Genomic DNA, 56243 nt, shown 5'->3' with positions numbered 1-56243 from the left:
TTGGTCAGCATCTGGTCGCGGTCGACCGCGTCCTCGGGAACCTTCGCCGAGTCGGTCCACTCGCGGAACTTCTCGACGATCCAGGCCAGCTGGCCGACCGGGGAGTCGGTCAGTCCGTAGGACAGCGTCTGCGGCCGGGTGGACTGGATCTTCATGTACCCGGACAGCTCAGCGGCGAACCGGCCGAGCAGCCCGAGCCGCGCCAGGTCGGACTCCGCGAGCCCGGCCATGGCCGCGGGGTCGTCGGGCGGCGGCGTGATCAGGAAGTTGACGTGTGCGCCGAGCACCTTCTCCGGTGCCATGCCGGCCAGCGTCAGGCTGATCCAGGCGCCGAGGTCGCCGCCCTGCACGACGAACCGCTCGTAGCCGAGCCGGCCCATCAGCTCGGTCCACGCGCCGGCGACCCGGGGCAGGTTCCAGCCGTTGGCCGGGGTGGGGCCGGAGAAGCCGAAACCGGGAATCGAGGGGATGACGAGGTGGAACGCGTCGGCCGGGTCGCCCCCGTGGGCACGCGGATCGGTGAGCGGGCCGATGATGTCGAGGAACTCGGCGAACGATCCGGGCCAGCCGTGGGTGATGACCATCGGCGTGGCATCGGCCTCGGGTGAGCGCACGTGCAGGTAGTGCACGTTGGTTCCGTCGATCTCGGTGGTGTACTGGGGAAAGCTGTTGAGCCGCTGCTCGGCGGCCCGCCAGTCGTACTCGGTCCGCCAGTACTCGGCCAGCTCCTTCAGGTAACCGGCGGGCACACCGCGGTCCCAGCCGGAGTCGGGCGTCTCGCCCGGCCAGCGGGTGGCCGCGAGCCTGCGGTCGAGGTCGTCGAGATCCGCCTGCGGGATCTCGATGCGGAAGGGTTCCATTCACTGCTCCTTCGCTCGCGCGCGAACTCTGGTGAAGGCATTTCGGTGTTTTCGCAGGTTAGCCGCGAACCGGCGCCCGGGAGTCTTCCGTATTGCGCCATTTCAGGAGAAGAGGAATACGGCGCCGTCTCTATTCTGGAATGTGCCAGAAAACCGCATCGAATGCGAAGGGGCGTACCAGTGGGCAATAACGTCGGCGACCACGCGGTGGTGCTCGGCGGGAGCATCGCGGGGTTGCTCGCGGCCCGGATGCTCTCGCCGTCCTACGCGCGGGTCACGGTGGTGGACCGGGACGATGTCACGGCGACCGGAGGTCCCCGCCGGGCCGTTCCGCAGGGTCACCACATCCACGCGCTACTGGCCAGGGGCAAGCAGATCCTTGACGAGCTGTTCGACGGTTTCACCGAGGAGCTGGTGTCCCTCGGCGTCCCGGTCGGCGACTTCGGGACGAGCCTGAGCTGGTACTTCGACGGCGAGATGATCCGCAAGACCGAGACCGGCCTGGTCTGCGTGGCCGCCGGGCGGCCGTTGCTGGAGGAGCGGATCCGGCGGCGGGTGAGTGGGCTGGACAACGTGGTGATCCGGGACCGGACCGACATTCTCGGTCTGGTCGCCGGCCCCGGGAACCGGCGCGTCACCGGTGTCCGGGTACAGGGCAGGCAGGGCGACTCCCCCGAGATCCTGACCGCGGACCTGGTCGTCGACACCACCGGCAGGGGCACACGTACTCCCCGCTGGCTCGAGGAACTGGGCTATCCCCGGGTACCGGAAGAGCAGGTCAAGATGGACCTGACCTACACCACCTGCGACTTCCACGGACCGCTGTCCTACGACCCGATCGGTGACGACATCGCGCTCATCCCGGTCGCCACGCCCGCCATCCCGCGCGGAGCGATCTTCGCCCGGCTGCCCGACCGCTACGCCGTGTCGCTCACCGGCATCGCCGGCGACCGCCCGCCGGCCGACCACGAGGGGTTCCTCGCCTACGTCAAGACGTTGCCCGTGCCGGAGATCTTCAAGGCGGTGCGGGACGCCGAGCCGATGGCCGAGGCCAGGTCGTTCCGGTTCCCGGCGAGTATCCGGCGCCGTTACGAGCGGATGAGCCGCCTGCCCGACGGCCTGCTGATCATGGGGGACGCGGCGTGCGTGTTCAACCCGGTCTACGGGCAGGGCATGACCGTGGCCGCGCTGGAGGCTCTCGTCCTCGGCAGGCACGTCGCTGCGGGTGATCCCCGGCCCAAGGCCTACTTCCGGGACCTGGCCAAGGTGATCAACGCGCCGTGGGACATGGCGGCGGGAGCCGACCTCGGCTTCCCGGCCGTGGAGGGGCGCCGGACCCTGAAGACCAAGATGGGCAACGCCTACATCCCACGGTTGCAGGCGGCCGCGGCCGGCGATCCGGTGCTGTCCAACGCCTTCCTGCGTGCCGCCGGGCTGGTCGACCCGCCGCAGGCGCTCATGCGCCCGGGCATCGTGTCCCGCGTGCTGCGCCGCCCCGGTCGCTGAGGCGGGCGCCGCCACCAGGAAAGAGTCCCCCCGATGTGGCATTGGGAACTTCAAGTATCCCAATGCCACATCGGGGAGGGCCGTCCCGGCGGGGTGCGGCGGGTCAGCCGCTCTTCGTCTTGTGCGCCAGGGTGACCAGTTTCTTCAGCGTGGGTGCCTTGACGCTGGACAGGTCGACCCACACGCCCTCCCACTTGTCACGTCTGATGGACTCGCTCACCGCTTGCGGATCCTTCGCGATGGCGCTTCGCCCGTCGGACTCGGCGAGGTAGAGCAGGACGCGGTTCTTCCCCTTCTGGACGACGGCGAAGTGCTTGCCACCGACCTCGAACGAGGGCATCCGGAAGTGCGTTCCCTCGGTCGTGTCCGGCAACGCGAGTGAGAGGTCCCGTACGTCGTCGATGGTGGGCATTGGCAACTCCTCGATCGTGCTTTCGTTCGGACCTGCCCAGAATATTGCCGCGACGGCTCCTGGTCACCACCCGACACAGGGATTTCCGGGGTCCAGCACAACGGAAGTAAGAATTGCCCGATCGCGTGGCTATGGTAAATCCGCCGCCGTCGTCACGCGGATTTCGTCACCGGCCGGCCGGCAGCCTTTCTCCCCGACATCGGAGGTAACCCATGAGCAGCCGCTGTCCCATCGTCATGGGCAGCACCGTCGGAGGCGTTCACGCGGAAAGCGCCCGCATTCGTGCGGAGGGCCCGGTGGCGCAGGTCGAACTTCCCGGTGGTGTGCCCGCCTGGTCGGTGACCGGCTACGAGCTGGTCAAGCAGGTGCTGACCGACCCTCGGTTCGCGAAGGACCCCACGCGGCACTGGCCCGCGTTCACCGACGGTGAGATCCCGCCGGACTGGCCGATGATCACCTGGGTGGTCATGGACAACATGGCCACCCACGACGGGGCCGACCACGAACGGCTGCGCAAGCTGATCTCCAAGGGCTTCACCGCGCGCCGGGTCGAGGCTACCCGGCCGCTGATCGAGAAGATCACCGGCGAGCTGCTCGACGATCTCGCGGCGGTGCCGCCGGGAGAGGTCGTCGATCTCAAGGCGCGGTTCGCCTATCCCTTGCCAGCCAGGGTCATCTGTGACCTGTTCGGTGTTCCCGACGAGGCGCGTGCCGACGCGCTGAAGGGCGGCGAGGTGAACATCAACACCTCGCTCACCCCGGAAGAGGCCGCGGCGAACGTCGAGCAGTGGCACCGGGCGCTGCTCGAACTGGTGGCGAACAAGAAGAAAGATCCGGCCGACGACCTGACCAGCGGCCTGATCGCCGCGCAGGACGAGGGATCCACGCTCAACGACGAGGAACTGGTCGGCACCCTGCATCTGATGTTCGGTGCGGGCTCGGAGACCGTCATGAACGCCATGAGCAAGGCGGTACTGGCCCTGCTCACCCATCCCGGGCAACGGCGGATGGTCACCGACGGCGAGGTCGGCTGGGACGAGGTGGTGGAGGAGACGCTGCGTCTGGAGTCGCCCATCGCGCAGTTCCCGTTCCGCTACACCACCGAGGACGTCGACATCGCGGGCGTCACGATCCCCGCGGGCTCGGCGGTCCTGCTCGGGTATGCCTCGGCGGGCAGGGACCCCGACGTGCACGGCGCGACGGCAGACGAGTTCGACGTCACCAGGGCCGACAAGTCGCACCTGTCGTTCGGGCACGGCGTGCACTACTGCCTCGGCGCGCCGCTGGCGAGGCTCGAGGCCTCGATCGCGCTGCCCGCGTTGTTCGAGCGCTTCCCCGACCTCGAGCTCGCCGTCGAGCCCGGGGACCTTCAGCCGCAGGAGACGTTCGTGATGAACGGGTACCAGACCCTGCCGGTGCGGCTGACCCGGCCGGCCGCCGGCTGACGAGAGGACCTCCCATGGACACCACGCAGCTCGCGGTCCGCGCGGGCACGCCGGTCGCGGCCGATCCGCGCCGCTGGAAGGCGCTGGTGCTGCTGTGCACCGCCAACTTCATGGTCATCCTCGACTCGCAGATCGTCATCCTGGGACTGCCGTCGATCGCACGTGATCTCGGTATGACGCCGGCGGGCGCGCAGTGGGTGATCGGCGCGAACCTGGTCACCTTCGGTGGCCTGCTGTTGCTCGGCGGACGTGCCTCCGACCTGCTCGGCAGGCGCCGCATGTTCATCGCCGGCACCGCGCTGTTCGTCGTGGTGTCCCTGCTGTCGGGTCTGGCGTGGAGCGCCGAGGTGATGGTGGTTGCCCGGGCCCTGCACGGGGTGTCCGCCGCGCTGATGGCGCCCACCGCGCTGTCCATCCTGACCACCACGTTCCCCGAGGGGGCCGAGCGCAACAAGGCACTCGCCGGGTGGTCGGGTGTGGGCGGGATCGGCGCCACGGCCGGTCTGCTGGTCGGTGGTGGCCTGACCAGCGGCCTGGGCTGGGAGTGGATCTTCTACGTCAACGTGCCGGTGGCGCTGGTGATGCTCGCCCTGGCCCCGGTGCTGCTGAACGAGAGCCACGACCGCGAGCGGCGGCGCGGCTACGACGTCGCCGGCGCGGTGACGAGCACGGCGGCACTCGTGCTGATCGTCTACGCGGTCGTCGAGGCACCCAAGGCAGGCTGGCTGAGCGGGCAGACCATCGGTCTCGCCGCGGCCGCGGTCGCCCTGCTGGTGGTCTTCGTCGCCGTCGAGCGGCGTTCGGCCGCACCGCTGGTCCCGCTGCGGATCCTGCGTTCGCCCGCGCTCGTCGGCGGCAACCTGGTGACCGTGCTGCTCGGCATGCTGGCCGTCGGGCTGTCGGTCACCATCTCGCAGTACGCGCAGCAGCTACTGGGCTACACACCGCTGGAGTTCGGTGTCAAGCAGGCCGTCATGCCGGTGATGGCGTTCGTCGGCGCCTATGCCGGGCAGGCGGCGGTCACCCGGTGGGGCTACCGCCCGGTGGCCGCGATCAGTGTCGTGCTGATGGGCGTGGGTGCTCTGCTGCTCACCGGCGTCTCGCCCGGCGGCGGTTACGTCCAGGACATCCTGCCCGGCCTGCTGGTGTTCGGGCCCGGACTCGGTGCCGGCACGGTCGCCGCCTCGGCGGCCGCGCTCGCCGGAGTGGCCGAGCGGGAGTCCGGGCTCGCGTCCGGCTTCAACACCGCGGCCTTCCAGATCGGTGGTGCGCTCGGGGTCGCGGTCGTGTCGACCGTGATGGTGGCGCAGGCCGCGGGCCCCGACCCGGCGGCGGCCTTCCCGGCCGCGTTCACCGCCTGCGTGGTCTTCGCCGCCGCCGGCCTGGCGCTGGCGCTGCTTCTGCTGCGGCGCTCCGCTCGCCGTTAGCCGCTGGTGGCCCTCACGGCGTCTCATGCCGTGAGGGCCACGTTCACGGCACTCAGGCCTTCGCCTTGTGGGCCAGCGTGAGCAGGCTCTTCAGGTCCGGGGTGGCGACGGTGCCCAGGTCGACCCAGACGCCCTCGTAGCGGTCGCGCCTGCGGGACTCGCTGACCGAGGCCGGGTTCTCGGCGATGGCGGTGCGGGCGTCGGCCTCGGACAGGTAGAGCAGCGCACGGTTCTTCCCCTTCTGGACGACGGCGAAGTGCTTGCCGCCGACCTCGAAGGACGGCATCCGGAAGTGCGTGCCCTCGGTGGTGCGGGGCAGGCCCATGGCGAGTTCGCGCACGTCGTCGAGGGTGTGGTTCGGGGTGGCCATGGCGGTGTCCTCTCCGCTCGGTGCGCCCGGGCGGGCGCTCTCACCAGGGAGTCGGAACCGCGATGCCGGCTTCGACATCCACGATCGGGTGAATCCGGTAGGCCGTGCCCGTACCGGCTACCGTTGCCGGGTGCGGTGGTGTCGAAAACGGCTGCGGGGCTCCGACTCAGTCATGAACACCGTGAAGCACGGCCGAGTCGAAGGGTGACGCCATGAAGTACATGATCCTGATCTACAGCAACCCGGTCAGCTGGGAGCACCCGATGTTCCTCAACCACGTGGACTCCAGGGCCGAGGAGCGCGACGCCCGGATGAGCGAGTTCAACGCCCTGCTGACCGAGATCGCCGAGTCGGGCGAACTGGTCGACAGCGCCCCGCTGGCCGATCCGCTGAACACGAAGACCGTCCGGGTCCGGGACGACGTGCCGGCCACCACCGACGGGCCGTTCCTGGACTCCAAGGAGCACCTGGCCGGGTTCTTCATCGTCGACTGCGACAGCACCGAGCGGGCCACCGAGATCGCCGCGCGGTTCCCGGACGCCCGGTACAGCGCGGTGGAGGTCCGCCCGATCATGGACCTGTCCGGCCTGGAGATGTGAGCGTGCCCGAGCAGGTCGAGGATCTGCTGCGCCGGCTGGCGCCGCGGGTCCTCGGCCTGCTCGTGCGCCGGCACGGGCAGTTCGACGCCTGCGAGGACGCGGTGCAGGAGGCGTTGCTGGCCGCCGCGCTGCAGTGGCCGGAGCAGGGGATCCCGGACAACCCCGCCAGCTGGCTGATCACCGTCGCGGGCCGCAGGCTCACCGACGCCTGGCGCGGGGAGTCGGCCCGGCAGCGCCGGGAGGTCACCGCCGCCGTCAGGGAAGCCGCCGACAGCCTCACCACACCGGGCCCGGGCGAGGACGACGGGACCGCGGACACCGACGACTCGCTGACCCTGCTGCTGCTCTGCTGCCATCCCGCGTTGTCGCCGTCGGCCCAGATGGCGCTGACCCTGCGTGCCGTCGGCGGGCTGACCACGGCTCAGATCGCCAACGCCTTCCTGGTACCCGAGCCGACCATGGGACAGCGCATCAGCAGGGCCAAGCAGAAGATCAAGGCCAGCGGGACCGGGTTCGCGCCACTGTCCGAAGAGGACCGTGCCGCCAGGCTTCCGGTGGTGCTGCAGGTGTTGTACCTGATCTTCAACGAGGGGTACACGGCGTCGTCGGGCCCCCGGCTGCACCGGGCCGATCTGACGGCGGAGGCCATCCGGCTGACCAGGGACCTGCGTGGCCGGCTGCCGGGCGACGGCGAGGTCGCGGGCCTGCTGGCGCTCATGCTGCTCACCGAGGCCCGCAGGACGGCTCGCACCGGCCCCGACGGCGCCCTCGTGCCCCTCGCCGAGCAGGACCGGTCCCGGTGGGATCGCGCGCTGCTGAGTGAGGGAACCGAGCTGATCAGCGACACGCTGACCTGGGCACCCATCGGCCCGTACCAGCTGCAGGCCGCGATCGCGGCGGTGCACAGCGAGTCCGGCAAGGCCGAGGACACCGACTGGCCGCAGATCCTCATGCTGTACCGGCTGCTGGAGCAGGTGTGGCCGAACAACCCGGTGGTGCGGCTCAACCACGCCATCGCGGTGGCGATGGTGCGGGGGCCTGCCGCCGGTCTGGAGATGCTGGCGGAGCTCGAGGACGACGCCCGGATGAGCGAGCATCACCGCCTGCCCGCCGTCCGTGCCCACCTGTGGGAGATGGCCGGGGAGTTCGCCCGGGCGCGGGAGGAGTACGAGCTGGCCGCCCGGCGTGCGACGAGCCTGCCCGAACGCCGCTACCTGGAGTCACGAGCCGCCCGGCTGGGCTGACCCGGCGACGTGGCGACCTCCGCACTATCGGAGATGAATCGCCGTGGTTACTCGATAACGTGGAAGTCGCGGAATGCGTCGGCGGTATGACTCGATGTGACCGCCGTTTCCGGACACGGGTCTGGGGGGAACGATTCGATGGTCGCCATTGTCAGCACTACACCCCGGGTCGCGACCGTGCTCGGCGCGTTCGCCATCTACGGGGCGCTGTGGGGTCCGTACATGGCGATGCTGCCGGAGGTACGCCGCGCGACCGGCGCCACCGAGGCCGAGCTGGGGGCGGCATTGCTCGTCGGCGCGCTGGCCGCGATGCCGGCCATGGTGGTCGTTGGCAGGCTGCTCGACCGGTTCGGCCGCCCGGTCGCGGTGGCCACGGTGAGCCTGTTCGCGCCGTTCGCCGCGCTTCCGTCGCTGGCGGTGTCGGTACCGCAGCTGGTGTTCGCGGTTGCCGCGTTCGGCTTCGGTTCCGGCGCCTGCAATGTCGTCGTGGTGGCTCTGGCGTCCACAGTGGAGGTCGAGACCGGCAAGCGGGTGATGAACCGGGCCCACGCGGTCTTCAGCGTCGCCGTGCTGGTCTGCAGTCTGGCCACCGGGGCGGCCCGGGGCTACGGCGTGCCGGGACAGCTGATCGCCGTGGTGCTGGCGGTCGTGCTGGGTACGGCGGCCTTCGCCGCGCGGCGGGGGATTCCGCGGACGCTCGTCCGGCAGCGGGCCCAGCGCGGCGGCCGGATCCGGCTCGCCCGCCGGGCGCTCATGCTCTGCCTGCTCGCCACGCTGGCGATGGTGCTGGCCAACGGCGTACAGCAGTGGAGCGCGATTCTGCTTTCCGACGTCGTCGGCGCGCCGATCGCCTGGGCGGCGATCGCCCCCGGGGTCTTCGCCGTCGGGATGATCCTCGGGCGCACCAGTGGTCACTGGCTTTCCCTGCACGCACCGGACCGGCTGGTACTGCTGGGATCCGGAGTGCTCTCGGGTACCGGCGTGCTGGTGCTGTCGGTCGCGGACTCGGCGCTGCAGGGCCTGATCGGGACGGCCATCGTGGGAGCGGCGATCTCGGTGGCCACCCCCACGGCGTACGGACTGATCGGCAGGGACGCGCCGGCGCGCGACCGCGGAGCCGTGATCGGTTCGGCGGCCTCCATGGCCAACGCGGGTGAACTGCTCGGCCCGGCCATGGTGGGTCAGCTGGCCGGCCTGCTCGATCTGCGGACCGCGATGACGAGCCTGATCGTGGTGTCGGTGGTGATCGCCCTGCTGGCGTTCGCCGTTCCGCGCGGCGGCCTGCCGGTCCGGCTTCGGCCGACGCTGTGAGACGGCCGCACTCCATTACCCGCCAACGCCCGATGACAACCGCCGGTGTCCGTGTTTACATCGGGAACGGCTACTCAGGAGGCGATATGGCAACCGATGCCGAGACAATTGCGGACTGGGCGGTGGACGCGGCTCACCGGGTCACCGAACTGGTCGAGGACCTGACCGACGACCAGCTGATGGGGCCGTTGCTGCCGACCGTGAACCCGCTGCTGTGGGAACTCGGGCACATCGCCTGGTTCCAGGAGATCTTCGTGCTGCGCCGGGCCTGCGGCCAGGAACCGATCCTGCCGTTCGCCGACTCGATCTACGACTCCGGGGCGATCCCGCACGACACCCGGTGGCGGTTGCGGCTGCCGTCGCGCCAGGAGACGCTGTCCTACCTGACCACCGTGGCCGAACGGGTCGCCCAGGCGGTCACCGCTCCCGGCGCGACGGCGGCCGCCCGGCACTTCGCCCGGTACACGGTGCACCACCACGACACGCACAGCGAGGCGCTGACCTACACCCGCCAGACCCTCGGTCTGCCGCTGCCGAAACTGGACGGGCTGTCCGATCAGGGAACGGCGTTCGACCCGGCCGGGGACTGGGAGGGCGACGTGCGGTTCGGCGGCGGCCGGTTCGTGCTGGGAGCGGACCTGACCGACCCGTTCGTCTACGACAACGAGAAGTGGGCACATCCGGTCGAGGTCGAGCCGTTCGCCATGGCCAGGGCGGCCGTCACCCAGGCGCAGTTCGCCGAGTTCGTCGACGACGGCGGCTACACCACGCCGGGCCTGTGGTCGGACGGGGGCGCGTGGCTGCGGGCCACCGGGGCCACGCACCCGGTCTACTGGCGGCGCGCCGGCGACGGCTGGCAGCGGCGGCATTTCGACACCTGGGCGGACCTGGAACCGCACCACCCGGTCATCAACGTCAGCTGGTGGGAGGCTGACGCCTTCGCCCGGTGGGCGGGCCGCAGGCTGCCCACCGAGGCCGAGTGGGAGTACGCGGCCACCGGGGGCCGGTGGCCCAAGCCGACCTATCCGTGGGGCGATGAGCCACCCACCGCGCAGCAGGCGGCCACCGACTGGCGTGCTGGCGGCACCGTGCACGTCGGCGCCTGTGCGGCCGGGGACACGGCCGACGGCTGCCGCCAGCTCATCGGCAACACCTGGGAGTGGACGGCCAGTGACTTCACCGGCTACCCCAACTTCGAACGTGATGCCTACTTCGAGAACTCGGAGCAGTTCTTCGGCAGCCGCAAGGTCCTGCGTGGCGGGGCCTGGGCGACCAGGGGCAGGTACGTGCGCTCGCAGATGCGCAACTACTTCACCCCCGATCGCAGGGATGTTCTCGCCGGCCTGCGCACGTGCGCGGTGACATGACGTGATCCTGCTGGTCAGCCCGGCTCCGCACACGGACTCCGTGCTCGGCAACGGGGTCACCGCACGCCGCTGGGCCGCGCTGCTCGGCTCGCTCGGCCACCGGGTGCGGATCGCACGGCAGTACGAGCCGGGCGACCACACGGCGCTGGTGGCACTGCACGCGGGCAAGAGTGCCGGCGCGGTGCGGGCGTTCGCGTCCGCTCATCCCGCGGCGCCGATCGTGCTGGCACTGACCGGGACCGACCTGTACCCGGACCTGGCGGCCACCGGTGTCGACCCGGCCGTGCTCCGGCTGGCCACCAGGCTGGTGGTGCTGCAGCGGCACGGAACGCGGCAGGTGGCCGCCGTCGACGGCGAGCTCGCGTCGCGGGTCCGGGTGATCGTGCAGTCGGTGGAGCCACCGGCGCCGGCACCGCGTCGCCAGGACGTCTTCGAGGTGGTCGTGCTGGCACACCTGCGTCCGGTCAAGGATCCGCTGCTGGCCGCGGCCGCGGCCGGGCTGCTGCCGGAGTCCTCCCGGCTGGTGGTCAGCCATGCCGGTGCCGGGCTCGACCCCGCGCTGGCGGCGCGGGCGCAGCGGGAGAGCGCGGTCAGTCCGCGCTACGACTGGCTCGGTGAGCTGGCGCGGCCGGACGCGCTGGCCTTGCTGGCCCGCTCCCGCGCGCTGGTGCTGACCTCCCGGCACGAGGGCGGCGCGAACGTCGTGTCCGAAGCGCTGGCGACCGGGGTTCCCGTGCTGGCCACCGCGATCCCGGGGTCCACCGGCCTGCTCGGTGACGGCTATCCGGGCTGCTTCCCGGTCGGCGATCCCGCCGCGCTGGCGAAGCTGCTGCTGGCTTTCGAACGCGACGAGAACGGGCTGCGCACCCGGCTGGGCGAGTGGTGCGCCGCGCTGCGGCCGATGGTGGACCCGCAAGCCGAGCGGCGGGCCTGGGCCGCGCTGCTGGCCGAGCTGGGGCTCAGCCAGCCAGGACGGTGAGCCTGCCCGGCGCTCCTTCGACGACGCGCCCGACCGCGGCGGCGGGCAGGTCCTGCGACCGCAGCTCACCCACGAGGGCCTCGGCGTCGCCGCCACCGGGGACCGCGAGCAGCAGCCCGCCGGAGGTCTGCGCGTCGTGCAGGAGCACGGCCAGCTCCGGCGCGACACCGTCGGCCACCGTCACGAACTCGCTCAGGTGGGCGGTGTTGGCCCGGGTCCCGCCGGGGACGAACCCCGCGCGCACGGCGTCGAGCGCGCCCGGCAGCGCCGGTACCGCCGCCGCGTCGATCTCGGCGGCCACCCCGCTCGCCCGCGCCATCCGGTGCAGGTGCCCCAGCAGGCCGAATCCGGTGACGTCGGTCGCGGCGACGACGCCGTGGGCACGAGCCACCCGGCAGGCGCCGGCGTTCAGGGTCGTCATCGAGGCGACCGCCGCGCCGGCCCAGCCTGCGCCCGCGCCGTCGTTCTTGATGGCCGTGGAGATCACCCCGGTCCCGATCGCCTTGGACAGCACCAGGGTGTCGCCTGCCGCGAGCCGGTCGATCCGGAACAGCTCGTCCGGCCGGGCGAGGCCCACGACGGCCATGCCGTACTTGGGAACCGGGTCGTCGATGGTGTGCCCGCCTGCCACCAGGCAGCCGGCTTCCCCGGCGATGTCGGCGCCACCTCGCAGAACGTCGGCGAGCAGATCCATCGGCAGGTCGCTGCCCGGCCATGCGGTCAGGTTGACGGCCAGGACCGGCCGGCCGCCCATCGCGTAGACGTCGGACAGGGCGTTGGTGGCGGCGATCCTGCCCCAGGTACGTGGGTCGTCCACGATCGGGGTGAAGAAGTCCGTGGTGAGGATCAGGGCCTGCTCGTCGCCGAGCCGGTACACCGCGGCGTCGTCGCCCTCCACCGCGCCGATCAGCAGATCACCGTCGGCGGGCTGGAGGTCGGCGCCCAGCGAGGCGAACATGGTCTCCAGCTTCGCGAGCGGAAGCTTGCAGGCGCAGCCGGCGCCGGGGGAGAGTGAGGTCAGCTTGACCGGAGTTCCGGTTGGTGCGTTCACGCGTCGACTCCGCGGGGTGAGTAGGGCTACATGAAGTTCTTCGTGTGCAGTGCCGAGAGGTCGGCTGCTTCGTCCGGCGGGAAGCCGAGGTGCACCAGCCTTCGTTGTCTTCCGTCGTCCATTTCGGACTGAAGTTTCATGACCGCGTCGTAGCCCCTGGCGATCGCCGAGGGCGACCATTCGCCCGCGGCGAGGATCACCAGCGAGTCGAAGACGTCCTGGTTCAGTCCCGCGGTGTCCACGAGGGACTCGTAACGACGCTCCACCGCGGCCCGCATCCGGTGGCGGACCTCGGGATCGAGCTGTGCCTGATGGTGAAGGTGCGCGACCCCGAACGCCACGTGCCTCGCCTCGTCCCTGCGGGCCAGCCGGGTCACCTGCCGGGTCACCGGATCCGGTGCGTTGCGGTCCAGGAACTCCAGCAGATTAAGGAAGCTGCCCTCACCGAGCACGGACAGCAGGAACGACGCCATCGAGAACTCCGCCTCGGTGAGCAGCGTCGCCAGCGACTCCCTGCCGCTCACCGACGAGGTTCCCATCTCGCCACCCCGCAGCAGTGCCCGCCGGGTGAACACCTCCATGTGCCGGGCCTCGTCGGCGGCCTGCACCGCCAGCAGCTGCAGGACCTCTCGGAAGTGGGGATGCACGCGGGCCAGCAGCTTGGCCGGGATCACCAGCGCCGCCTGTTCGTTCTCGATCAGGTAGGTCATCACCTGCACGACGGCCCGCTCGACTTCGGGAGCCAGCGTGAAGTCGGCCTTCCAGTCCACCATGGTGTCCGGATTCCATTGCGCCGAGGCGGCATTGGCGTAGAGGGCGGGTGCGATCTCGGCCCACACCAGGTCCCGGTGGGTGATGTCGAACGGCGTCTCGGGCCCGCCGGTCTCGATCAGCGCGCCCCTCGCCGCGAGGCCCCAGTCCGACGGTGGCGACGCGACGATGCCCTGCGGTGCCGGGCCTCCGGCGCGCTGCGCGCCCGCCCACCGGTCCAGGTCCGCGCTGCCGCGGACCACCCACGCCTTCACCCCGAAGTCGGTGTCCAGCGCCCGCCGTACCCGGTGCCCGTGGTGACGGCACCAGGCGTCCAGATGGACGGTCAGCGCGGGATCGGCGCCGGTGACGCCGAGTTCGTCACCGGGCCGCAGATCCCGCAGTGCCTGCTGGACCAGCAGATGGGCGCCCTGCTCGAACCCGAGGTTCTCCAGGTCGAGTACACCCGCCGCGGTCGTCATGGGACGTACTCCTTCGCGGTCACCCTGCCTTCGGCGTCGTAGAAGGACTCCTCGTCCACGGCGGCGTCGAGCAGGCGATAGCCGGTGTCGCGGCCGTCCTGCCACCGGGTCAGGCCCTCCAGGTCCAGCAGTGGCCGGACCTCGGGATCGGCGTAGGACATCGACAGCAGCAGCCTGCCGAACCGGTCCACGAGTTCCCGCGGCGCACCGTCCACCACGGTCATGTTGCAGTGGTCGTAGGCCGGGGTCTGCGCCAGCACCCTGGTGCTGCCCGGTGGCAGGGTGCCCTCCCTGCTGAACTGCAGGTGGTTGCCGTCGATCACGACGGCGGCGTCGACGTCGCCCGCGAGCAGCGCCCGCGCCGCGTCACGCTCGCCGCCGATGTGGTCGCCGTGCAGGCCGACGCCGACGTCATAGCGCCGGACGGTGACGTCGGAGCCGGGGGTGATCCCGGCCGAACGCAGGAAGGACAACGGGATCAGGGTGGCCTGTGGCGAGTCGACCGCACCGACGCCGATCGTCAGCCCGGCCAGGTCGCTGACCTTCTCGTACGGCGCGTCGGAGCGCACCAGGACCACGGAGGTGAGGTCACGGTCGGTGTCCCGCATGACCAGCGGCGACACCGAGCGGCCCGCGGCCCTGGCGAGCCGTACCGTGCGGATCCAGGCAAGCGGGGAGTTCCACGCGGTGTGGATCCGTCCCTCGACCAGATCCTCGACCTGCCGTTCGTAGTGGGAGTAGAGCACGAAGTCGAACGGCAGGTCGTTGCGCTGTAACCAGGAGCGGAACCCGCCCCAGATGGTGACGACCTTAGGGTCGTAGGCGACGGCGCCCATCAGCAGTGTCATCGGCGATCCTCGCGAATGTCGGTGCGGCCGGTTTCGGGTCAGAACAGGGGCAGGCCGAGCGCGGCCTTGCCGACGAAGTCACGCAGCGCCTCGGTGGTGGGAGCCATCACCCGTGCGGCGAGCGAGTCCCGGAACCGGCGTTCCACGCCGAGTTCCTTGCGGAAGGCCGATCCGCCGCACAGGCGCATGACGCCGTCGGCGACCTCGCTCGCCGCCTCGGCGGCGACCGCCTTGACCTGCAGCACACGCAGTGTCGCGTCGGCACGCCCGGTCCCGAGCGCCTGCAGGGTGTCCCGCAGGAAGGCCCGTACCTCGTCCGTGCGGGTCAGCAGCCGGGCGTAGGTGGTGCGATGGTGTTCCTGCTCGGCCAGTGACTGGTCGAGGTGGGCCAGCCTGGTCCGGGTGAGGTGCTCGCCCGCCTCGCCGACCAGTGCCTGCATCAGGCCGAGGGAGAACGCGGCGTTGAGGACCAGGAAGCAGGGCAGGGCGGTCTGCAGCGCGATGTCCAGGCCGGCGCCGTCGTCTCCGAGCCTGCTGTCCGCTGGGACCTCGACCGACCGGCCGGTGACGGGGTTCGAGGCGTTACCGCGCAGCCCGAGCCCGTCGAACGGCCCGTGCACGGTCAGGCCGGCGGTGTCGCCGGGTACCAGCCACAGGGTCATCGGGCCGTCGGCGTCCAGCGGCCTGCTGGACCACACGTAGCTGTCGGCGTACCCCGCGGAGGTGATCCAGCTCTTGTCGGCGTCGAGTACCACCCGCCCGTCACCGTTGCCGGCGGCGGACGACGTCGGTGCCCAGAAGTGGCTGCGGGAACCGGATTCGGAGAAGGCCAGCGTGGTCAGGTGCCGTCCCGACGCGATCGACTCGCGCACGTCGTCGGGGCCGTGTGCCTCGATGATCGCCGTCGCGGCGTAGTGCATGAGGACCACCATCGCGGTCGAGCCGCAGTGCGACGCGAGCGTCTCGATCACGGTGGCACCCTCGGCGAGTGACTGCCCGCCTCCTCCGTGATCGCTCGAACTCAGCAGGCCGAGGAGCCCGGCACGACGGACGGCATCCACCGAGGCCTCGGGGAACTTTCCGGAGGAATCGACCTCGGCCGCTCGGGGAGCGATCACCTCGTCGACGGCTTCCCGCAACGCGGCCTCGAATTCTGCGGACATCCGTGGACCACCCCATCCTCGCCTTCCGGCGGTTTCGCGGGGCCCGAAAAGTCACCCAGGCAGGACACCGCACCCGCTCGGGGCCCCTCGGCGGTTGTTTCCTTCTGTCCCTTGGACGATCAAAGGGTATTGAACACACCGGACGGTGTCCAGGACGGCGTGCTCCATTCGGGGCATCGCGTGGGTGTTGGTGATCAAATTTCTGATCAAAGTCGCCGGAGGGTCGTTCACCCGTTGGCAGGAAGATCATTCTCGTTGTGAGATAAGGAAATCTGTGGTTGCGCACGGTATTGAAAATTGCGTTTTCCCGCTACTTCAAAGGTGCTCTGTTCAATCGTTGCGTGCGCTTTTAAGGTTCCGTAACATCGTTTCTGTGAGCGGTTGGATACATTCGAACCGCCGCGGTGGATCGTAGAATTCCCTTCCATTTGACTTGGAGTACAAAAATGTCGACGAAGCTTGTCGCGAAGTTTGCCGGGGGCGTCGCCGTGGCCGCCGGCCTGACTCTGGCGTTCCAGCCCGCCGCGATGGCGGCGCCGTCGTCGTCGGTGACGCCGTCGTCCGGGCTCGGTGCCAGTGCGGTGGTGCAGGTTTCCAGCAGCGGGCTGAAGGCCTCCGCGAACTACCACGTCGGTCAGTGCACCGAGTTGCCGTCCGGTCAGTTCGCCTGCAACAAGCCGGCAATCGTGCACCTGTCGTCGAGCGCGAGCGGAACTCTGAGCACGCCGCTCACGGTGCAGCGCACCTACGAGGGAATTCTGCTCGACGGGACCTCGGTCGGCACGATCGACTGCGCGGCCGTCCAGTGCAACGTCACCATCGGCGACGACACCGGCGAGGGCGACGGGGTCAACATCTCGTTCGCCTGAGACCGGGGCTGGGCCGGCACGACCGTGCCGGCCCAGCCGCTACTCCGGGACCACCCCGCGCTTGCGCAGCAGGGGAAGCACGCCCTCGCCGAAGGTGTAGGCCTCCTCCAGGTGCGGCTGTGCCGACAGGATCAGATGGTCCAGGCCGAGCGAGTGGTACTCCTCGATGCGCTCGGCGACCTCGGCGTGGCTGCCCACGAGCGCCGTGCCCACCCCCGGCCGGACCAGGCCGTAGCCCGCCCACACGTTGGGGTAGACCTCGAGCGTGCCGGTCCGGCCGCCGTGCAGTGCCGCCATCCGCCGCTGGCCTTCCGACTCGGAGGCGGCGAACCGCTGCTGGGCCTGCCGGATCCGGGCCGGGTCCATGCCGTCGAGCAGTTGCCGCGCGACCTGCCACGCCTCGGCGGCGGTGTCCCGGCTGATGACGTGGAAGCGGGTGCCGAACCGCAGCGTGCGGCCGTGCCCGGCGGCGGCCTGCCGTGCCCGGTCCAGCGCGGTGGCCATCGCCGCCGGCGGTTCGCCCCACATCAGCAGCACGTCGGCGTGTTCGGCGGCGGTCTGCCGTGCCGCGTCGGAGGAACCGCCGAGGAACACCGTGGGACGCACCGGGTGCGGCCGGGTCAGCAGCCCGCCGGTGAGCTGGTAGTGCCGCCCGGTGAAGTCGAACCGCTCGCCCGCCCAGGCGTCGTGGAAGACCCGCAGGAACTCGCCGGTGCGTTCGTAGCGCTGGTCGTGGTCCAGCCAGTCGCCGTAACGCCGCTGCTCGTCCGGGTCGCCGCCGGTGACGATGTTGAGCAGCAGCCGCGACGAGGAGATCCGCTGGAAGGTCGCGGCGGTCTGCGCCGCCAGCAGCGGCGAGACCAGGCCCGGCCGCAGCGCGATCATGAACTTGATCCGGCGGGTCACCGAGGTCAGCGCGGCGGCCACCACCCACGGGTCCTCGCAGAACAGCCCGAACGGGGTGAGCATGCCGGTGAAGCCGAAGCGGTCGGCCGCGGCCGCGACCTGTGCCAGGTAGTCGAGGTCGGGTTCCCGGCGTGCTCCGGGAACGCTCGTGCCGTCACTGGACTTGGCGATCTCCCTGCCGTCGCCGTGCGCGGGCAGGAACCAGTGCAGCCTCATCGCAGCAGCCCCGCCGCGTCGAGCACGCCGGCGGCCTCGCCGGCCAGCGTGGCTTCGGTCCACAGTGCCCTGCGCAGCCGGCGGTGCAGCGGGAACTCCCAGGTGACGCCCATGCCTCCGCACACCTGGACGGCGGTCTCGGCGACCGACACGGCGGCCCGCGGGCAGGCGTGTGCCGCGCAGGCGAGGGCGTCGGCGAGGTCGGCCGACGAGGCGGCCAGCGCGCAGGCGGCCCGGTAGGCCAGCGAGCGGGCCAGTTCCACGTCGGCGTAGGCCTCGGCCAGCTGGTGCGCGACGGCCTGGAAGGACCCGATGGGCCGGTCGAACTGGACCCGGTCGCCGGCGTGCTCCACGGCCAGCCGCAGCGCGGCGTCGGCGACCCCGACGGCCTCGCAGCAGAGCAGGACGGCCGCGTGCCGCCGGGCCGCGGTCAGCGCCGCGGCCGCGTCCGGCGGGGTCACCAGCGGGCGGGCGGCGGCGCCGGCGAAGGCGACGTCGCAGGGCGGGCGCAGCGGGTCGATGCCGGTCCCGGTGACCACGGCGACCCCGTCGGCGGGTACCGGCACCGCGAACACGGCGGGACCGGCCGGGGTCCTGGCCGCCACCACCAGCTCGGCGGCGGTGTCGGCGCCGGTGACGCCTGCCGCGGCCCCGTACAGCGACCAGCGCCCGTCCGTCACGACGGCGCGGCAGGCAGGCACGGCGTCCACCAGGGCCACCGGCCCGTCCGCCGCGTGGAGCGGCAGCGCCGCCGCGGCCGGCCACCACGGCGCCGGATGCAGCGCGCGGCCGCCTTCCTCGGCGAGCAGCGCCCGCTCGACGACACCGAGGCCGGGGTCGAGCCAGCCCTGCCGGAGCAGCTCCGGCCAGGACTGTGTGTCCACAGTGGACCGGTCGGCGGTGGCCGGGTGAGCCCGCGTCAGGTAGTCGCGGGCCGCCGTCACCAGCGACACCTGGTCGTCGGTGAGCGTGAAGTCCATCTGCCGTCCTTTCCGGTGCGGGACACTAGCGAGCACGCGGCAGGCCGAGGACTCGCTCGGCGACGATGCCGCGCAGGATCTCCGAGGTGCCGCCTTCGATGCTGTTGGCCCGGCTGCGCAGGCGCTGGTGCTGCCAGTAGCCACCCCAGAACGCGTCCGGGCCGTCGGCGGTGGCGCGGTCACCGAGCAGGCGCAGTGCCAGCGTGGCGACCCGCTGGTTGGCGGCCGACCAGCGCAGTTTCAGGATCGAGCTCTCCGGTCCGGGCTCCCCGGTGCGGGCGGCCGCGGCCAGGGCGCGGTAGCCGGTGTACCGCAGGCCCTGCAGGGTGACGTGCAGCTCGGCGATCGCCGCCCGGACGACCGGGTCGGTGTCCGCGCCGGTGGCGCGGGCGGTGGCCACCAGCCGGTCCAGCTGGACGGCCAGCCGCGCGGTCAGCGTGATCCCGAAGGTGCCGCGCTCGTGGGCCAGCGTGGTCAGCGCCACCCGCCAGCCCTGGCCCGGTTCACCGAGCACGGCGGTGCCGGGCACCCGGGCGCCGGTGAGCACGATCTGGTTGAAGTCGGTGTCGCCGGACAGCTGGCGCAGCGGGCGTACCTCGACGCCGGCCTGGCGCAGGTCGAGCAGGAAACAGGTCAGCCCGCGGTGCTTGGCCGCGGCGGGGTCGGTCCTGGCCAGCAGCAGGCAGTGGTCGGCCAGGTGGGCGTAGGAGGACCAGACCTTCTCGCCGTCGAGCACCCAGTCCTCGCCGTCCCGGCGTGCCCTGGTGCGCACCGAGGCCAGGTCGGACCCGGCGCCGGGTTCGGAGAAACCCTGGCAGAACACCGAATCCCCGGACAGGATCCGCGGCAGGTGGGCGGCCTTCTGCCCGGTGGTGCCGTAGGCGACGATCGCCGGGCCGACCATGTTCAGGCCGATCACCCCGGCGTGATCGGGTGCCTCGGCCAGCGCCGACTCCTCGGCGTAGATCGCCTGGTACGCGGGGGAAAGCCCCTGCCCGCCGTGCTCGGCCGGCCAGGTCAGTCCCGCGTAGCCGGCGTCGTAGAGGGTTTTCGTCCACGAGCGCAGCTCGCCGGCGGTCCAGGTCCGGGGCGCGCCCTCGCCCGGCGCCGGTACCCGCTCGGCCAGCCAGCGCCGCAGCCCCGCCCGGAACCGGGCCTGATCCTCGTTGTCGCCCAACCGCATGCCAGCACGGTAACCGCGGCGGGCACCGGAATCCGATGCCCGCGGCCCCATCGCGCACGAGCGAAGAACCGGCACCGGGCACAGCAGCGCAGGAGACGAGGACCGGGCCGGGGCGCGCCGAGCATGGGGCCATGTCCTCCACACCGCTGACCGACCAGACGCCGGTGATCATCTCCGCCGCGCGCACCCCGATCGGCAGGCGGGGCGGCGTGCTGTCCGGGCTGAAAGCCGTGGAACTGCTGCGGCACGTACAGCTCGAGGTGATCGCCAGGGCCGGGATCGAACCCGGCGACGTCGAGCAGATCATCGGCGGCTGTGTGACGCAGTCCGGCGAGCAGAGCCTCAACGTCACCCGCAACGCGTGGCTGAACTCCGGGCACGACCCGGCCGTCGGCTGCACCACCGTGGACACTTCCTGCGGCTCGGCCCAGCAGGCCAACCACCTGGTCGCCGCCCTGATCGCCGCCGGCGCGCTCGACGTCGGCATCGCCTGCGGGGTCGAGTCGATGAGCCGGGTGCCCATCGGCACCAACCTCTACAGCGGTCCCGGTCACTACAAGGCGGCCGACTACCCGTGGGACGACCCGCCCCGCTCGCAGTTCGGCGGCGCCGAGCGCATCGCGGCGCGGGAGGGCATCGGCCGCGCCGACGCCGACGACTACGGCCTGCTGTCCCAGCAGCGGGCGGCGCACGCCACCGCGCTGGGCCGGTTCGACCGGGAGACCACCCCGGTCGCCGGAGTGTCGGTGGACGAAGGAATCCGGGAGACCACCGCGGCGGCGCTGGCGGCACTGCGACCCAACGTCGAGGCCGGGGTGCACACCGCCGGTACCACGTCGCAGGTGTCCGACGGCGCCGCCGCGATCCTGTGGATGTCGCTGGGCCGGGCACGGGCACTCGGCCTGACACCGCGGGCGCGGCTGACCCACCAGGTCGTCACCGGCGCCGACCCGTACTACCTGCTCGACGGGCCGGTCGCGGCGACCGAGCGCATCCTGGGCAGATCCGGGATGCTGCTGTCCGACATCGACCTCTGCGAGGTCAACGAGGCGTTCGCGGCCGTCGTGCTCAACTGGGTCAAGGCGCAGGGCGCGGACCTGGAGCGGGTCAACGTCAACGGCGGCGCGATCTCGTTGGGCCATCCGCTCGGCGCCAGCGGCACCCGGCTGCTGATCACCGCACTGCACGAACTGGAACGCACCGGCGGGGCCACGGCGCTGGTCACCATGTGCTGTGGCGGCTCGCTGGGCACGGCGTCGATCCTGGAGCGGCTGTGATGCGGCGCGAGGAGTTCTACCGCGACGCCGACCCCGGCTCGGCCGGCCCGCTGGAGGGGGTGCGGGTCCTCGACGTCACCCGGGTCTGGTCCGGGCCGCTGGCCTCCTGCGTGCTCGCCGACCTCGGGGCCGACGTCGTCCGCGTCGAACTGCCCGGCGGCGCCGAGGGCGAGGTGCCGCCGGACATCCCCGGCACCGGGCTGTCCTGGTTCCGCCAGACGGTGCACCGCAACAAGCGCAGCGTCGGGCTGGACCTGCGGGTGGAGACGGATGTGGCGCGGTTTCTGCGCCTGGTGGCCAGCGCCGACATCGTGGTGGAGAACTACAAGCCGGGCACGCTGGACCGCTGGGGCGCCGGCTACCGGCAGTGCCGGGCCGTGCGGCCGGACCTGGTGTACGTCTCGGTGTCGGGCTGGGGCCAGTACGGGCCGGACGCGCACCTGCCCGCCTACGACCCGGCCGTCCAGGCGGCCGCGGGCTGGATGTCGCTCAACGGCATGCCGGACGGGCCGCCGGTGCGGGCCCCGACGTTCCTCGCCGACGAGTTCGCCGGCCTGCACGCGGCGATCGGGGCGCTGGCCGCGCTGACCCACCGGCGGCGCACCGGCGAGGGACAGCACGTCGACGTGTCCATGATGGACTGCCTGCTCGCCGCCAGCAGCGGCCTGCCCACGCTCGCCGCCACCGGCGCGCCACCGCGGCGGCACGGCAACGACACCGACTTCGTCGTTCCGTCCACCGTGTACACCTGCTCCGACGGCCACCTCTACCTGACCGTCGCGCTCAACCGTCACTGGCGGGTGCTCGCCGGACTCGTCGGCAGGCCCGAGCTGGCCCGCGCGGACGGGTTCGCCACCGGCGCCCAGCGACTGGCCAACCGCGCGGCGGTCGACGAGATCGTCGGCCGGTGGTGTGCCGGGCGCACGGTGGCCGCCGCCGTGGCGGACCTGACCGCGGCCGGGCTGGTCGCCGCGCCGGTGCGGTCACTGGCCGCCGCCGTGGCCGAACCGCACGTCGCCGAGCGCGCCATGCTGCAGGACACGGTGCTGGCCAACGGCACCAGCGCGCCGCTGGTCGGCCCGCCGGTCAAGTTCTCCCGTACCCCGACCCGGATCCGGCACGGGGCCCCCGTCGCCGGAGCGGACACCGGCGCGGTGTTCGCCGAGCTGGACGAACAGGCGGCAAAGCACGAGAAGAGCGGGCGGCGCCGCGCTTCCTAGACTGAGCCGAGCGGTATTTCGTTGTGTACCAACAAATGGAGGCATCGTGGCGGACAGCGGACGGGTACTGGTCACCGGTGCCTCGCGGGGAATCGGCCGCGCGGTCGCGTTGCGGCTGGCCGCCGACGGCCACGCGGTGGCCGGCTGCTTCTCCCGGGCCAGTGAGGACGCGCGGCTGACCGAGAAGGAGGTCCTCGCGCTCGGGGTGCCCGCCTACTTCGCCGAGTGCGACGTGGCCGACCCCGGCGCCGTCGACGCCTTCGTCGCCGCGGCGCAGGACCGCCTCGGGCCGATCGACATGCTGGTCAACAACGCGGGGATCACCCGGGACAGCCCGCTGGTGCTGTCCTCGGACGCCGACTGGGACGCGGTGCTGGCGACCAACCTCACCGGAACCCGCAACCTGTGCCGCAACCTGGTGTTCCGGTTCCTGAAGAACCGCCGCGGCGCGGTGGTGAACCTGTCCTCGGTGGCGGGGGTGTACGGCAACGTCGGGCAGACCGCCTACTCGGCCAGCAAGGCCGGGATCATCGGGTTCAGCAAGTCGCTGGCCAAGGAGGTCGCGCGGCACGGCGTGCGGGTCAACGTGGTCGCGCCGGGGTTCATCGAGACCGACATGACCGGGGCACTGGACGGCAAGCTGCGCGAGCAGGCGCTGGGACAGATCCCGGCCGGCCGGTTCGGCACCCCCGGCGACGTCGCCGAGCTGGTCGCGTTCCTGCTGTCGGAGCGGGCCTCCTACATCACCGGGCAGGTCTTCCAGATCGACGGGGGGATCACGCTGTGAGCCCCGCACCGGCCACCGCGGCGCCACTGTCCGCTGTGGACACCGCGAACGCGTCGCTGGACGGCGGGGTGCTGACGGTGACCGCGTCGGTCGGCATCCGGGGCGAGGACCTGCGCGGGCACTTTCCCGGCCTGCCGGTGTACCCGGGCGTGTTCGTCGTGGAGACCCTCTGCCAGGCGCTGGCCGCCGCGGCCGCGGAACACGGCAGGCCCCGGCCGGAACTGGCCGAGCTGCGCTCGGTGCGCTTCCTGGCCCCGCTGCTCGACGGCGACGAGCTGACCCTCACCGCGACCGCGCACCCCCGGCCGGACGGTGGCTGGGCGGTCAAGGCGAACGGCACCCGCGCCGACGGCACCGTGTCCGCGCGGATCACCGCGGACTTCCGCCCCGCCGCCGACGGAGCCGCCGATGCCTGACCACGCCACGATCAGGACGATCCTGCCGCAGCGTTACCCGCTGCTGCTCGTGGACAGGGTGCTCGGGCTGGAGCCGGGCCGGTCGATCACCACGATCAAGGCCGTCACCGGAACCGAGCCGTGTTACGCCGCCCTGCCCGAGGGTGCCGAGGCACACCAGTACGACTACCCGGCCTCACTGCTGGTCGAGTCGATGGGCCAGAGCGCGGCCCTGTTGTGGTTCGGCGGCAACGCACCCGCCGCGGACGACGGCGCGACGCTGATGTTCGTCGGAGCCCGCGGGTTCCGATTCGACGGCGTGGCCCGGCCGGGCGACGTGCTGCGGCACGAGGTCGTGCTCGAGTCGGTGATCGCCGACACGGCGATCGCCTCCGGGCAGACCTGGGTCGGCGACCGGCGGATCGCCAGCGTCGACACCCTGATCGCCACCCGGCGCCCAGTCAGACCGATGGACGGCAACACCCAGGGAGGATGATGATGACCAACACCGCAAGCCGGCAGCTGGAGGAGCTTCGCGAACTCGTCGCGGAGGTACTCGAGGTCGAGCCGGAGGAGCTGACCGACACCGGCGACTTCATCGACGACTACGAGGCCGACTCGCTGCGTGCCATCGAGATCCTCGCCCGCATCGACAAGCGGTACAAGGTGGAGATCCCGCAGGCGGAGCTTCCCGAGCTGCGCAACCTGCGGGCGGTCAACGACGCCCTGATCCGGCACGCGCCGCGGAACGGCTGAGCCGTGGTCCGCGTCGTCGTGACCGGGCTGGGCCCGGTGTCCAGCGTCGGAACCGGTGTCGAGGAGTTCGCCACCGCCCTGCGCACGGGGCGTTCCGGCATCTCCGCGATCAGCGGGTTCGACGCCTCCGGGTTCCCCCACCGCAACGGGGGCGAGGTCGTCGGGTTCGACCCCGCCGGCCACCTGCGCACGGTGGATCCCGCGCGGTGGGGCCGGTCCAGCCTGTTCGCGGCGAGCGCGGCCCGGCTGGCCGCCGCCGACGCCCGGCTCGACCCCGGCAGCGTGGCCGCGGGCCGGGCGCACGCCATCATGGGAACCACCAGCGGGGAGTCCCAGGTCGCCGAGGCGCTGACCGCGCAGATCGTCGAGGACGGCTTCGCCGCACAGGATCCCGGGCTGCTCGGCCAGCTGCCCGCGGGCAGGCTGGCCCACGCGGTGAGCACCGAGCTGGGCCTGTATGGGGAGTCGCTCACCATCGCGACGGCCTGCTCGGCGAGCAACTACGCCATCGGCTACGCCTACGACCTGCTGCTGTCCGGCGAGGCCGACGTGGTGTTCGCCGGCGGTGCCGACTCGGTCTGCCGCTGGGCACACGCCGGGTTCTACCGGCTCGGGGCGCTGGCCAAGGAGGCCTGCACCCCGTTCGACCGGGACCGCGCGGGCATCCTCACCGGTGAGGGCGGCGCCGTGCTGGCGCTGGAGACACTGGATCACGCGCGTAGGCGCGGCGCCCACGTCTACGCCGAGCTGCTGGGCTACGGGCTCAACTGCGACGCCAGCCACCCGGTGACGCCCGACGCGGCCAGCGTCGCCGAATGCATGCGGCTGGCACACCGCAACGCCGGCGTCACCCCCGCCGACGTGGACTACATCTGCGCCCACGGCACCGGAACCCGGCTCAACGACCTGGTGGAAAGCCGTGCCGTCCTGGAGGTGTTCGGCAGCGCGCCACCGCCGATCAGCTCCATCAAGTCGATGCTCGGCCACACGATGGGAGCCGCCTGCGGGTTCGGCGCGATCGCGTCCGTGCTGGCCATCGACCGCGGGTTCCTGCCGCCGACCGTCACCTGGTCGACCCCGGACCCGGAGCTGCCCGGCATCGACCCGGTACCGGGCAGGGCGCGCCCCGCGCGGGTGCGCGTGGCGCAGAACGACGGGTTCGCCTTCGGCGGCAACAACGCCATCGTCATGTTGGGAGCACCCCGATGAGCCCTCTGCTGGTCACCGGCTGGAGCGCGGTGACGTCGGCGGGAGTCGGCGTCGACGCGGTGGGCAAGCACCTGGCCCTGGCCGGAACCGGCGCCGCAGGGCCCGCCGACGTCACCGACCTCGGTCCCGGCCCGCTGCCCGTGCCCGCCGCACACGCGCTGGTCGACTTCAGTGCCCGCGAACACCTGGGGCGCAAGGGAACCAGCACGTACGACCGGGTCACCGGACTGGCCGTGGTGTGCTGTCAAGAGGCGTTGCGCGAGGCGGGCACCACCGTCGACGACGGCACCCGGCGCCGGATCGGCGTGGTGCTCGGCACCACGCTCGGCAGCTTCCGCTCCACCAGCGACTACAGCGCGGAGACCCTGACCCAGGACAAGCCGTACCTGGTCAACCCCATGCTGTTTCCCAACACCGTGATGAACTGCGCCGCCGGCCAGATGGCGATCCGGTTCGGGCTGCGCGGGGTCAACGCGACGATCGCGGGCGGGCCGCTGGCGATGCTCAACGTCCTGCGCTACGCCGGCAACGTGCTGGACCGGGGCTACGCCGACGCCGTCGTGGCCGGTGCCGCGGAGGAGTTCACCGCGCACCGGGCGTGGGCGGCCCACCTCGGCGGCGGCACCGTCGCCGGGGAGGCCGCCGGGATGTTCGTGCTGACCAGGCCCGGCACCGGCGGCTGGGCGGGCCGGCGGGCGCGGGCCGAGGTGGCGGCCGTCGCCACCGGATACAGCCCCGGCGCCGCCGGGATGGACCGGGCACTGGCCGCCTGCGCCGAGCGGGCGCTGCGGCGCGCGGCCGTCGACCCGGCGACGGTGACCACGGTGGTCACCGGCGAGCGCGACAGCGCGGACCGGACCGAGTACGGCGCCGTGCTGCGGGCGCTGGGCACGGGCGGGCGCGCGCCGCGGCGGCTGCTGGCGACCGAGTTGTTCGGTGACTGCGGTGCCGCGTCGGGTGCCGTCGCACTGGCCGCGCTGCTGACCGGCGACGAGCCGGGCGTGGGGCTGGTGACCGCGCGTGGCGCCGACGGCGCCGTGGGCGCCGCCGTGGTGAGGAGGTACGCCGATGGCGGCACTGATCGCGGCTAGTGCCGTCCGCACCTGCTTCGGCGACGGGGACAGGACGTTCGCCGGGCTGCTGCGCGGCCGGTGCGGCGCGGGCCCGCTGCGGCACGGCGACCCGGACCGGCTCGGCGTCACCACCGGCTATCACGCCGAGGGCGGCGGCGACCGTGCCTATCTGGCAGGCCGGCTGCTCGAGGCCTGCCTGAGCGAGGTGATCCGGGAGTCCGGAGTGGACACCGCGCGGCAGCGGGTGACCGTGCTGGTCGCCACCGGGCTGCGCGAGCTGGCCGCCGTCGAGTCCTGGGCCGTCGTGCACAGCCCGCCCCCGGTGGGCAGGCTCGACTTCACCGGCGTCGTGGCCGGGGTCCTGCCCGGTGCGGCCGAGGTGATCACGTTCGCCGGTGCCTGCAGCGCGGGCGGGTACGCGCTGGGGCTCGCCCAGGACATGGTGGAACACGGCGAGGCCGACGTCGTGGTGGTCGCCGCGGCCGACGGCATGACCGAGTCGATGCTGGCGATGATCGGCCAGGTCGGCGGCGAGCGGGCCGACCGGGTCCGCCCGTTCGACCGCGACCGCGCCGGCGTGCTGCTCGGCGACGGCGCCGCCGCGGTGGTCGTCACCGACGAGTCCTGGACCGGCCCCGCGCTGGGCAGGCTGGTGGCCAGCGGGCTGTCCTGCGACGCCTTCCACGTCACCGCACCGGACCTCGAGGGCATCTGCCGGGCGACGGCCGAGGCCTACCACCGTGCCGGGCGCGATCCGTCCCAGGTGGACCTGGTGGTGGCACACGGAACGGGCACCGCGCTCAACGACCCGGTCGAGTGCGAGGCACTGCGCAAGGTGGTGCTGGGCGCGGGCGGCGACCCCCTGGTCACCGGTGTCAAGGGCGCGCTGGGCCACACGTCGGGCGCGGCGGCGCTGGTCAACCTCGACGTCGCGCTGCAGTGCCTGGCCACCGCGGCGGTCCCGCCCGTGGTGGGGCTGCGCGAGCCGCTGGCCGAGGGCACCGGCCTGCGCTTCGTCCGTGGCGCGCCCGCCCGGCTGCCGCTGGGGCTGGTTCAGCTCAACGCGTTCGGCTTCGGCGGCGTCAACGCGGTGACCCTGGTGGAGGCGCTGTGAACCGGCTGGTGCTGACGGGATGGGCGGTGCACCTGCCCGGGATCGACCTGGGCGAGGCCGTCGCTGGCGGGCCACGCGGCCGGTGGGCAGCGGCCGAGGCGGCGCCGCCCGAGCGCGCGGCGTCGGTGCTGGGCCGCAAGGGGCTGCTGGCGACCGAGCCGGCGACCCGGCTCGCGCTGTGTGCCGTGCACTCCGCGCTGGGCCTGGAGCCGGGACGGCGGCGCGAGCCGGTGCCGGATCCGGCGACCGCCGTGCTGGCGTGCAGCACGCTGGGCGCCCTGGACACGGTCGCGTCGGTGGCCCGCACCCTCGCGCGGGAGGGCGGCAAGGCGGTCAGCGTGCTCGACGCCCCCAACGTCTCACCCAACGTCGTGGCCAGCAGGGTCGCCCTGTGGTTCGGCTTCGGCGGGCCCAACCTGCTGGTGACCGCGGGCGGCAGCGCCCGCTCGATGCTGCGCCTGGCCGCGTTGCTGCTGCGCTCCGGGCGGGCGGGCCGGGTGGTTCTGGTGGGCGCCGAACCCGGCGACGCCACCGCGGTCGCAGTCCACGGCGGCCCGGTCCGCGCGGGTGCGGCGTGCGCCGTGCTCACCGACTGGCGGGCGGGGGTGCCGGTGACCGACGGCCAGGCGGTGGCCGAGCTCGACCCGCGGCCGCTGTGCACGGCGCCACTGGCCGGGTTCGACCCGGCCGCCGCCTGGGGCGACTTCGGCGGGGCGGCCGACGTGATCGCGCTGGCACTGGCGGCGCACCTGGCCGTGGACGAGCGGCACGGCGTCGTCGGCGTCGGTAGGTCCACTGTGGATGGGGTGCCCGCCGTGTCGGTGCACTCCGCGCCCGTGGAGGTGACCCGGTGACCGGTGAGGTGCGGCTACGGACCCTGGCGCGGGGCAGGCCGGGCGCCCCGCTGGTGGTGTTCGCGCACGGCGTCGAGGGGCACTGGGCCAGCTGGGAGTCGGTCGCGGCCCGCCTCGACCCGGGCTGGCGCCTGCTGGCGCTGCAGCTGCCGTGGCAGGCAGGCAACGACTACCGCTGGCGGGAACGCCGTCCCTGGCAGTGGCTCGCCGACGGGCTCGACCTCGTCGGCGAGCTGCCCGACCAGCTGGTGGCGCACTCCTTCGGTGCCAACGCGGCACTGGAGCTGCTGTGCACCGGCGACCCCCGGCCCGGCCGCGCGGTGATGCTGGTGTGCCCGTTCTACCGGCTGCCGCGGCACCAGGTGAGCTGGCGGATGTTCGAACGGTCCAGGGAGACCTTCGTCCGGCACCTGGCCGACGGCGTCCGCGCACGCCTGGGCCGCAGGCTGGAGCGGCTCGAACCGGACGTGGTGGACGCCATGGTCCGGCTGGTGCTGGACCGGGCCGGGCCGCTGGGGTTCTCCGCGGTGTTCGACACCTACGTGGCCAGCGCCGAGCTGGAGCTGGACCGGGTGGGCGTGCCGACCAGCGTCCAGGTCGGCGGCGCCGACCCCACCCTGCCGCTGGCCTCGGCGCAGGCCCTGGCCGGCGCCATTCCCGGTGCCCGGCTGCGGGTGCACGCCGAGCGTGACCACTTCTTCCATGTCCGCCACGCCCACGACATCGCGGCCGAGGTCACCGGCCTGCACGCCGCGACCCGGGTGACGACGAAGGTAGGTGAACCCCGGTGACCGCGACAGTCAGTCCCGCACCGACGGTGGTGCACGGCAGCCCCGCGTTCGAGGGCGCCAACATCCGCACCTGGATCGGTTTCAAGCACTTCATGTACCTCGCCGAGCAGGCGGTGCTGAGGTGGCTGGCCGACCAGGGCACACCCGCCCGCGAGCTGTACCTGCACCACGGGCTCGGCCTGGAGATCACCGACTTCGCGGTGCAGCTGCCCGCCGTGCTCGAACTCGGCGACGAGGTCCGCGCCGAGGTCGCGCGGGTGCGCGGCGACCGGTTGTCGGTGCGGCTGTCGGTGACCCGCGACGGCACCGAGGTCACCGTGCTGCGCGGCAAGCTCACCGTCGCGCTGGTCAGGGAACGCGCCGCCGACGCCCACCGGCCCGCCCCGGCGGCCGTGGCCGGACTGGAGGTCCCGGACCTGCCCGGCGGCGGCGAGGCGCTGCCCGTCTCGGCGCTCACCGCCGGGCCCGGCACGTTCCTGTGGTCCTGGCGGGCGCCGTACTTCTACTGCCACTACTCCGACCGCGTGCAGCACTCCGGATTCGTGCGGGCGCTGGAGGAGGTCGTCGACCGGTTCCTCGCCGACCGCGGCATCTCGGTGGGCCGGATGCTCGCCGAGCGGTCCTGGATACCGGTGGTGTCCCGGGCGCGGGTACGGCTGCTGGCCGCGGCCCGGATGGAGGAGACCGTGCACACCTTCTTCACCGTCACCGACATCCTGCGCGGCACGCTGTTCGACGGCCGGATGGACTGCTACGTCCGGCGCGGCGACGAGCTGGTCCCGGTGGCCACCGCGCGGATCCTGCACGGCTACGCCATCGCCGCAGGCCCGGGCGCGGGCGGGATGGCACAGCTCGACGACGAGGTCGTCCGGGCACTGACCGGGGAGGCGTCATGACGCGGCGGCCACCCCGGCTGTACTTCTCGCTGCGCAGCCCGTACAGCTGGCTCGCCGTCACCGCACTGCGGCACCGGGTCCCCGGGGCACTCGACGAGATCGAGTGCCTGCCGTACTGGGACCCCGACGACAGGACCGACGCGGCGCTGACCGCGCGGGGCGGCGAGTTCCACTACGTGCAGATGAGCCGCGCCAAGCACCTGTACATGCTGTCCGACACCAAGCGGGTCGCCCAGCGGCACGGGCTGAGGATGGCCTGGCCGGTCGACGTCGACCCGTGGTGGGAGCTGCCGCACCTGGCCTGGCTGCGGGCCCGCCGGGAGGGCAGGGCCTGGCAGTTCTACGACGCACTCACCGAGGCGCGGTGGGGCCGCGGCGAGGACATCTGCGTGCCGGAGGTGGTGCGTGCCGCCGCGGAGCAGGCCGGTGTCGACCCCGATCTGGCCGTCACCGCGGCCGACGACCCGGACATCCGCGAGGAGGGCGTCGAGTGCCTGTACCAGGCCTACCTCGACGACATCTTCGGCATCCCGTACCTGAAGTGGGGCAGGCACCGGTTCTGGGGCTACGACCGGCTGGACGCCTTCCTCGACGTGTGGCGGCCGGACCGGCCCGAACCCGGCCCGGTACCGGCGCTGGCAACCACCACCCGGACGGTGGCCTTCGACATCGACGCGCCGGGGGGCTGCGGATGACCGGCACGCTGAGCCACCCGGTCGCCCAGGAGCGGGTGTACCGCAGGCAGCGGCTGGCGGCCGCGCTGCGCCTGTTCGCCCGGTACGGCTTCGACGAGGGCGCGGGCGGCCACATCACCGCCCGCGACCCCGGTGACCCCGACCGGTTCTGGATCAACCCCTTCGCTGTCCACTTCGGACACATCAGGGCCAGCGACCTGCTGCTGGTCGACGCCGACGGCACGGTCGTCGAGGGTGACGGCCGGGTCAACCCGGCGGGGTTCGCCATCCACTCGCAGATCCACCACGCCCGCCCGGACGTGGTGGCCGTCGCGCACGCGCACTCCACCTACGGCAGGGCGTTCGCGACGCTCGGCGTGCCGCTGGCCCCGATCACCCAGGACGCCTGCGCCTTCCACGGCGACCACGCGGTGTTCGACGGGTTCGACGGGGTCGTGCTGGAATCCGAGGAGGGCAGGCGGATCGCCGAGCGGCTGGGCACCGGCAAGGCGGTGATCCTGCGCAACCACGGGCTGCTCACCGTCGGCGGATCGGTGCAGGAGGCGGCCTGGTGGTTCATCACCATGGACAGCTCCTGCCGCGTGCAGTTGCTCGCCCAGGCCGCGGGCACCCCGGTTCCCGTCGCGCCGGAGGCCGCCGAGGCCACCGCGCGGACCATGGGCACACCGGAGATGGGCAGGCTGAACTTCCGGCCGCTCTACGCCGACATCGTCCGTGCCGAGCCGGACCTGCTCGACTGAGACCCGGGGGACAACCATGCCGGTACTGCTGAACGAGCACATCGCCGCCGGGCAGGCGGAGACGGCGATCGCCGACGAGGCGGGCGAGCTGAGCTGGGCGGAACTGGGCGAGCGGGTGAACAGGTGGGGCGACCTGCTCGCCTCCCGCGGCCTGGGTGAGGGCGACCGGCTGGCCTGCGTGCTGGGCAACCGGCGGGAGACCTTCGAGCTGCTGCTGGCCTGCCTGCACCGCGGCATCACGCTGGTACCGGTGAACTGGCACCTGACGGCGCCGGAGATCGCCTACATCCTGACCGACTCGGCCAGCCGCGCGCTGGTCACCGAACCCGCCTACGCCGCCACCGCGGCGGCGGGCCTGGCCGCGTCCACCGGCACCTGCTCGGTGCGGCTGGTGCTCGGCACCGAGGCGATCGCCGGCCTGGACGCCGCCGAGCCGCTGCTGGCCCGCGCCGATCCGGCCGAGCCCGCGGCGCAGATCTGCGGCGCCACCATGCTCTACACCTCCGGCACCACCGGCGCGCCCAAGGGCGTGGTGAACGGGCTGTTCGTCGTCGGCGCCCCGTTCCGGCGGGTGGCCAAGCTGACCCGCTACGCCCGCGCCGTGCTGGACGTGCCGGCGGGGGAGCGGTGCCTGCTGGACGGGCCCTGGTACCACTCCTCGCAACTGTTCTTCTCCCTGCTCGGCCTGCTGCTCGGCTCCCGGCTGGTGATCCGCGGGCATTTCGACCCGGCGGCCACGCTGGCGGTCATCGACGCGCAGCGGATCACCGCGGCACACCTGGTGCCGACCCAGTTCGTCCGGCTGCTGCGGCTCGACCAGGCCACCAGGGCCGGCTTCTCCGGGGCCAGCCTGCGCCGGGTGTGGCACGGCGGCGGCCCGTGCCCGCCCGAGGTCAAGCGCCGCATGATCGACTGGTGGGGGCCGGTGCTGCTGGAGTACTACGGCGCCACCGAGGGCGGCGCGGTCACCCTGGCGACCTCCGGCGACTGGCTGGCCCGGCCCGGCACCGTCGGGAAAGCCGTGCCGCCCAACGAGATCGTCGTCGTCGACGAGGACGGCCGGCCACTGCCGCCCGGCCGGACGGGGCGGGTCTTCGTGCGCAGGCGCACGGGTGCCGGGTTCAGCTACCACAACGCGCCGGACAAGACCGCGTCCGCGCACCTGGAGCCCGGCACGTTCACCTTCGGCGACGTCGGCCACCTCGACGCCGACGGGTTCCTGTACCTGACCGGCCGCGCGCAGGACATGATCGTCTCCGGCGGGGTCAACGTCTACCCGGCCGAGGTGGAGGCCGTGCTGCTGACCCATCCCGCGGTGCGGGACGCCGCCGTGGTCGGCACCCCCGACGACGAGTTCGGCGAACGGGTGGTGGCCGTCGTCGAGGCCGACGACACGGGCGAGCTGGCCGCGTCGCTGGACGCGCACTGCCGCCGGTCGCTGGCCGGGTTCAAGACACCGCGCGCCTACCAGGTCGTCGCCTCGCTGCCGAGGGAGGGAACCGGCAAGCTGCGCAAGGACCTGCTCGCGGCGGCCGCGCGGCCCGACATCGCCGACCCGGCCACGTTCCGGCACGGCGTGCCGCACGCCGAGTTCGCCCGCAGGCGGGCCACCGAGCCGGTCGCCTGGGTGGACGAGCCGCTGCTGGTGCGGCACAGCAGCGCGGGCCGGACCGCCGAGCGCGGCAGCGGGTACTGGGCGGTGACCACCCACGACGCCGTCGTGTCGGTGTCGCGCCGGACCGGGGAGTTCTCCTCGGCCGCCAACGGCGCGTTCCTGCGCGACCCGCGGTCCCGGGCCGATCTGGCCCTGATGCGGCAGCTGCTGGTGAACATGGACGCCCCCGACCACGTCCGGATCCGGCGGCTGGTCGCCGCCGTGTTCACCCCGAAGGCGGTGCGGGGCCTGGCCGCCAGCGTCGAGGCGCACGCGCGGGCACTGGTCGGCCGGGTGGTCGCCGCGGGCGAGTTCGACGTGGTGAGCGACCTGGCCGCCGAGCTGCCGCTGCTGGTGCTGTGCGACCTGCTGGGCATGCCGCCGTCGGACCGGCACCTGCTCTACCGCTGGAGCAACGCGCTGGTCGGCTTCGACGACCCGGAGTTCGGCGGCGGTGACGTCGAGGCGTACAACCGCGCCTTCGGTGAGGCGTTCCAGTACGCGCTGAGCCTGCGGCTGACCCGTCAGGAGGAGCCCGGCGGCGACCTGATGAGCAGGCTGGCCACCGTGGAGCTGGACGGCAGGCGCCTGTCGGACCGGGAGTTCTGCAGCCTGTGGCTGCTGCTCGTGGTCGCGGGCAACGAGACCACGCGGCACCTGATCTCCGGTGCGGTGCAGGCGCTGGCGGCCCATCCCGGTGAGCGGGACCGGCTGGTGTCCGGCGAGGTCGGCGTCGCCACCGCGGCAGAGGAACTGCTGCGCTGGGTCACGCCGATCATGATGTTCCGCCGCACCGCGACCGTCGACACCGAGATCGCCGGGCAGCCGGTCGCCGCCGGCGACAAGGTGGTCCTGTACTACACCTCGGCCAACCGGGACGCCACGGTGTTCGCCGGCGCGGACCGGCTCGACCTCGGCCGCACCCCCAACCCGCACCTGGCGTTCGGCATCGGCCCGCACTTCTGCCTCGGTGCCCACCTGGCGCGGCTGGAGGTGGTGACGCTGCTGACCACGCTGCGGCCGCACCTGCCCGCGCTGCGGCTGACCGGTCCGGTGACGCGGCTGCAGTCGAACTTCGTCAACGGCGCCAAGACGATGCCCGCCCGTATTGGGTGAGTTCGCCCGATATGAGAAATGCACATCGTTTCGGTTATCCGCTCACTACTGCCCGAAGCGGTGCGAACCCATGATGTAGCTCGTACTCGTGTATTCGCCGCCGGATTTCCACTGGCGACAGGAAGGTCTGTGTCATGACGTTGCACCTCGACTCGGAGGCGGGGGCGGTGCCTGCCGCCGAGGGCCCACCGCCAACACCGTCAACCTCGGCCGACCATGCGATCCTGGCCGAGGGACTCGTCAAACGCTTCGGCGACACCACCGCACTGGACGGCGTCGACCTCGCTGTGCGTTCGGGGTCCGTGCTGGGACTGCTCGGGCCCAACGGCGCGGGCAAGACGACGGCCGTGCGCATCCTGGCCACGCTCATGCACCCGGACAGCGGGCACGCCACTGTCGGCGGGTACGACGTCGTGCGGCAGTCGCACCAGGTGCGTCAGCTGATCGGCCTCACCGGGCAGTACGCGGCGGTCGACGAGAAACTCACCGGCACCGAGAACCTGGTGCTGGTGGCCAGGTTGCTCGGCCTGTCCAGGGCGGGCGCCAAGGCCAGGGCCAAGGAACTGCTGGCCGATTTCCGGCTGGAGGAGGCCGCCGACCGGGCGGCCAAGACCTACTCGGGCGGTATGCGCAGGCGGCTGGACCTGGCGGCGAGCCTCATCGGGCGGCCGCGGCTGCTCTTCCTCGACGAGCCCACCACCGGACTGGATCCCCGTGCGCGGCTGGACCTGTGGGACGTCCTGCGCGGCCTCGTCGCCGACGGCACCACGATCCTGCTCACCACCCAGTACCTGGAGGAGGCCGACGCGCTGGCCGACGAGATCTCGGTCATCGACCACGGCAAGGTGATCGCCCACGGCACCCCCGACGAGCTGAAGGCCAGGATCGGGGCCCAGACGCTGCTGGTCCGGCCCGCCGACGAGGCCGAGGTCGGCACGGTGGTGTCGGTGGTCCGCGGCCTCACCGGCTCCGACCCGGAGGTGGCGGGCCAGCTGGTCACCGCGGCGGTGACCGACCCGGCCGTGCTTCCCGCGGCGGTGCGCGAACTGGACCAGGCCGGCGTGGTCATCACCGAGCTGAACCTGCGCAACTCCAGCCTCGACGAGGTGTTCCTCTCGCTGACCGGGCACCGGACGGACGACGCTGAGAAGTCCACTGTGGACGGCGAGACCGAGGAGGTGCCGAAGTGACCACCGCGACCGCACCGCGGCCCCTGGACCTGTCGCCCCGGGTGTCACCGCTGAACGGGATCAGGCAGTCGCTGACCCTGGCCTGGCGCACGGTCGTGCAGGTCAGGCACAACCCGTCCGAGCTCAGCGACATGAGCATCCAGCCGGTGATCTTCACGCTGCTGTTCACCTACGTCTTCGGTGGCGCGATCGCCGGTGACGCCACCGAGTACCTGAAGTTCATGCTGCCCGGTGGTCTGGTCATGCACATGCTGTTCGTGACCATGTACGTCGGCCAGGGGCTCAACACCGACATCACCCGGGGTGTCTACGACCGGCTGCGCTCGCTGCCGATCGCCCGCTGGGCACCGCTCGCCGGCCGGATCGCCGCCGACCAGGTCAAGCAGCTGTGGTCGATCATGGTCGTTCTCGTCGTCGGCACGATCTTCGGCTTCCGGATCGGCACGAGTGTGCTCGGCCTGCTCGGCGCCGTACTGCTGCTGCTGGGCTTCGCGCTCGCGTTCTCCTGGGTGGCCGTGCTGGTGGGTGTCACGGCGAAGGACCCGGAGTCGGTGCAGATGTTCGGCTTCAGCCTGGTCTTCCCGCTCACGTTCGTCAGCAACGTGTTCGTCCCGACCGACACCATGCCCGGATGGCTGCAGGCTTTCGTCGACGTCAACCCGGTGTCCATCCTCGCCGACGCCTGCCGCGGCATGATGGTCGGCGGCAACGTCGCCGCGCCGCTGCTGTGGTCGGTGGTGTGGGGTCTCGGCATCCTCGCGGTGTTCGCCCCGCTGGCTGTGCGCGCCTTCAAGAAGCGCATCTGAGCGGCCCGTGACGGCGAAAGGCCCCTTCGTCCCGCCGGGACGAAGGGGCCTTTCGCCGTCACGGGCCGCTCAGCGGGCCGGCGTGACCGAGGCGGGCAGGGCCAGCGGCCGCGTGCTGGTGCGGCTCAGCCACCAGCGGGCGATCAGCAGGTGGCTGATCCACGGCAGCCAGGCGACGGCGGCGAAGAAGTAGGCCAGGTTGAAGTCCGGGATCGACAGCGCGCCGATGAACAGGATCCGGCTCCACATGATCGCCAGCGTGAGCGCCACACTGTAGATCATCATCTTGCGGTGCTCGGCCCATCGCCGCTGCCGGGCGAACCGCACGCCGGCCAGGGTGGTGCCGAACCACAGCACCGCCCACACCGAGTTGCCGACGCCGGTCGCGGCGCCGAGGAACTCGGTGGTCTCCCTCGCCCGCAGCACGATCAGCACGACGACGGACAGGATGCCGAACAGGATCGCGTAGGCGTAGACGCGGCCGGTGATCCGGTGCGCCACCGGATACCGGCGGCGTACCCGCGCCGACAGCTGCACGCAGCCGGTGACCATGGCGATCATCCCGGTGGCGATGTGCACGATCAGCACGGGGTAGTGCAGTGGAAAGTCGTCGGTCAGGCCGATTCTGGCCTGCGCCGGGTCGAACGTCACGTAGGCGGGCACCACGAAGGCGGCCAGCCAGGCCACGACGACGACGGTGAGGACCGCCAGCCACCGGGCGCGGCGGCGCCCGGTGGTGCCGCGGTCCCGGGGTTCGGGGCGGGCGCGTGTGGGCTCCCCGGTAGACAACGTCACAACGGATCCCTCCAAAGGTCGCACGGGTTCGAAGTCATCGTCAGTTCCGCGCGGCCGCCACGGCATCCGCTGTGTTGCTGTGTTCCCGGCCGCTCAGGCGGCTTCGGCCGCCCCGGCCCGCGGCAGGGCCGCCCAGGCCGACGACACGATGTCGTCCAGGCCGAAGCGCGCCGTCCAGCCCAGGCGCCCGGCGATCAGGTCGGCGGACGCGACCACGCTCGCCGGGTCGCCGAGCCTGCGGCCGACGATGTCGGCAGGCAGCGCGCACCCGGTCAGCGCACGCACCGCGCGCACCATCTCCAGCACGGTCGTCCCGGTGCCCCTGCCGACGTTGAGCACCTCCCCGGTCACCTCGCCTGCGGCGAGTGCCTCGACGGCTCGCGCGTGTGCCCCCGCGACATCGGCGACGTGGACGTAGTCTCGCTCGCAACTGCCGTCCCGGGTGTCGTGGTCGCCGCCGTACACCGTCGCCCGTCCACCGCCTGCGGCGGCGTGCAGGAGCCGTTGCAGCAGGTTGACCCGGCCGGGATCACCGAGCCAGGCCCGCCCGGCACCGGCGACGTTGAAGTACCGCAACGCCACGAACCGCGGACCACCCGCCGCGGCGGCGTCGGCGAGCATCCACTCGCCGACGAGTTTCGTGCGGCCGTACGCGTTCGCCGGTTCCGTCGGTGCCGCCTCGGTGACCGGCCGGTGCGCGGCCGCGCCGTAGACCGCGGCGCTGGAGGAGTAGACGACATAGCCCACACGGGCGTCGATGGCCGCGGTCAGCACCGAGCGGTCCCCGTTGACGTTGCCCGCGTAGTACCGCAGCGGGTACGCGGTCGATTCCGCCACGTCCTTGCGGGCGGCGAGGTGCACGATGCCGGACACGCCGTGGCGGGTGATGACCGACCGCAGCGCCGCCGTGTCGCGCACGTCGGCCCGCACCAGCGGCACCCCGTCGGGTACCCGGGTGGACGAGCCGGTGGACAGGTCGTCGACGACGACCACCCGCCGGCCCGCGGCGGCCAGTTCCACGGTGACGTGTGCACCGATGTACCCGGCGCCGCCGGTCACCAGCACCGTCATGTCACCACGTCCAGAACCACTCGTCCTCGGGACCGGGCACGCCGTCGCCCCGCGGGCTCCGGGCTCTGCCGTGGCGGACGACGCGGTCGTGGCCCAGCCGGCCCCGGGCCAGCAGGCCCTCCAGCTCGGGAACGGGGTTCGCCTCGGTGCCGCGGAGGGCGTCCGCGACGACGGACAGCTCGCGGACGATCCAGTCCAGCTCGTCGGCGACGTGATCGGCGTTGTGCTCGAGCGTGTCGCCCCACAGGGCGGGCGCCGCCGCCGCGTCGGCCAGCGTCGTGTGGAACCGCGATCCCCGCACCGGGAAGCGCTCGCCGTCCACGTCGGCGAACCGGGCCGCCAGCGCCGCACCGATGAGCCGCGGGACATGGGACACCCCGGCCATGTGCCGGTCGTGGGCTTTCGGCGTGACCCGCTGTACCCGTGCCCCGCACGCCGTGGCGAGGGCGGCCGCGGCGTCGACCGCGGCGGGCGCGCTCTCCGTCGAGGCGCACAGGAACCAGGGCCGCCCGGCGAACATCTCCGCGTCGACGGCGGCCGGTGCCGCGATGTCGCCCGCGGCGACGGGATGGCCGGGAACGTAGCGGGACATGTCCAGCCCCGCGGCGGCCGCCTCCGCGACGATCCGCTCCTTGGCGCTGGCGACGTCGGTGTACACGGTGCCCAGGCCGGCTCGCATGGCGCCGGCCAGCGCGGCGACCACGGCGGAGGGCGGGCAGGCCACCACCACCACGTCGGCGGGTGGGTCCGCCGGCGACAGGACGGTGCCGGCCTCCAGCGCCAGCGCGCGTTGCCGTGCCGCACTGTCCGGATCGGACAGCCGGACGCCGATTCCGTTACGGCGCAGGGCCAGCGCGATGGAGGTCCCGATGACTCCCGCGCCGAGGATCGTGACGGTCGAGAGGTTCACGTCCTCGACGATAGGGTGCGGGCGCGGGCCCGGGCTTCTTCCGCCGTGCCGTGCCGCTCAGGCGGCGAGGCGCGCGGCGATGTCCGCGCGCAACGCCTTCTTGTCGGTCTTGCCGATGTTCGTGACGGGCAGGCTGTCCACCACCACCAGCCGTTCCGGCCGCTTGAACCTGGCCACCCCCGCCTGTTCCATCGCGGCGACGACGTCGGCCAGCGCCACCCGCCCGCCGGGGTGCGGGACGACGTAGAGGCAGACCCGCTCGCCGAGCTCCGGATCCGGCATCGCCACCGCCGCGGCCTGCCGCACGGCGCCGACCCGGTAGGCGAAGTTCTCCACCTCCTCCGCGGAGATCTTCTCGCCGCCACGGTTGATCATGTCCTTGTCCCTGCCCTCGACGACGAGGTAGCCGTCCGGCCGCAGCCGGACGACGTCACCGGTGCGGAACCATCCGTCGGCCGTGAACGCCGTGGCGTTGTGCCCGGGGGCGCGGTAGTAGCCGCGGGGCGTGTAGGGACCGCGGGTGAGCAGCACACCCGGCTCACCGGCCGGCACCGGATTGCCGTCCTCGCCGACCACCAGCAACTCGTCGGCGGGGCAGACCGGACGGCCCTGGGTGTGGCAGACCACGTCGTCGGGATCGCCGGGCCGGGTGAAGCAGATGAGCCCTTCGGCCATGCCGTAGCCCTGCTGGAGCTCACAGCCCAGGACCGGGCGCACCCGGGTGGCGACGTGGTCGGCCAGGCGGGCCCCGCCGACCTGCAGCAACCGCAACGACCGTGGTGGCGCGGCCGTCCCGGCCGCCACGTGGTCGAGCCATCGCTGCGCGACGGCGGGCACGGCCGAGGTCACCGTCACACCGTCCCGCGCGATGGCCGCGAACACGTGCTCGGGCGCCGGTGAGCCGGCCACCACCACCGTGCCGCCGCACAGCAGCGCACCCAGCACCCCGGGGCCGCCGAGCGTGAAGTTGTGGCTCATCGGCAGCACCGCGAGGTAGACGGTGCCCGCGTCGTAGTCGCAGGCCGCGGCCGACCAGGCGATGCCGCAGGCGTAGTCGTCATGGGTGCGTGCGATCAGCTTGGGCAGGCCGGTCGTGCCGCCGGACAGCAGGAACAACGCCACCGAGTCGCTGTCCGGAGCCATCGCGTCCAGCCGCGCCGCCGCGGTGGCCGGGTCGGCCGCCGGTGCGCACAGCGCGGTCAGGTCGACGCCGCCGGGCCGGATTTCCTCGCCCGCGACCAGGATGTGCTCGACGAGACCGGTCTCGCCCGCCACCTCCGCCGCCGTGGCCTGGTGGTCGCAATCCCTGGCCCGGGCGGGTACGGCGATGGCCGTGGCGGCGGCCTGGCGGACGAGGTGGGACAGCTCGTGCCGCCGGTGCGCGGGCAGCGCCATCACCGGCATGACGCCCAGCCGGAAGCACGCGAGCACCAGCACGGCGAACTCCCAGCAGTTGGACAGTTGCACCACGATCCGGTCACCGGGACGCAGTCCCAGCTCCAGCAACCGCAGCGCGGCACCGTCCACACGGGACGCCAGCTGCCGGTGGGTCAGGCGCAGGCCGCCGTCGACGAGGGCCACCCGGCCGGGCCCGGCCGCGGTCACCGCCTCGGCGAACAACGTGCCCAGCGGACGGCCACGCCAGTACCCTTCGGCGCGGTAGCGGGCGGCGGTGTCTGCGGGCCAGGGGACGGTTCCCGGGGTGACGGACATGCCGTCATCGTGGCCGGGGCCGGCACCCGGATGCTTCTCCTGCCGTGCCGCGCACGGCCGCAGCCGCAGCGGGGGAGATGCCGCGCGCGGTGCCAGGCGGCCACGATGATCCGGTGTCCTGCGCGCGACCCACGACGGTCGAACTCGTCGTCCTGGCCGGCGGCACCGGTGAGGCCGCACTGCGGCTGCTCGACGACCGCCTGCGTGAGCGGTCCGCGCTGTCCGCACTGGTCACCGTCGTCGAGCGGCACCGCGACGGCCACGCGGCCGCGGTGACCGCCGCGTGGCGGGCCAGCAGGGCCGAGGTGGTCGCCTACGCCGACCTCGCCGCCGTCGGTGCCGGGACCGTGGTCGCGGCGCTGACCGCGCTGGTGTCGCCGCTGCTGAGCGGGCAGGCCGACGTCTCGGCAGGCAGCGGCGTCGCGGACCGGGGCTCCCGGGTGCTCGCCGGTGTGCTGAGCCGCGGATTCGGCTGCGTGGCCGGCACGCCGCGGTTCCCGTTGAAAGCGGCCCGCCGCGACGCCGTGCTGCCCCTGCTGGACAGGCTGGCGGGCACCGGGTGGTTCTTCGACACCGCGCTCCTGCTGCTCGCCCGCCAGGACGGCCTGCGCCTGCACGAGGCAGGCGCCGGGGCCGGCCACGTGCCGGTGCCCTCCGCCACCTGGGCGCACTTCACCGGACTGGTGCGCATGGCCTACCGGCTCGCCACCGGCAGCGGCGGCACCCAGCCGCTGCCGCCCGCGGTCACCGTGATCCGGCTGGCGATGTTCGGGATCGTGGGCGCGTTGTCCGGGCTGCTCTACGTCCTGCTCTACCTGCTGCTGCGGCAGGTGGTTCCGCCCGCGGTGGCGAACCTGGGAGCGCTGGTGGCCTCCGCGCTGGCCAACACCGAGGCCAACCGGCACTGGACGTTCACCCGCGCCCGGGTGGCGCGGGTCGGCATGCACCTGCGAGCGGCGGTGCTGTTCGGCGCCCACTACGCGATCACCACCGCCGCCGTGCAGGTACTGCTGTGGCTCGATCCCGGCGCGGGTGCCGTGGCGGAGGTGGTGACGTTGCTGGGTGCGGACCTGGTGATGACCGTGCTGCGGTTCATCGGTCTCGACCGGTGGGTCTTCCGGCGGGGCGAGATCACCCGAACCGGAGGGAGAAGCCATGCACGCCACTGAGATCCGCCGGCTGACCGAGCTGGAGGACCACCACTGGTGGTACCGGGAACGCCGGGTCACGCTCGCCCGCGAGCTGCGCCGGCTGGCACCGCCCGCGCCCGGCGAGCGGGCACTCGACATCGGCGCGGCCGGTGGCGGGAACACCCGGGTGCTGGTCGAGCACGGGTGGCGGGCGCTGGCGACCGACACCTCCGAGGTCGCGGTCGAGCTGGCCCGCGAACGCGGGCTCGACGCGTGCTGGGCCGACGCCAGGGACCTGCCTGTGGACACGGCGTCCTGTGGTGTGGTGACGGCACTCGACGTCCTGGAGCACATCGACGAGGACCGGCGTGCCGCCGCCGAGATCGCCAGGGTGCTGCGGCCTGGCGGGACCGCGCTGGTGAGCGTGCCGTGCGACATGGCGCTGTGGTCGGCCCACGACGAGGCCGTCGGGCACGTGCGCCGCTACGACCGGGCCGGGCTCACCGCCGTCCTGCGCGGCGCCGGCCTGGTGGTGGACCGGGTGTGGAGCTGGAACGTTCTGCTGCGCCCGGTGGTGGCACTCCGGCGCAAGCGGTCCACCGGCAGCGATCTGACCGAGCTGCACCCGGTCGTCAACGCCGCGCTGCGGGCGGTGATCACCGCGGAGCGGTACCTGCCGGTGTCCGGGTTGCCCGGTGTGTCCCTGGTCGCCCGAGCCCATCGGCCGGCCGCGGCAGGGAATGAGACGACCGTCGCCGGGACCCGGTGACACCGTTGGGGCGCAACGGTTCTCTGACGCTGGAGGAGTAGCTGATGACCGCAGTAACCCAGGCCGGCCCCACCGAAGCCGACCAGGCGGCCGTCGCCGCGGTGCCCGGCCGTATCGTCGCCGCGTGGGCCGCCCACGACGCGGACGCGTTCGCCGAGGTGTTCACCGAGGACGGGACCATGATCCTGCCGGGCGTGTACCGCACGGGGCGCGACGAGATCCGGTCCTACATGGCCGACGGCTTCGCCGGGCAGTACCAGGGCACCCAGGTGACCGGGCAGCCGATCGGCCTGCGGTTCCTGACCCCCGACTCGGTCGTGCTCATCACGCAGGGTGGCGTGCTCGGCCCCGGTGAGACCGAGGTGTCGGGCGACCAGGCCATCCGTGCCATGTGGATCGTCGTCAGGCAGGACGGGCAGTGGCGGCTGGCCGCCTACCAGAACACCCCGCGCGACGCCTGAACACCGACCGGACAGGAGCTGGAGATGTCTGTGGTACCCGCTGGTTCGGACGTGCAGTCGGTGGCGCGGCTGACCGAGATGGCCGACTACACCGTGCCGTTCGCCTTGCGCGCGGTATGCGACCTGGCGGTCGCCGACCACCTCGGCGACGGCCCGGTGCCGGTTGCCGATCTGGCGCGGGCGACCGGAACACACGCCCGTTCACTGCTGCGGGTGCTCCGGGCACTGGCGTGCCGCGGCGTGTTCTCCGAGGTCGAGCCCGAGGTGTTCGCGCTGACGCCGCTGGCCGAACCGCTGCGCTCGGACCATCCCCGGTCGCTGCGTGCGGCCTACCCGTTGCTGGCGCCCGACATCCAGGCGTGGGCCCGGTTCGATCACAGCGTGCGCACCGGGGCCGCCGCCTTCGACGCGGCACACGGCACCGACTACTGGTCCTACCTGCAGCGCCACCCCGCGGACAGCGCCCGGTTCGACGCTTCGCAGCGGGCGGTCACCGCGAGGGAGATCAAGGTGCTGCTGCCCGCCTACGACTGGGGTTGCTTCGGCACCCTGGTCGACGTCGGCGGCGGCAACGGCGCGTTCCTCTCGGCGGTGCTCCAGCGGCACCCGGATCTGCGCGGCGTGCTGTTCGATCAGCCGCACGTCGTCTCCGGGGCCGGGCCGGTGCTCCACGAGCGGGGAGTCACCGCCCGGTGCACGGTCGTCGGCGGCGACTTCCTGACGGCGGTGCCCCCGGGCGGTGACGGTTACCTGATCAAGCGGGCGCTGTACGACCTCGGCGACGGCGACGCCGAGGCGGTGCTGACCGCGATCCGGGCGGCGATCCGCCCCGGAGGGCGCCTGCTGATCGTCGAGCCGGTCGTCGAGCCGGGCGACGAGTTCGACTGGGGCAAGCTGTACGACCTGCTGCTGCTGACCATGCGCGGCGGGGGCAGCCGCACCGAGGGCCAGCACCGCGAGCTGCTGGCCGCCACCGGCTTCGAGCTGCTGCGGGTCATCCGCACCAAGAGCCTGCCGATCGTGGAGGCCCGTGCCGTGTAGTCACCGCGACGCCGAAGGCCACCCCCGTCCGCCGGACGGAGGTGGCCTTTCGCCGTGTGGCGGCCCGGCTCAGCACAGCACAGGCAGCTCGTGCACTCCGTGCATCACCGGGCTGGGCCGCCAGTCCAGGCTCGCGGCGGGGCGGGCCAGCCGCAGCCGTGGGAACCGGTCGAGCACCGTGCCGATGGCCACGACCGCCTCCAGCCGTGCCAGCGGGGCACCGATGCAGTGGTGGTAGCCGTAGCCGAAGGCGAGCTGCGCGTTCCCCGCCCGGTCCAGCCGTACCTCGTCCGGTTCGTCGAACCGGCCCGGGTCACGGTTGGCGGCCAGCAGCGACACGAGGACCGTCGCGCCCGCCGGAATGGCAACGCCGCCGAGCTCCACCGGTTCGGTGGCGTAGCGCAGGGCGATCTGCACCGGGCTCTCCAGCCGCATGAGCTCCTCGACCGCACGGGGCAGCAGGCCGCGGTCGGCACGCAGGCGCGCCAGCTCGTCCGGTGTACTGAGCAGGGTCAGCAGCCCGTTCCCGATCAGGTTCACCGTCGTCTCGTGGCCGGCCGTCAGCAGCAGGAACACCATCGAGGTCAGTTCGTCCTCGGTCAGCCGGTCCTCGCCGTCGTGCACGGCCACCAGCGCCGAGAGCAGGTCCGGCCGTGGTTCCCGGCGCTTGCGGTCCAGCAGCGGCCGTACGTAGTCCAGCATCGCCGTGGCGGCGACCGTGAGCCGGCCCAGCGGCAGGCTGCCGGAGGTGAGCGCACTGGTCAGCGCGTGGAACTCGGCGCTGTCCTCGGCGGGAATGCCGAACAGGTCGGTGAGCACCTGGACCGGGAGGGGCAGCGCGAGCCCGGTGATCAGGTCGACCGGACCGGACGTGTCCAGCGCGTCCAGCAGGTCGTCGGTGAGTTCCTGGACGCGTGGCCGCATCTGCTCCATGCGCCGGCGGGTGAACGCCGCCGACACCAGCTTGCGCAGCCGGGTGTGGTCGGGCGGGCCGACGTTGAGCATGTGGCTGTTCATGGCGCGGCGCAGGTCCTCCGGCATCCGCCTGCCGTTGCCGACGGTGGCCGTACGGCCCTGCAGCCGCAGGTCGGTGAGGGCCACCCGGGCGGTCTCGAAGCCGGTCACCAGCCACCCGGTCTCACCGGACTGCAGGACGATCGGGTGAACCGGGCCGGCGTCCCGCAACCGCGCGTACCCAGCGTGCCGCCGCGCCGCGTCCACCAGCAGGAGGTCGGTGCTGTACAAGGGTTCCGACATATCTGTCATCGTCGCGCCCCATCCGGTGCGCGCGCGTCTTCCCGGATGCGACGATGTCGGTCACCACGAGCGAGGGAGCGACGATGAGCACGGTGGTCTCGGCTGACGGCACGGTGATCGCCTACGACCGGCACGGCACCGGCCGGCCGGTTGTCCTGGTGTACGGCGCCGTCGCCGAGCGCGGTGGCCACGCACCGCTGGCCGAGTTGCTCGCCGGAGAGTTCACGGTGTTCAACTACGACCGGCGAGGCCGCGGTGACAGCGGCGATACCGCGCCCTACGCCGTCGAGCGGGAGATCGAGGATCTCGCCGCGGTGATCGCCGAGGCCGGGGAGCCGGTGTCGCTGTACGGCATGTCGTCGGGGGCGGCGCTGGCCTTGCTGGCGGCCGGCCGCGGCCTGCCGATCGAGCGGATGGTCGTCCACGAGCCGCCGTACTCGGCCGACGAGCGGCAGCGGGCCCATTCCCGGACGGAAGGGCGGCGGATCGCCGATCTCATCGAGAGCGGGCGCGCCGTGGACGCCATGCGGTTGTTCCTCGCCGCCACCGGTACGCCCGACGAGGTCCTGGACCAGATGCTGGCCGACCCCGGCATGGTGGCGCGGGCGCACACCATCGGCTACGACTCGGCCATCCTCGACGACCTGGGCACGGGCGGAGCGCCGCCCCTGGACCTGATCGCCGGCATCACCGTTCCCACGCTGGTCCTCGCCGGCAGCGAGACCTTCGACGGCATGTCGGCCGTCGCCGCCGAGGTCGCCGACACCCTGCCGCACGGCCGGTTGCGGGTGCTCGAGGGCCAGGGACACGGCGTTGCGGCGCAGGTGCTGGCACCGGTGCTGACCGAGTTCTTCGCCGCCGGTCAGCCCGGCAAATCGGCGTAGCCGCCGGTACGCAGGCCGTGCCCGGCGATGGCCGTGCGCAGCTCGCGGCTGGTCAGCGCGGCCAGTTCGGCGTCCCACCGGAAGTCCCAGGCGTAGCGGGCCCGGTCCGGGTCGTCGGCCTCGCCAGGATGGCAGTTGATCTCGATGCTGGCCGCGCGGGACGCGGCCAGCCGGCCGACCGTGGCGAGGAACCGGGGCAGGGTCAGCGCGCCCGCCTCGTCCAGCCCGCCGTAGCCGGCCGGGGCCACCAGCCCGGCCTCGCGGATCCGGGCGGCGAGCCGCCTGCTCAGCAGCCGGATGCCCGCGCCCTTCGGTCCCGTGGCCGCGCTGGACGGCAGCCGCACCGCGCCGACGCCGTGGCGGCGGGCCAGCCGCACCAGCACCGCCGCAACCGGCGGCCACAGGTGCAGGTGCTGGTGGGTGTCCAGGTGGGTCAGCGGCAGTCCGTGGTCGCGGGTCAGCACGTCCAGCTGCGCGGTGAACTCGCGCTCGACGTCGGCCGGATCCACCCGGCCCGGCGTCGCCGCCCTGACCAGGAACGCCCGCCAGCTCAACGGGAACCGGCCCCGCCGGTCCACCAGGGTCGGGATCTCCGCGGCGGTCAGCACGGGCGGGTCCTCGCCGACCAGCGCCAGGTGCGCGCCCACGCCCAGCGCGGGCTCGGCGGTGAGCCAGCCCGCGGTGCGCCGCAGTGCCGGGCCGACGGCCAGCACCGAGGTACTGGTGACCACCCCGTCCCGGTGCGCCCGCAGGATGCCGCGGGAGATCGCCTCGGTGAGCGCGTAGTCGTCGGCGTTGACGATGAGCAGCCCGGTCACGCCCGCAGCCGTTTCGGATGGAACACCCAGTTGCGCAGCAGCAGGAACCGCAGCCCGGTCGCCAGCACCGCCACCGCGTACACCACGATCAGCTCGACCGTTTCCGACACGCCCGGCCACAGCGCGTTCAGCAGCAGCACCCCGCCGCTGGTGAACGCCAGCCGGACGACCAGGTCCACCCCGCCCTCCAGCTGATGGCGGATGGCGTCGGCGGCGCCCCGGACGCCGAAGGTGAACCGGCGGTTGGCCGCGGTGTTGACCACGGCGGTGCTGATCAGCGCGACCGCGTTGGCGCCCAGCGCCGGCAGGAACGTGCGCAGCCACAGGTACAGCAGCACGTAGGCGATCGTGCTGAGCACGCCGATGATGGCGAAGCGGGGGAGCTGCCGCGCCAGGCCGGGCGGCAGCGTCGCCCGTTCGACCCGGGGCGGCAGCGGCACGTGCAGCGCGTTGCCGATCATCCGGCGCGCCACCCTGGCCATGCCCCGCACGTCGTCGTAGGCGGTGCGGACCAGGTCGACTGAGCTGTTCGGGTCGTCGAGGCAGTCCACCGGGACCTCGTGGATGCGCAGGCCGTGCCGCTGGGCCACGAGCAGCAGCTCGGTGTCGAAGAACCACTTGTTGTCGTCCACCGCGGGCAGCAGCGCCTGGATGATCTCCCGCCGCCCTGCCTTGAAGCCGCACTGGGCGTCGGAGAAGCGGGCTCCCATGGTGCTGCGCAGCAGGAAGTTGTAGCCGCGCGACAGGACGGCCCGCTTGACGCTGCGGGCGACGCTGGAGCCCTGCGCGTAGCGGGTGCCGATGGCCAGGTCGCTGTGGCCGGACAGCAGCGGCGCGACCAGCGGAAGGAACGCGTCGAGGTCGATCGACAGGTCGACGTCCGTGTAACACACGATGTCGGCCTCGCTGCGGCTCCACACGTGCCGCAGCGCCCGGCCGCGGCCCTTCTGCTCCAGCCGCTGGGCGTGCACGTTCGGCAGGGCCGCGACCAGCGAGGTCGCCACCTCCCAGCTGCCGTCGGTGCTGCCGTTGTCGGCGATCGTGATGCGGTACGGGTACGGGAAGTTCTCGGTGAGGTAGGCGTCGAGCCGGTGGACGCTGGCCGACAGGACCTCCTCCTCGTTGTAGATGGGGATGACGATCTCCGTGAGCCCGGTGCGGGCACGCGGCTTCGGCTGTTCGAGGCTGGCCAGGTGTTCCACCATGCTGACCCCCATGGTCGGCGAGCAGGCGAGTTCGTCAGAAGGATGGCCGGGCCGGGTCCGGTGAGTCGTCTTCCCGGTTGCGGCCGGGTACGATCCGGCACAAAGGTCAACGTCGACCAGGAAGCGGAGAACGCCTTATGCCGCAAGAAGTTCGTGGTGTCGTCGCACGGGCGAAGAACGAGCCGGTCAGCGTCGAGACGATCGTCGTGCCCGATCCCGGCCCCGGTGAGATCGTGGTGGCCGTGCAGACCTGCGGGGTCTGTCACACCGACCTGCACTACCGCGAGGGTGGGATCAACGACGAGTTCCCCTTCCTGCTCGGCCACGAGGCCGCCGGAACGGTGGAGACGGTGGGGGAGGGCGTCACCGACGTCGAGCCCGGCGACTTCGTGGTGCTGAACTGGCGCGCGGTCTGCGGCCGCTGCCGGGCGTGCGCGAAGGGACAGCCGCAGTACTGCTTCGACACGCACAACGCCGCCCAGCCGATGACGCTGACCGACGGCACCGCGCTCACCCCGGCACTGGGCATCGGGGCGTTCGCCGACAAGACGCTGGTCCACAGCGGTCAGGCCACCAAGGTCGACCCGTCGGCCTCGCCCGCCGCGGTCGGCCTGCTCGGTTGCGGCGTGATGGCCGGCATCGGCGCCGCCATCAACACCGGCGGCGTGAGCAGGGGAGACTCGGTCGCGGTCATCGGCTGCGGCGGGGTCGGCAACGCCGCGATCGCCGGCGCGGTCCTGGCCGGGGCCACCACGGTCATCGCCGTCGACATCGACCCGCGCAAGCTCGACTGGGCCCGCCGCTTCGGCGCCACCCACGTCGTCGACAGCAGGCAGGGCGACCCGGTGGCGGCGATCCAGGAGCTGACCGGCGGCAACGGCGCCGACGTCGTCATCGACGCGGTCGGCCGCCCGGAGACGTGGAAGCAGGCGTTCTACGCCCGCGACCTGGCAGGCACGGTGGTCCTGGTCGGCGTGCCGACGCCGGACATGAAGGTCGAACTGCCGCTGATCGACGTGTTCTCCCGCGGCGGCGCGCTCAAGTCGTCCTGGTACGGCGACTGCCTGCCCTCACGCGACTTCCCGCTGCTGGTCGACCTGTACCGGCAGGGCAGGCTGGATCTCGACGGCTTCGTCACCGAGACGGTGACACTGGACGACGTCGAGGCGGCGTTCGCCAAGATGCACCACGGTGACGTGCTGCGTTCGGTGGTCGCGCTGTGAGCGCACGCATCGACCACGCCGTGGTGCCCGGCACGTTCAGCCTCGACGGCGAGATCCACCAGGTGGACAACAACCTGTGGGTGCTCGGGGACGACCGGGAGTGCGTGGTGATCGACGCCCCGCACGACATCCGGCCGATCCTGGACGTGATCGGCGACCGCGCGGTGACCGCGATCCTGGCCACCCACGCCCACGACGACCACGTCCGGGTCGCCCCCGAACTGGCCGAGGCCACCGGCGCGCCGGTGTGGCTGCACCCGGACGACCTGCCGGTCTGGCGGCTCACCCACCCGGAGCTGCCGCCGGACCGGCAACTGGCTGACGGCCAGGTCGTCGAGGTGGCCGGGGTGGAGCTGCACGTGCTGCACACGCCGGGGCACAGCCCCGGCGCGTGCTGCTTCCACGTGCCCGCCCTCGGCGTGGTGTTCAGCGGCGACACGCTGTTCCACGGCGGCCCGGGCGCGACCGGGCGGTCGTTCAGCGACTACGGCACGATCGTCGGCTCGATCACCGAGCGGCTGTTCGCGCTGCCGGCGAGCACGGTCGTGCACACCGGGCACGGCGAGGACACCACGATCGGAGCCGAGTCCGGGCGCAGCGGGGAGTGGGACTAGGAGTGTCCCGTCCGGCCGACCGGTTCATGCGCATCCACGATCCGGAACTGCTGGCCAGGGGCGAGCGCGTCCTGGGGCCCGAGTTCACGGCGATGAGCGAGCGGGTGCTGCGGGTAACGGAGCTGACCTCCCGGCTCAACGTCCTGCCGTTCGACGACGAGGCGGGCAGGGCGGCCCTGTTCGAGCAGATCCTGGGCCGCCCGCTGCCCGCGCGGGTGACGATCTACCCGCCGTTCTACACCGACCACGGCCTTCGCCTGGACCTGGCGGAGGGGGTCTTCGTCAACCAGGGCTGCACGTTCCTCGACTACGCCGGAATCCGGCTGGGCCGGGGCGTGATGGTCGCCCCGAAGGCCACGTTCGTCACGGTGGGCCATCCGGTGGACCCCGGCGAGCGGCGCCGGTTCCTCAGCGGTGCGCCCATCGACGTGGCGGAGAACGTGTGGATCGGCGCCGGCGCGACGATCCTGCCCGGCGTCACCATCGGCCGGGACGCCGTCGTCGCGGCGGGGACGGTCGTGGCCGACGACGTGCCCCCGGCGAGCCTGGTGGCCGGGCCCAAGGGGACCGTGCGCCGCCGCTGGTAGTGCTAGTCCTGCGCTGCGTAGCCGGATCCCTCGCGGAGCGTAGCGTTTCGTGGCCGGGTTGCCGGGGAACTCCGGAGCGGAGAGGTGATCGACCGTGTTCTCCTGGTTGCGCAAGCTCATGGGCCGCCCGGCCTCGGCGGACGCCGAGTCCGATGTGGCCACCGACCCGGCCAACGCCGGCAGCAGGGTCTCCGGCGGCGATACCGGCCGCCGCGGTGGCGACGCCGAGAGCACCACCGGCCCCGGCCCGAACGACACCCACGTCGGCCGGGTGGCCGGCCAGGACGAGGGCTTCGCCGGCGATACCGGCGCGGAGGCGCGCTCCCGCGACACGTGACCGACGCGCTCACAGGGCTGGGCTCCGGGGAAGTCCAGTGTCCGGCAGGCCGGGCGAGTTCTGCACCCCCGCACTCGAGTTCCACGTTGCGGTGCACGGGAACTCGATCGTGTGATTTTTTCGAACACATGTTCGTCTAGAATGGGGGTGTGTTCGCTGAGGCTGGTACCCGGTTGTGGCGGCTGTCCGATCAGGAGGTAGCCGCCGTGATCCAGCGTGGCCAGGAGAGGCTGGCCGCGGCGGCGGCGCAGGTGCTGGAAGGTTTGGCGGAGTTGAGTGCGCGGGGTGCCGATCTGGGGTTCCGGGATCTGGCGGCGTTTCAGGTGGACAACCTGAACGTCTCACCCCGGCAGGCAAAGCAGCGGGTGGAGCTGGCCGAGGCGTTGTTCCGCGGCGACCTGGCGGGTCCGGCCGAGCTGGCCGCGACCGGTGCCGCCCTGGTGGCCGGTGAGATCTCCCCGGAACACGCGGCCGAGATCCACCGGGCGATCACCGCGTTGCCGGTGGCCGCGCGGGCAGGGTTGGAGGACATCCTGCTGGACCTGGCCCGCACCGCACCGCCGACCGCGGTACGCAAGGCCGGTGCCCACATCAAGGCCACGGTCGATCAGGACGGCCCGCCGCCCGAGGACGCCGAGGTGAGTCCGAGACGGGAGTTCCGCTCCAAAGTAGACCGACACGGCCGATACCGCTTCGCCGGGGTCCTCGACCCGGAGACCGGCGCCACGCTGGACGGGTTGTTCGATGTGCTGGCCAAACCACACCCCGCCGAGGAAGGCGTGCCCGATCTCCGGGATCAGGCTGAGCGGAAGGGTGACGCGCTGGCCGAGATCGTCGACCTGGTTGCCCGCACCGAGGACCTGCACACCCAAGCCGGGGAACGTGCCGTGGTCACCGTGACGGTGACGCTGGAGGACTTGGAACGCCGCGCCGGAGCGGCACTCGACGGCGCCGGATATCTGAGTGCCTCGGCGCTGTCCCGGTTGTGCTGCGAGGCCAAGCTCGTTCCGGCGGTGTTCGGCTCCGACGGTGAGGTCCTGCACCTGGGCCGCGAGGCCCGCCTGGCCACCAAAGCCCAGCGCCGCGCGCTCGCCCTGCGCGATCGTGGCTGCGCGTTCCCCGGCTGCACCCGCAAACCCCGCTGGTGCGTCGTCCACCACGTCCGCGAATGGCAACACGGCGGACGAACCAATGTGGACGAAATGGTCCTGCTCTGCGGACGCCACCACCGCGTCATCCACCACACCGACTGGACCGTCACCATGGTCGACGGCAAACCCCGGTTCCACCCACCCGCCTGGCTCACCAGGCGCCGAAGACCCAGCAGCAACCTCTTCCACCGCATCCCCGCCTAACCGGGCGCGGGCCCGCTCAACCGCGGGCCCGCGCGGGTTCCGCCGTCGTCACGCCGGGCCCGCCTCCGGTGGCCACACTGGCAAGGTGACGACAATCGTGCCGATAGACGCCGCCGACCCGGCCTTCGATCAGGTAGCAGAGCTGTTCGACGACTACCGGGCGCACTACGGCCGGGCCTCGTCTCCCGAGGCCACCCGCTCCTGGCTACACGCCCAGCTCACCCAGCGCCGGATGGCGGCGCGCGCCGCCATCCGGGCCGATCAGGTCTGCGGCTTCCTCACGACCACGATCATGCCCGCATCCCTCATGCTGGGCACCGCGTGGTCGATACGGGACCTGTACGTCGTCCCGCGCGACCGCCGCCGCGGCATCGCGAGAGCCCTCCTCGACCACGTCGTCCGCGAAGCCCGTGCCGCCGGTGCACTGCGGGTATCACTCCAGACCGAGACCGACAACCTCCCGGCCCGCACGCTCTACACCGAAGCCGGCTTCCAGCCCGTCACCGGCCTGGAACTGCTCACCCTCGAATCCGCCCCCCGGCCCTGACGTCTACCGTGTCCGCGTGACGACACGGGACGGGCAGGCGACTGAGCCGATCGGGCGCATCGCGACGGCGAGCTTCGTCGGCACCGCGATCGAGTTCTTCGATTTCTACGCCTACAGTCTCGCGGCGGCCGTCGTCCTGGACAGCGCGTTCTTCCCGCAGCTGGACCCGGTCGCGGGCAAGCTCGCCGCGTTCTCCACCTACGCCGTCGCGTTCGTGTCCCGCCCGCTGGGCTCGGCGCTGTTCGGCCACTGGGGCGACCGGGTCGGCCGCAAGGCGATGCTGATCTCCAGCCTGCTTCTCATGGGACTGTCCACGTTCGCCGTCGGCCTGCTGCCCGGCTACGACACCATCGGCGTCGCCGCCCCGATCCTGCTCGTCCTGCTGCGGTTCCTGCAGGGCATCGGGCTGGGCGGCGAGTGGGGCGGCGCGGCGCTGCTGGCCACCGAGCACGCCCCGGCGGGCAAGCGCGGGCTGTACGGGCTGTTCCCGCAGCTTGGCCCGGCCGTCGGGTTCGTCGCCGCCAACGGGATCTTCCTGGCCATGGGCGCGTGGCTGTCCGACGAGCAGTTCACCAGCTGGGGCTGGCGCGTCCCGTTCCTGCTGAGCATCGTGCTGGTCGGCGTCGGCATGTACGTCCGCGTGCGCATCGCCGAGACCCCGGTGTTCGCCCGCGTCGTCAGTGAGCAGCAGGTGGCCAAGGCGCCACTGGTCCCGCTGGTCCGCAACCAGTGGCGGGAGCTGCTGCTGGGCTCCGGCGCGATGATGGTGCAGTACACGCTGTTCTACACGGCCACCGCGTACTGCCTGTCCTACGGCACGGCCACGCTGAAGGTCCCGCGCGAGACGATGCTGACCCTCACCCTGCTCGCCGTCGTGGCGCTCGGCGTGTGCACCGCCGTCTCCGCCGTGGTGTCCGACCGCTTCGGCAGGCGCGCCGTGCTGATCGCGGGCAGCGGGGTGGCGATCGTCTGGGGCCTGGTGATGTTCCCGCTGATGGACACCCGCGAGCCGGTGCTGATCTTCCTCGCGCTGGCCGGCGCGCTGGGCATCATGGGGCTGAGCTACGGCCCGATGGGCGCCTACCTGCCCGAACTGTTCCGCACCCGCTACCGCTACACCGGTGCGTCGCTGGCCTACAGCCTCGGCGGCGTGCTCGGCGGAGCCGTCCCGCCGCTGCTGGCCACCACGCTGCAGGCCGAGTTCGGCAGCTGGGCCGTCGGCGGCTACCTCGCGCTGGTCGCCGTGATCAGCCTGGCCTGCGTCCTCGCCCTGCGCGAGACCAGGACCGACACCCTGGACTGACCCCACCGCAACTTTCCACGCGGGGAGACCCTGGACAACGACTCTCCATACTGCATACAGTCTACAAGGTGGACCTGTACGAGTACCAAGCCAAAGAGCTCTTCGCCCAGCATCAGGTGCCGGTCGGCCCACAACGCGTGGTGACCGGCGCAGCCGAGGCGGCCGACGCCGCCGCCGAGTTCGGACTACCCGTCGTCCTCAAGGCCCAGGTCAAGACCGGTGGCCGCGGCAAGGCGGGCGGTGTGCAGCTGGCCCGCACCGTCGACGAGGCCCGCGAGAAGGCCGGCGCCATCCTCGGCATGGACATCAAGGGACACGTCGTGCGGCGGCTGCTGGTCACCCCGGCGTCGTCGATCGACGCGGAGTACTACCTGTCGTTCCTGCTCGACCGCGCCAACCGGACCTTCCTGGCCCTGGTCTCGGCACAGGGCGGGGTCGACATCGAGGAGAACCAGGACAGCCTCGCGCGCATCCCGATCGACCCGGTCACCGGCGTCGACCTCGACACCGCCGCCAGGATCGCCGCCACCGCGGGCCTTCCGGCGACCTCTGCCGAGGTGATCGTGAAGCTGTGGGAGACCTTCGTCGCCGAGGACGCCACGCTGGTCGAGGTCAACCCGCTGATCCGCGACGGCGACGGCGCCATCGTCGCGCTGGACGGCAAGGTCACCCTCGACGGCAACGCCGCCTTCCGCCATCCCGCGCACGCCGACCTGGTCGACCGTGACGCGGAGGATCCGCTGGAGGCCAAGGCCAAGGCGAAGGATCTCAACTACGTCAAGCTGGACGGCGAGGTCGGCATCATCGGCAACGGAGCCGGCCTGGTTATGTCCACTTTGGACGTGGTGGCGTACGCGGGGGAGGAGCACGGCGGCGTGAAGCCGGCGAACTTCCTCGACATCGGCGGTGGCGCGTCGGCCGAGGTGATGGCCGCCGGGCTGGGGATCATCCTGTCCGACCCGGACGTGCGCAGCGTGCTGGTCAACGTGTTCGGCGGCATCACCGCCTGCGACGCGGTGGCCGACGGGATCGTGCAGGCGTTCGCACTGCTGGGCAACGTCGACAAACCGATCGTGGTGCGGCTGGACGGCAACAACGCCGAGCAGGGCCGCAAGATCCTCGACGAGGCCGCCCTGCCCGGGCTCATCCGCATGGACACCATGGACCAGGCCGCCGGGCGCGCGGCCGCACTCGCCGCGGGAGCGTGAACCGATGGCCATCTTCCTCACCGAGAACTCCCGCGTCATCGTCCAGGGGATGACCGGGACCGAAGGGCGCAAGCACACCGCCCGCATGCTCGCCGCGGGCACCAACGTGGTCGGCGGCGTCACCCCCGGACGCGGCGGCCAGACCGTCGAGATCGGGCAGACCACGCTGCCGGTGTACGACGACGTCGGCAAGGCGATGGCCGACACCGGCGCGGACACCTCGGTGGTGTTCGTGCCGCCGAAGTTCGCCAAGGACGCCGTGATCGAGGCGATCGACGCGCAGATCGGCCTGGCGGTGGTGATCACCGAGGGCATCCCGGTGCACGACTCGGCCTACTTCTGGGCGCACGCGGTGGCCAAGGGCAACAGGACGCGGATCATCGGCCCGAACTGCCCTGGCGTGATCAGCCCGGGTAAGTCGAACGCGGGCATCATCCCGGCCGACATCACCGGTGCGGGCAAGATCGGTCTGGT

Annotated in this window: 57 protein-coding genes (1 of these 57 running past the window's edge); 40 read left to right on the top strand and 17 right to left on the bottom strand. The window is 72.5% G+C overall.

Annotated elements, in window-relative coordinates; translation table 11 throughout:
* A protein-coding gene (locus EWH70_RS24845) for an epoxide hydrolase family protein (protein ID WP_130477933.1) crosses the window boundary here: on the bottom strand, window positions 1–860 show its 5' portion. It extends 304 nt beyond the left edge of the window; 860 of the gene's 1164 nt are visible here — the first part of the coding sequence; the start codon lies at window positions 858–860; its stop codon lies beyond the left edge, outside the window.
* Window positions 861–1040: 180 nt separating this feature from the next.
* On the opposite strand from EWH70_RS24845, the gene EWH70_RS24840 reads away from it, so the two are divergent.
* Window positions 1041–2366: an FAD-dependent oxidoreductase gene (locus EWH70_RS24840; RefSeq protein WP_130477932.1), complete on the top strand. Its 1326-nt coding sequence runs from the start codon at window positions 1041–1043 to the stop codon at window positions 2364–2366.
* 103 nt (window positions 2367–2469) lie between these two features.
* Here EWH70_RS24840 and EWH70_RS24835 read toward each other — a convergent pair whose 3' ends face one another.
* Window positions 2470–2778, bottom strand: a complete 309-nt coding sequence (locus EWH70_RS24835) for an MmcQ/YjbR family DNA-binding protein (RefSeq protein ID WP_130477931.1) — start codon at window positions 2776–2778, stop codon at window positions 2470–2472.
* Window positions 2779–3074: 296 nt separating this feature from the next.
* Between EWH70_RS24835 and EWH70_RS24830 the strand changes: the two genes are divergently transcribed.
* Both EWH70_RS24830 and EWH70_RS24825 read left to right on the top strand, forming a co-directional pair.
* The gene (locus EWH70_RS24830) at window positions 3075–4223 is read left to right on the top strand and encodes a cytochrome P450 family protein (RefSeq protein WP_240687206.1); all 1149 of its coding nucleotides are present in this window, start codon (window positions 3075–3077) and stop codon (window positions 4221–4223) included.
* A 14-nt stretch (window positions 4224–4237) separates the two neighbouring features.
* Window positions 4238–5650 (top strand): MFS transporter, encoded by a 1413-nt coding sequence (locus tag EWH70_RS24825; protein WP_130477929.1) that lies wholly within the window; start codon window positions 4238–4240, stop codon window positions 5648–5650.
* A 52-nt stretch (window positions 5651–5702) separates the two neighbouring features.
* Here the strand turns inward: EWH70_RS24825 and EWH70_RS24820 are convergent, their stop codons facing one another.
* Window positions 5703–6020, bottom strand: coding sequence for a hypothetical protein (locus EWH70_RS24820; RefSeq protein ID WP_130477928.1), 318 nt, complete (start codon window positions 6018–6020; stop codon window positions 5703–5705).
* A gap of 212 nt (window positions 6021–6232) precedes the next feature.
* On the opposite strand from EWH70_RS24820, the gene EWH70_RS24815 reads away from it, so the two are divergent.
* The 5 genes from EWH70_RS24815 (at window position 6233) to senB (ending at window position 11520) form a co-directional block, all read left to right on the top strand.
* Window positions 6233–6619, top strand: coding sequence for a YciI family protein (locus EWH70_RS24815; RefSeq protein ID WP_130477927.1), 387 nt, complete (start codon window positions 6233–6235; stop codon window positions 6617–6619).
* Window positions 6616–7863, top strand: coding sequence for an RNA polymerase sigma factor (locus EWH70_RS24810; RefSeq protein WP_420809089.1), 1248 nt, complete (start codon window positions 6616–6618; stop codon window positions 7861–7863). Before EWH70_RS24815 ends, EWH70_RS24810 begins: the two co-directional genes overlap by 4 nt.
* 138 nt (window positions 7864–8001) lie before the next feature.
* Entirely contained in the window at window positions 8002–9174 is a 1173-nt protein-coding gene (locus tag EWH70_RS24805) for an MFS transporter (RefSeq protein ID WP_130477925.1), read from the top strand.
* An 86-nt stretch (window positions 9175–9260) separates the two neighbouring features.
* Window positions 9261–10541, top strand: a complete 1281-nt coding sequence (senA, locus tag EWH70_RS24800) for a selenoneine synthase SenA (protein ID WP_130477924.1) — start codon at window positions 9261–9263, stop codon at window positions 10539–10541.
* Between the two features lies 1 nt (window position 10542).
* Entirely contained in the window at window positions 10543–11520 is a 978-nt protein-coding gene (senB, locus tag EWH70_RS24795; RefSeq protein WP_205669245.1) for a selenoneine biosynthesis selenosugar synthase SenB, read from the top strand.
* Here senB and selD read toward each other — a convergent pair.
* From selD to EWH70_RS24775, 4 genes are read right to left on the bottom strand one after another with little or no spacing between them, the layout of a single operon-like run.
* Window positions 11501–12571: a selenide, water dikinase SelD gene (gene selD / locus EWH70_RS24790; protein ID WP_130477923.1), complete on the bottom strand. Its 1071-nt coding sequence runs from the start codon at window positions 12569–12571 to the stop codon at window positions 11501–11503. The genes senB and selD overlap by 20 nt on opposite strands.
* A 26-nt stretch (window positions 12572–12597) precedes the next feature.
* A complete protein-coding gene (locus tag EWH70_RS24785; RefSeq protein WP_130477922.1) occupies window positions 12598–13803 on the bottom strand; it encodes a ferritin-like domain-containing protein in 1206 nt (401 codons plus the stop codon).
* The gene (locus EWH70_RS24780; RefSeq protein ID WP_130477921.1) at window positions 13800–14651 is read right to left on the bottom strand and encodes a phosphate/phosphite/phosphonate ABC transporter substrate-binding protein; all 852 of its coding nucleotides are present in this window, start codon (window positions 14649–14651) and stop codon (window positions 13800–13802) included. Before EWH70_RS24780 ends, EWH70_RS24785 begins: the two co-directional genes overlap by 4 nt.
* A gap of 38 nt (window positions 14652–14689) precedes the next feature.
* Complete coding sequence (locus EWH70_RS24775) at window positions 14690–15814, bottom strand: acyl-CoA dehydrogenase family protein (protein ID WP_130477920.1); 1125 nt, start codon at window positions 15812–15814, stop codon at window positions 14690–14692.
* A gap of 446 nt (window positions 15815–16260) precedes the next feature.
* On the opposite strand from EWH70_RS24775, the gene EWH70_RS24770 reads away from it, so the two are divergent.
* Window positions 16261–16683 carry an enediyne antibiotic chromoprotein gene (locus tag EWH70_RS24770; RefSeq protein ID WP_130477919.1) on the top strand — a complete coding sequence of 141 codons (423 nt, stop codon included), beginning with the start codon at window positions 16261–16263 and terminating at the stop codon, window positions 16681–16683.
* Window positions 16684–16722: 39 nt separating this feature from the next.
* Here EWH70_RS24770 and EWH70_RS24765 read toward each other — a convergent pair whose 3' ends face one another.
* The 3 genes from EWH70_RS24765 to EWH70_RS24755 are packed head-to-tail and all read right to left on the bottom strand — an operon-like array spanning window position 16723 to window position 19968.
* Window positions 16723–17805 (bottom strand): LLM class flavin-dependent oxidoreductase, encoded by a 1083-nt coding sequence (locus EWH70_RS24765; protein WP_130477918.1) that lies wholly within the window; start codon window positions 17803–17805, stop codon window positions 16723–16725.
* Window positions 17802–18785 (bottom strand): acyl-CoA dehydrogenase family protein, encoded by a 984-nt coding sequence (locus EWH70_RS24760; RefSeq protein WP_130477917.1) that lies wholly within the window; start codon window positions 18783–18785, stop codon window positions 17802–17804. The genes EWH70_RS24765 and EWH70_RS24760 overlap by 4 nt, the downstream gene beginning before the upstream one ends.
* Window positions 18786–18810: 25 nt before the next feature.
* Window positions 18811–19968 (bottom strand): acyl-CoA dehydrogenase family protein, encoded by a 1158-nt coding sequence (locus tag EWH70_RS24755; RefSeq protein WP_130477916.1) that lies wholly within the window; start codon window positions 19966–19968, stop codon window positions 18811–18813.
* A 131-nt stretch (window positions 19969–20099) separates the two neighbouring features.
* Here EWH70_RS24755 and EWH70_RS24750 point away from each other — a divergent pair, with 131 nt between their 5' ends.
* From EWH70_RS24750 to EWH70_RS24670, 17 genes are all read left to right on the top strand, one after another.
* Window positions 20100–21245, top strand: coding sequence for a steroid 3-ketoacyl-CoA thiolase (locus EWH70_RS24750; protein WP_130477915.1), 1146 nt, complete (start codon window positions 20100–20102; stop codon window positions 21243–21245).
* Window positions 21245–22465 (top strand): CaiB/BaiF CoA transferase family protein, encoded by a 1221-nt coding sequence (locus EWH70_RS24745; protein ID WP_130477914.1) that lies wholly within the window; start codon window positions 21245–21247, stop codon window positions 22463–22465. Before EWH70_RS24750 ends, EWH70_RS24745 begins: the two co-directional genes overlap by 1 nt.
* 46 nt (window positions 22466–22511) lie before the next feature.
* Entirely contained in the window at window positions 22512–23252 is a 741-nt protein-coding gene (gene fabG, locus EWH70_RS24740; RefSeq protein WP_130477913.1) for a 3-oxoacyl-[acyl-carrier-protein] reductase, read from the top strand.
* Window positions 23249–23668 carry an ApeI family dehydratase gene (locus EWH70_RS24735; RefSeq protein WP_130477912.1) on the top strand — a complete coding sequence of 140 codons (420 nt, stop codon included), beginning with the start codon at window positions 23249–23251 and terminating at the stop codon, window positions 23666–23668. Before fabG ends, EWH70_RS24735 begins: the two co-directional genes overlap by 4 nt.
* Window positions 23661–24143, top strand: coding sequence for a 3-hydroxyacyl-ACP dehydratase FabZ family protein (locus tag EWH70_RS24730; RefSeq protein ID WP_130477911.1), 483 nt, complete (start codon window positions 23661–23663; stop codon window positions 24141–24143). Before EWH70_RS24735 ends, EWH70_RS24730 begins: the two co-directional genes overlap by 8 nt.
* A 2-nt stretch (window positions 24144–24145) precedes the next feature.
* On the top strand, window positions 24146–24403 hold the full coding sequence (locus EWH70_RS24725) for an acyl carrier protein (RefSeq protein ID WP_130477910.1): 258 nt from the start codon (window positions 24146–24148) through the stop codon (window positions 24401–24403).
* 3 nt (window positions 24404–24406) lie between these two features.
* Entirely contained in the window at window positions 24407–25612 is a 1206-nt protein-coding gene (locus EWH70_RS24720) for a beta-ketoacyl-[acyl-carrier-protein] synthase family protein (RefSeq protein WP_130477909.1), read from the top strand.
* Window positions 25609–26703 carry a beta-ketoacyl synthase N-terminal-like domain-containing protein gene (locus EWH70_RS24715; RefSeq protein WP_130477908.1) on the top strand — a complete coding sequence of 365 codons (1095 nt, stop codon included), beginning with the start codon at window positions 25609–25611 and terminating at the stop codon, window positions 26701–26703. The genes EWH70_RS24720 and EWH70_RS24715 overlap by 4 nt, the downstream gene beginning before the upstream one ends.
* Window positions 26681–27799, top strand: a complete 1119-nt coding sequence (locus EWH70_RS24710; protein ID WP_130477907.1) for a beta-ketoacyl synthase N-terminal-like domain-containing protein — start codon at window positions 26681–26683, stop codon at window positions 27797–27799. The genes EWH70_RS24715 and EWH70_RS24710 overlap by 23 nt, the downstream gene beginning before the upstream one ends.
* Entirely contained in the window at window positions 27796–28653 is an 858-nt protein-coding gene (locus EWH70_RS24705) for a beta-ketoacyl synthase N-terminal-like domain-containing protein (protein ID WP_130477906.1), read from the top strand. The genes EWH70_RS24710 and EWH70_RS24705 overlap by 4 nt, the downstream gene beginning before the upstream one ends.
* Complete coding sequence (locus EWH70_RS24700) at window positions 28650–29444, top strand: alpha/beta fold hydrolase (RefSeq protein WP_130477905.1); 795 nt, start codon at window positions 28650–28652, stop codon at window positions 29442–29444. Before EWH70_RS24705 ends, EWH70_RS24700 begins: the two co-directional genes overlap by 4 nt.
* Window positions 29441–30340, top strand: a complete 900-nt coding sequence (locus EWH70_RS24695) for an acyl-CoA thioesterase family protein (RefSeq protein WP_130477904.1) — start codon at window positions 29441–29443, stop codon at window positions 30338–30340. Before EWH70_RS24700 ends, EWH70_RS24695 begins: the two co-directional genes overlap by 4 nt.
* The gene (locus tag EWH70_RS24690) at window positions 30337–31035 is read left to right on the top strand and encodes a 2-hydroxychromene-2-carboxylate isomerase (RefSeq protein WP_130477903.1); all 699 of its coding nucleotides are present in this window, start codon (window positions 30337–30339) and stop codon (window positions 31033–31035) included. The genes EWH70_RS24695 and EWH70_RS24690 overlap by 4 nt, the downstream gene beginning before the upstream one ends.
* Complete coding sequence (locus tag EWH70_RS24685; protein WP_130477902.1) at window positions 31032–31775, top strand: class II aldolase/adducin family protein; 744 nt, start codon at window positions 31032–31034, stop codon at window positions 31773–31775. Before EWH70_RS24690 ends, EWH70_RS24685 begins: the two co-directional genes overlap by 4 nt.
* Before the next feature lie 16 nt (window positions 31776–31791).
* Entirely contained in the window at window positions 31792–34545 is a 2754-nt protein-coding gene (locus EWH70_RS24680; RefSeq protein WP_130477901.1) for a cytochrome P450, read from the top strand.
* A 134-nt stretch (window positions 34546–34679) separates the two neighbouring features.
* Complete coding sequence (locus EWH70_RS24675; protein ID WP_130477900.1) at window positions 34680–35735, top strand: ATP-binding cassette domain-containing protein; 1056 nt, start codon at window positions 34680–34682, stop codon at window positions 35733–35735.
* Complete coding sequence (locus tag EWH70_RS24670; RefSeq protein WP_205669244.1) at window positions 35732–36541, top strand: ABC transporter permease; 810 nt, start codon at window positions 35732–35734, stop codon at window positions 36539–36541. The genes EWH70_RS24675 and EWH70_RS24670 overlap by 4 nt, the downstream gene beginning before the upstream one ends.
* Window positions 36542–36610: 69 nt before the next feature.
* Here the strand turns inward: EWH70_RS24670 and EWH70_RS24665 are convergent, their stop codons facing one another.
* The 4 genes from EWH70_RS24665 to EWH70_RS24650 form a co-directional block, all read right to left on the bottom strand.
* Window positions 36611–37336, bottom strand: coding sequence for a DUF2306 domain-containing protein (locus EWH70_RS24665; protein WP_165436408.1), 726 nt, complete (start codon window positions 37334–37336; stop codon window positions 36611–36613).
* Between the two features lie 93 nt (window positions 37337–37429).
* Window positions 37430–38407, bottom strand: coding sequence for a UDP-glucose 4-epimerase GalE (gene galE, locus EWH70_RS24660; protein ID WP_130477898.1), 978 nt, complete (start codon window positions 38405–38407; stop codon window positions 37430–37432).
* A 1-nt stretch (window position 38408) separates the two neighbouring features.
* Window positions 38409–39317, bottom strand: coding sequence for a prephenate dehydrogenase/arogenate dehydrogenase family protein (locus EWH70_RS24655; RefSeq protein ID WP_165436407.1), 909 nt, complete (start codon window positions 39315–39317; stop codon window positions 38409–38411).
* Window positions 39318–39374: 57 nt separating this feature from the next.
* Window positions 39375–41030, bottom strand: coding sequence for a (2,3-dihydroxybenzoyl)adenylate synthase (locus tag EWH70_RS24650; RefSeq protein ID WP_130477896.1), 1656 nt, complete (start codon window positions 41028–41030; stop codon window positions 39375–39377).
* 113 nt (window positions 41031–41143) lie between these two features.
* Between EWH70_RS24650 and EWH70_RS24645 the strand changes: the two genes are divergently transcribed.
* Genes EWH70_RS24645 through EWH70_RS24630 form a run of 4 tightly spaced genes read left to right on the top strand, consistent with a single transcriptional unit; the run spans window position 41144 to window position 44431 of the window.
* Window positions 41144–42199: a GtrA family protein gene (locus EWH70_RS24645; protein WP_165436406.1), complete on the top strand. Its 1056-nt coding sequence runs from the start codon at window positions 41144–41146 to the stop codon at window positions 42197–42199.
* Complete coding sequence (locus EWH70_RS24640; RefSeq protein ID WP_130477894.1) at window positions 42186–42929, top strand: class I SAM-dependent methyltransferase; 744 nt, start codon at window positions 42186–42188, stop codon at window positions 42927–42929. The genes EWH70_RS24645 and EWH70_RS24640 overlap by 14 nt, the downstream gene beginning before the upstream one ends.
* Window positions 42930–42973: 44 nt before the next feature.
* Window positions 42974–43390, top strand: a complete 417-nt coding sequence (locus EWH70_RS24635) for an SgcJ/EcaC family oxidoreductase (protein ID WP_130477893.1) — start codon at window positions 42974–42976, stop codon at window positions 43388–43390.
* A gap of 24 nt (window positions 43391–43414) precedes the next feature.
* Window positions 43415–44431, top strand: a complete 1017-nt coding sequence (locus EWH70_RS24630) for a methyltransferase (protein WP_130477892.1) — start codon at window positions 43415–43417, stop codon at window positions 44429–44431.
* 69 nt (window positions 44432–44500) lie between these two features.
* Here EWH70_RS24630 and EWH70_RS24625 read toward each other — a convergent pair whose 3' ends face one another.
* The gene (locus EWH70_RS24625; protein WP_130477891.1) at window positions 44501–45688 is read right to left on the bottom strand and encodes a cytochrome P450 family protein; all 1188 of its coding nucleotides are present in this window, start codon (window positions 45686–45688) and stop codon (window positions 44501–44503) included.
* 83 nt (window positions 45689–45771) lie between these two features.
* On the opposite strand from EWH70_RS24625, the gene EWH70_RS24620 reads away from it, so the two are divergent.
* The gene (locus tag EWH70_RS24620) at window positions 45772–46572 is read left to right on the top strand and encodes an alpha/beta fold hydrolase (protein WP_130477890.1); all 801 of its coding nucleotides are present in this window, start codon (window positions 45772–45774) and stop codon (window positions 46570–46572) included.
* On the opposite strand, the gene EWH70_RS24615 is transcribed toward EWH70_RS24620, so the two are convergent.
* Both EWH70_RS24615 and EWH70_RS24610 read right to left on the bottom strand, forming a co-directional pair.
* Window positions 46551–47390 carry a ChbG/HpnK family deacetylase gene (locus tag EWH70_RS24615; RefSeq protein ID WP_205669243.1) on the bottom strand — a complete coding sequence of 280 codons (840 nt, stop codon included), beginning with the start codon at window positions 47388–47390 and terminating at the stop codon, window positions 46551–46553. The two genes, EWH70_RS24620 and EWH70_RS24615, sit on opposite strands and share 22 nt — an antisense overlap.
* Entirely contained in the window at window positions 47387–48595 is a 1209-nt protein-coding gene (locus EWH70_RS24610) for a bifunctional glycosyltransferase family 2/GtrA family protein (protein ID WP_130477889.1), read from the bottom strand. Before EWH70_RS24610 ends, EWH70_RS24615 begins: the two co-directional genes overlap by 4 nt.
* A 137-nt stretch (window positions 48596–48732) precedes the next feature.
* On the opposite strand from EWH70_RS24610, the gene EWH70_RS24605 reads away from it, so the two are divergent.
* From EWH70_RS24605 to EWH70_RS24565, 9 genes are all read left to right on the top strand, one after another.
* Window positions 48733–49818 carry an S-(hydroxymethyl)mycothiol dehydrogenase gene (locus EWH70_RS24605; protein ID WP_130477888.1) on the top strand — a complete coding sequence of 362 codons (1086 nt, stop codon included), beginning with the start codon at window positions 48733–48735 and terminating at the stop codon, window positions 49816–49818.
* Window positions 49815–50432 carry an MBL fold metallo-hydrolase gene (locus EWH70_RS24600; RefSeq protein ID WP_130477887.1) on the top strand — a complete coding sequence of 206 codons (618 nt, stop codon included), beginning with the start codon at window positions 49815–49817 and terminating at the stop codon, window positions 50430–50432. Before EWH70_RS24605 ends, EWH70_RS24600 begins: the two co-directional genes overlap by 4 nt.
* Before the next feature lie 2 nt (window positions 50433–50434).
* The gene (locus tag EWH70_RS24595; RefSeq protein WP_240687205.1) at window positions 50435–51019 is read left to right on the top strand and encodes a DapH/DapD/GlmU-related protein; all 585 of its coding nucleotides are present in this window, start codon (window positions 50435–50437) and stop codon (window positions 51017–51019) included.
* Between the two features lie 94 nt (window positions 51020–51113).
* The gene (locus EWH70_RS24590) at window positions 51114–51356 is read left to right on the top strand and encodes a hypothetical protein (protein ID WP_130477886.1); all 243 of its coding nucleotides are present in this window, start codon (window positions 51114–51116) and stop codon (window positions 51354–51356) included.
* 149 nt (window positions 51357–51505) lie between these two features.
* The gene (locus tag EWH70_RS24585; RefSeq protein ID WP_130477885.1) at window positions 51506–52711 is read left to right on the top strand and encodes an HNH endonuclease signature motif containing protein; all 1206 of its coding nucleotides are present in this window, start codon (window positions 51506–51508) and stop codon (window positions 52709–52711) included.
* Window positions 52712–52796: 85 nt separating this feature from the next.
* Window positions 52797–53258, top strand: a complete 462-nt coding sequence (locus EWH70_RS35565) for a GNAT family N-acetyltransferase (RefSeq protein WP_165436405.1) — start codon at window positions 52797–52799, stop codon at window positions 53256–53258.
* Between the two features lie 16 nt (window positions 53259–53274).
* Window positions 53275–54561, top strand: coding sequence for an MFS transporter (locus EWH70_RS24575; RefSeq protein WP_240687204.1), 1287 nt, complete (start codon window positions 53275–53277; stop codon window positions 54559–54561).
* Between the two features lie 68 nt (window positions 54562–54629).
* The gene (gene sucC / locus EWH70_RS24570) at window positions 54630–55769 is read left to right on the top strand and encodes an ADP-forming succinate--CoA ligase subunit beta (RefSeq protein WP_130477883.1); all 1140 of its coding nucleotides are present in this window, start codon (window positions 54630–54632) and stop codon (window positions 55767–55769) included.
* Window positions 55770–55773: 4 nt separating this feature from the next.
* Window positions 55774–56243: CoA-binding protein (locus tag EWH70_RS24565; protein WP_205669242.1), on the top strand; the 470-nt coding region annotated here is incomplete at its 3' end.

It is taken from the genome of Amycolatopsis suaedae (assembly GCF_004214935.1).
GTDB classification, from domain to species: Bacteria; Actinomycetota; Actinomycetes; order Mycobacteriales; family Pseudonocardiaceae; genus Amycolatopsis; species Amycolatopsis suaedae.
This window is presented reverse-complemented; position numbering and strand designations above follow the sequence as displayed.

Bases quoted from the DNA above. Each gene is read 5' to 3' on its own strand.
- EWH70_RS24835 (WP_130477931.1), bottom strand. From the start codon at position 2,778: ATGCCCACCATCGACGACGTACGGGACCTCTCACTCGCGTTGCCGGAC.
- EWH70_RS24825 (WP_130477929.1), top strand. From the start codon at position 4,238: ATGGACACCACGCAGCTCGCGGTCCGCGCGGGCACGCCGGTCGCGGCC.
- EWH70_RS24820 (WP_130477928.1), bottom strand. From the start codon at position 6,020: ATGGCCACCCCGAACCACACCCTCGACGACGTGCGCGAACTCGCCATG.
- EWH70_RS24815 (WP_130477927.1), top strand. From the start codon at position 6,233: ATGAAGTACATGATCCTGATCTACAGCAACCCGGTCAGCTGGGAGCAC.
- EWH70_RS24805 (WP_130477925.1), top strand. From the start codon at position 8,002: ATGGTCGCCATTGTCAGCACTACACCCCGGGTCGCGACCGTGCTCGGC.
- senA (WP_130477924.1), top strand. From the start codon at position 9,261: ATGGCAACCGATGCCGAGACAATTGCGGACTGGGCGGTGGACGCGGCT.
- EWH70_RS24785 (WP_130477922.1), bottom strand. From the start codon at position 13,803: ATGACGACCGCGGCGGGTGTACTCGACCTGGAGAACCTCGGGTTCGAG.
- EWH70_RS24780 (WP_130477921.1), bottom strand. From the start codon at position 14,651: ATGACACTGCTGATGGGCGCCGTCGCCTACGACCCTAAGGTCGTCACC.
- EWH70_RS24775 (WP_130477920.1), bottom strand. From the start codon at position 15,814: ATGTCCGCAGAATTCGAGGCCGCGTTGCGGGAAGCCGTCGACGAGGTG.
- EWH70_RS24770 (WP_130477919.1), top strand. From the start codon at position 16,261: ATGTCGACGAAGCTTGTCGCGAAGTTTGCCGGGGGCGTCGCCGTGGCC.
- EWH70_RS24765 (WP_130477918.1), bottom strand. From the start codon at position 17,805: ATGAGGCTGCACTGGTTCCTGCCCGCGCACGGCGACGGCAGGGAGATC.
- EWH70_RS24760 (WP_130477917.1), bottom strand. From the start codon at position 18,785: ATGGACTTCACGCTCACCGACGACCAGGTGTCGCTGGTGACGGCGGCC.
- EWH70_RS24755 (WP_130477916.1), bottom strand. From the start codon at position 19,968: ATGCGGTTGGGCGACAACGAGGATCAGGCCCGGTTCCGGGCGGGGCTG.
- EWH70_RS24750 (WP_130477915.1), top strand. From the start codon at position 20,100: ATGTCCTCCACACCGCTGACCGACCAGACGCCGGTGATCATCTCCGCC.
- EWH70_RS24745 (WP_130477914.1), top strand. From the start codon at position 21,245: ATGCGGCGCGAGGAGTTCTACCGCGACGCCGACCCCGGCTCGGCCGGC.
- EWH70_RS24730 (WP_130477911.1), top strand. From the start codon at position 23,661: ATGCCTGACCACGCCACGATCAGGACGATCCTGCCGCAGCGTTACCCG.
- EWH70_RS24725 (WP_130477910.1), top strand. From the start codon at position 24,146: ATGACCAACACCGCAAGCCGGCAGCTGGAGGAGCTTCGCGAACTCGTC.
- EWH70_RS24715 (WP_130477908.1), top strand. From the start codon at position 25,609: ATGAGCCCTCTGCTGGTCACCGGCTGGAGCGCGGTGACGTCGGCGGGA.
- EWH70_RS24710 (WP_130477907.1), top strand. From the start codon at position 26,681: ATGGCGGCACTGATCGCGGCTAGTGCCGTCCGCACCTGCTTCGGCGAC.
- EWH70_RS24690 (WP_130477903.1), top strand. From the start codon at position 30,337: ATGACGCGGCGGCCACCCCGGCTGTACTTCTCGCTGCGCAGCCCGTAC.
- EWH70_RS24685 (WP_130477902.1), top strand. From the start codon at position 31,032: ATGACCGGCACGCTGAGCCACCCGGTCGCCCAGGAGCGGGTGTACCGC.
- EWH70_RS24680 (WP_130477901.1), top strand. From the start codon at position 31,792: ATGCCGGTACTGCTGAACGAGCACATCGCCGCCGGGCAGGCGGAGACG.
- EWH70_RS24675 (WP_130477900.1), top strand. From the start codon at position 34,680: ATGACGTTGCACCTCGACTCGGAGGCGGGGGCGGTGCCTGCCGCCGAG.
- galE (WP_130477898.1), bottom strand. From the start codon at position 38,407: ATGACGGTGCTGGTGACCGGCGGCGCCGGGTACATCGGTGCACACGTC.
- EWH70_RS24650 (WP_130477896.1), bottom strand. From the start codon at position 41,030: ATGTCCGTCACCCCGGGAACCGTCCCCTGGCCCGCAGACACCGCCGCC.
- EWH70_RS24640 (WP_130477894.1), top strand. From the start codon at position 42,186: ATGCACGCCACTGAGATCCGCCGGCTGACCGAGCTGGAGGACCACCAC.
- EWH70_RS24635 (WP_130477893.1), top strand. From the start codon at position 42,974: ATGACCGCAGTAACCCAGGCCGGCCCCACCGAAGCCGACCAGGCGGCC.
- EWH70_RS24630 (WP_130477892.1), top strand. From the start codon at position 43,415: ATGTCTGTGGTACCCGCTGGTTCGGACGTGCAGTCGGTGGCGCGGCTG.
- EWH70_RS24625 (WP_130477891.1), bottom strand. From the start codon at position 45,688: ATGTCGGAACCCTTGTACAGCACCGACCTCCTGCTGGTGGACGCGGCG.
- EWH70_RS24620 (WP_130477890.1), top strand. From the start codon at position 45,772: ATGAGCACGGTGGTCTCGGCTGACGGCACGGTGATCGCCTACGACCGG.
- EWH70_RS24610 (WP_130477889.1), bottom strand. From the start codon at position 48,595: ATGGTGGAACACCTGGCCAGCCTCGAACAGCCGAAGCCGCGTGCCCGC.
- EWH70_RS24605 (WP_130477888.1), top strand. From the start codon at position 48,733: ATGCCGCAAGAAGTTCGTGGTGTCGTCGCACGGGCGAAGAACGAGCCG.